Source organism: Rothia sp. HMSC069C04, assembly GCF_001812895.1.
GTDB lineage: Bacteria > Actinomycetota > Actinomycetes > Actinomycetales > Micrococcaceae > Rothia.
The window spans coordinates 440,315-497,202 of the sequence record NZ_KV810736.1 but is presented as its reverse complement, the minus strand read 5'-3'; the positions used below and the strand labels follow the sequence as shown (position 1 = coordinate 497,202).

At 61.7% G+C, this 56,888-nt stretch carries 44 protein-coding genes, 1 tRNA gene and 1 pseudogene (1 of these 46 cut by a window edge); 26 read left to right on the top strand and 20 right to left on the bottom strand.

The features are described from left to right. Positions 1 to 112: 112 nt before the first annotated feature. From HMPREF2879_RS04710 to HMPREF2879_RS04690, 5 genes are all read right to left on the bottom strand, one after another. Positions 113 to 2,089, bottom strand: coding sequence for a S8 family serine peptidase (locus tag HMPREF2879_RS04710; protein ID WP_141753025.1), 1,977 nt, complete (start codon positions 2,087 to 2,089; stop codon positions 113 to 115). A gap of 630 nt (positions 2,090 to 2,719) precedes the next feature. Continuing rightward, positions 2,720 to 3,865: a phosphoribosylformylglycinamidine cyclo-ligase gene (purM, locus tag HMPREF2879_RS04705; RefSeq protein ID WP_070634922.1), complete on the bottom strand. Its 1,146-nt coding sequence runs from the start codon at positions 3,863 to 3,865 to the stop codon at positions 2,720 to 2,722. Beyond that, positions 3,865 to 5,616 carry an amidophosphoribosyltransferase gene (gene purF / locus HMPREF2879_RS04700; RefSeq protein ID WP_070634921.1) on the bottom strand — a complete coding sequence of 584 codons (1,752 nt, stop codon included), beginning with the start codon at positions 5,614 to 5,616 and terminating at the stop codon, positions 3,865 to 3,867. The genes purM and purF overlap by 1 nt, the downstream gene beginning before the upstream one ends. 240 nt (positions 5,617 to 5,856) lie before the next feature. Continuing rightward, complete coding sequence (locus HMPREF2879_RS04695) at positions 5,857 to 6,324, bottom strand: sterol carrier family protein (protein ID WP_141753024.1); 468 nt, start codon at positions 6,322 to 6,324, stop codon at positions 5,857 to 5,859. A 2-nt stretch (positions 6,325 to 6,326) separates the two neighbouring features. Further along, the gene (locus HMPREF2879_RS04690; protein WP_070634920.1) at positions 6,327 to 7,454 is read right to left on the bottom strand and encodes an asparaginase; all 1,128 of its coding nucleotides are present in this window, start codon (positions 7,452 to 7,454) and stop codon (positions 6,327 to 6,329) included. Positions 7,455 to 8,025: 571 nt separating this feature from the next. Here HMPREF2879_RS04690 and HMPREF2879_RS09535 point away from each other — a divergent pair. The 3 genes from HMPREF2879_RS09535 to HMPREF2879_RS04675 all read left to right on the top strand — a co-directional run bounded on the left by HMPREF2879_RS09535 (position 8,026) and on the right by HMPREF2879_RS04675 (position 10,996). Next, positions 8,026 to 8,367 carry a hypothetical protein gene (locus tag HMPREF2879_RS09535; protein WP_171840176.1) on the top strand — a complete coding sequence of 114 codons (342 nt, stop codon included), beginning with the start codon at positions 8,026 to 8,028 and terminating at the stop codon, positions 8,365 to 8,367. A 151-nt stretch (positions 8,368 to 8,518) separates the two neighbouring features. After that, positions 8,519 to 9,802, top strand: a complete 1,284-nt coding sequence (purD, locus tag HMPREF2879_RS04680; protein WP_049340963.1) for a phosphoribosylamine--glycine ligase — start codon at positions 8,519 to 8,521, stop codon at positions 9,800 to 9,802. Between the two features lie 267 nt (positions 9,803 to 10,069). Continuing rightward, entirely contained in the window at positions 10,070 to 10,996 is a 927-nt protein-coding gene (locus HMPREF2879_RS04675; protein ID WP_070593819.1) for a phosphoribosylaminoimidazolesuccinocarboxamide synthase, read from the top strand. A gap of 119 nt (positions 10,997 to 11,115) precedes the next feature. Here the strand turns inward: HMPREF2879_RS04675 and HMPREF2879_RS04670 are convergent, their stop codons facing one another. Both HMPREF2879_RS04670 and HMPREF2879_RS04665 read right to left on the bottom strand, forming a co-directional pair. Beyond that, entirely contained in the window at positions 11,116 to 11,964 is an 849-nt protein-coding gene (locus tag HMPREF2879_RS04670) for a FadR/GntR family transcriptional regulator (RefSeq protein WP_070593818.1), read from the bottom strand. Positions 11,965 to 12,198: 234 nt separating this feature from the next. Continuing rightward, complete coding sequence (locus tag HMPREF2879_RS04665) at positions 12,199 to 13,872, bottom strand: L-lactate permease (RefSeq protein ID WP_070593816.1); 1,674 nt, start codon at positions 13,870 to 13,872, stop codon at positions 12,199 to 12,201. 843 nt (positions 13,873 to 14,715) lie between these two features. Here HMPREF2879_RS04665 and HMPREF2879_RS04660 point away from each other — a divergent pair. The 3 genes from HMPREF2879_RS04660 to HMPREF2879_RS04650 are packed head-to-tail and all read left to right on the top strand — an operon-like array spanning position 14,716 to position 17,799. Further along, positions 14,716 to 15,510 carry a (Fe-S)-binding protein gene (locus tag HMPREF2879_RS04660; RefSeq protein ID WP_005504630.1) on the top strand — a complete coding sequence of 265 codons (795 nt, stop codon included), beginning with the start codon at positions 14,716 to 14,718 and terminating at the stop codon, positions 15,508 to 15,510. A gap of 16 nt (positions 15,511 to 15,526) precedes the next feature. Continuing rightward, positions 15,527 to 17,155 (top strand): lactate utilization protein B, encoded by a 1,629-nt coding sequence (locus tag HMPREF2879_RS04655; protein WP_070593815.1) that lies wholly within the window; start codon positions 15,527 to 15,529, stop codon positions 17,153 to 17,155. Then, positions 17,155 to 17,799: a LutC/YkgG family protein gene (locus tag HMPREF2879_RS04650; RefSeq protein ID WP_049338337.1), complete on the top strand. Its 645-nt coding sequence runs from the start codon at positions 17,155 to 17,157 to the stop codon at positions 17,797 to 17,799. Before HMPREF2879_RS04655 ends, HMPREF2879_RS04650 begins: the two co-directional genes overlap by 1 nt. A 216-nt stretch (positions 17,800 to 18,015) precedes the next feature. Here the strand turns inward: HMPREF2879_RS04650 and HMPREF2879_RS04645 are convergent, their stop codons facing one another. Both HMPREF2879_RS04645 and HMPREF2879_RS04640 read right to left on the bottom strand, forming a co-directional pair. Continuing rightward, a complete protein-coding gene (locus HMPREF2879_RS04645) occupies positions 18,016 to 19,575 on the bottom strand; it encodes a molybdopterin-dependent oxidoreductase (RefSeq protein ID WP_005504634.1) in 1,560 nt (519 codons plus the stop codon). Between the two features lie 609 nt (positions 19,576 to 20,184). Beyond that, a complete protein-coding gene (locus HMPREF2879_RS04640; protein WP_049349832.1) occupies positions 20,185 to 21,768 on the bottom strand; it encodes a cation:proton antiporter in 1,584 nt (527 codons plus the stop codon). A 378-nt stretch (positions 21,769 to 22,146) separates the two neighbouring features. On the opposite strand from HMPREF2879_RS04640, the gene HMPREF2879_RS04635 reads away from it, so the two are divergent. Beyond that, entirely contained in the window at positions 22,147 to 23,280 is a 1,134-nt protein-coding gene (locus HMPREF2879_RS04635; protein WP_070634919.1) for a hypothetical protein, read from the top strand. A 187-nt stretch (positions 23,281 to 23,467) separates the two neighbouring features. Here the strand turns inward: HMPREF2879_RS04635 and HMPREF2879_RS04630 are convergent. The 5 genes from HMPREF2879_RS04630 to HMPREF2879_RS04610 all read right to left on the bottom strand — a co-directional run bounded on the left by HMPREF2879_RS04630 (position 23,468) and on the right by HMPREF2879_RS04610 (position 30,744). Then, positions 23,468 to 23,541 (bottom strand) — tRNA-Pro (locus HMPREF2879_RS04630). A gap of 110 nt (positions 23,542 to 23,651) precedes the next feature. Then, positions 23,652 to 25,520: an ABC transporter ATP-binding protein gene (locus tag HMPREF2879_RS04625; RefSeq protein ID WP_070634918.1), complete on the bottom strand. Its 1,869-nt coding sequence runs from the start codon at positions 25,518 to 25,520 to the stop codon at positions 23,652 to 23,654. Then, positions 25,520 to 27,547 carry an ABC transporter ATP-binding protein gene (locus HMPREF2879_RS04620; protein WP_070634917.1) on the bottom strand — a complete coding sequence of 676 codons (2,028 nt, stop codon included), beginning with the start codon at positions 27,545 to 27,547 and terminating at the stop codon, positions 25,520 to 25,522. The genes HMPREF2879_RS04625 and HMPREF2879_RS04620 overlap by 1 nt, the downstream gene beginning before the upstream one ends. After that, a complete protein-coding gene (locus HMPREF2879_RS04615) occupies positions 27,540 to 28,559 on the bottom strand; it encodes a metallophosphoesterase (RefSeq protein ID WP_070634916.1) in 1,020 nt (339 codons plus the stop codon). Before HMPREF2879_RS04615 ends, HMPREF2879_RS04620 begins: the two co-directional genes overlap by 8 nt. 40 nt (positions 28,560 to 28,599) lie before the next feature. Then, positions 28,600 to 30,744 (bottom strand): transglycosylase domain-containing protein, encoded by a 2,145-nt coding sequence (locus HMPREF2879_RS04610; RefSeq protein WP_070593809.1) that lies wholly within the window; start codon positions 30,742 to 30,744, stop codon positions 28,600 to 28,602. A 166-nt stretch (positions 30,745 to 30,910) separates the two neighbouring features. On the opposite strand from HMPREF2879_RS04610, the gene HMPREF2879_RS04605 reads away from it, so the two are divergent. The 3 genes from HMPREF2879_RS04605 (at position 30,911) to HMPREF2879_RS04595 (ending at position 32,944) form a co-directional block, all read left to right on the top strand. Beyond that, positions 30,911 to 31,114 carry a DUF4177 domain-containing protein gene (locus HMPREF2879_RS04605; protein ID WP_005504647.1) on the top strand — a complete coding sequence of 68 codons (204 nt, stop codon included), beginning with the start codon at positions 30,911 to 30,913 and terminating at the stop codon, positions 31,112 to 31,114. Positions 31,115 to 31,299: 185 nt separating this feature from the next. After that, on the top strand, positions 31,300 to 31,782 hold the full coding sequence (locus HMPREF2879_RS04600; RefSeq protein WP_049349843.1) for a RidA family protein: 483 nt from the start codon (positions 31,300 to 31,302) through the stop codon (positions 31,780 to 31,782). Continuing rightward, complete coding sequence (locus tag HMPREF2879_RS04595; RefSeq protein WP_049349846.1) at positions 31,775 to 32,944, top strand: NUDIX hydrolase; 1,170 nt, start codon at positions 31,775 to 31,777, stop codon at positions 32,942 to 32,944. Before HMPREF2879_RS04600 ends, HMPREF2879_RS04595 begins: the two co-directional genes overlap by 8 nt. 146 nt (positions 32,945 to 33,090) lie before the next feature. On the opposite strand, the gene HMPREF2879_RS04590 is transcribed toward HMPREF2879_RS04595, so the two are convergent. Continuing rightward, positions 33,091 to 33,768, bottom strand: coding sequence for a Crp/Fnr family transcriptional regulator (locus HMPREF2879_RS04590; RefSeq protein ID WP_012902921.1), 678 nt, complete (start codon positions 33,766 to 33,768; stop codon positions 33,091 to 33,093). Positions 33,769 to 34,249: 481 nt separating this feature from the next. On the opposite strand from HMPREF2879_RS04590, the gene HMPREF2879_RS04585 reads away from it, so the two are divergent. After that, positions 34,250 to 35,428 (top strand): MarP family serine protease, encoded by a 1,179-nt coding sequence (locus tag HMPREF2879_RS04585; protein WP_070593807.1) that lies wholly within the window; start codon positions 34,250 to 34,252, stop codon positions 35,426 to 35,428. An 80-nt stretch (positions 35,429 to 35,508) separates the two neighbouring features. Here the strand turns inward: HMPREF2879_RS04585 and aroQ are convergent, their stop codons facing one another. Then, positions 35,509 to 35,949: a type II 3-dehydroquinate dehydratase gene (gene aroQ / locus HMPREF2879_RS04580; protein WP_005504658.1), complete on the bottom strand. Its 441-nt coding sequence runs from the start codon at positions 35,947 to 35,949 to the stop codon at positions 35,509 to 35,511. A gap of 186 nt (positions 35,950 to 36,135) precedes the next feature. On the opposite strand from aroQ, the gene nth reads away from it, so the two are divergent. Both nth and HMPREF2879_RS04570 read left to right on the top strand, forming a co-directional pair. After that, positions 36,136 to 37,047 (top strand): endonuclease III, encoded by a 912-nt coding sequence (nth, locus tag HMPREF2879_RS04575; RefSeq protein ID WP_070593806.1) that lies wholly within the window; start codon positions 36,136 to 36,138, stop codon positions 37,045 to 37,047. A gap of 50 nt (positions 37,048 to 37,097) precedes the next feature. Further along, positions 37,098 to 37,862, top strand: a complete 765-nt coding sequence (locus HMPREF2879_RS04570; RefSeq protein WP_070634915.1) for an NUDIX hydrolase — start codon at positions 37,098 to 37,100, stop codon at positions 37,860 to 37,862. 138 nt (positions 37,863 to 38,000) lie between these two features. Here the strand turns inward: HMPREF2879_RS04570 and HMPREF2879_RS04565 are convergent, their stop codons facing one another. Continuing rightward, a complete protein-coding gene (locus HMPREF2879_RS04565; RefSeq protein WP_070634914.1) occupies positions 38,001 to 40,007 on the bottom strand; it encodes a bifunctional 3'-5' exonuclease/DNA polymerase in 2,007 nt (668 codons plus the stop codon). 238 nt (positions 40,008 to 40,245) lie between these two features. On the opposite strand from HMPREF2879_RS04565, the gene HMPREF2879_RS04560 reads away from it, so the two are divergent. The 5 genes from HMPREF2879_RS04560 to HMPREF2879_RS04540 all read left to right on the top strand — a co-directional run bounded on the left by HMPREF2879_RS04560 (position 40,246) and on the right by HMPREF2879_RS04540 (position 45,036). Next, on the top strand, positions 40,246 to 41,817 hold the full coding sequence (locus HMPREF2879_RS04560) for a TadA family conjugal transfer-associated ATPase (RefSeq protein WP_246822905.1): 1,572 nt from the start codon (positions 40,246 to 40,248) through the stop codon (positions 41,815 to 41,817). A 42-nt stretch (positions 41,818 to 41,859) separates the two neighbouring features. Further along, complete coding sequence (locus HMPREF2879_RS04555) at positions 41,860 to 43,116, top strand: type II secretion system F family protein (RefSeq protein WP_070634912.1); 1,257 nt, start codon at positions 41,860 to 41,862, stop codon at positions 43,114 to 43,116. A gap of 128 nt (positions 43,117 to 43,244) precedes the next feature. Next, a complete protein-coding gene (locus HMPREF2879_RS04550; protein WP_070634911.1) occupies positions 43,245 to 43,874 on the top strand; it encodes a DUF4244 domain-containing protein in 630 nt (209 codons plus the stop codon). 150 nt (positions 43,875 to 44,024) lie between these two features. Then, positions 44,025 to 44,489, top strand: a complete 465-nt coding sequence (locus tag HMPREF2879_RS04545) for a TadE family type IV pilus minor pilin (RefSeq protein WP_246822904.1) — start codon at positions 44,025 to 44,027, stop codon at positions 44,487 to 44,489. Next, on the top strand, positions 44,476 to 45,036 hold the full coding sequence (locus HMPREF2879_RS04540; protein WP_049353873.1) for an Rv3654c family TadE-like protein: 561 nt from the start codon (positions 44,476 to 44,478) through the stop codon (positions 45,034 to 45,036). Before HMPREF2879_RS04545 ends, HMPREF2879_RS04540 begins: the two co-directional genes overlap by 14 nt. A gap of 51 nt (positions 45,037 to 45,087) precedes the next feature. Here HMPREF2879_RS04540 and HMPREF2879_RS04535 read toward each other — a convergent pair whose 3' ends face one another. Further along, entirely contained in the window at positions 45,088 to 47,874 is a 2,787-nt protein-coding gene (locus HMPREF2879_RS04535; RefSeq protein ID WP_070634909.1) for a DEAD/DEAH box helicase, read from the bottom strand. A gap of 246 nt (positions 47,875 to 48,120) precedes the next feature. On the opposite strand from HMPREF2879_RS04535, the gene HMPREF2879_RS04530 reads away from it, so the two are divergent. The 6 genes and pseudogenes from HMPREF2879_RS04530 to HMPREF2879_RS09530 form a co-directional block, all read left to right on the top strand. Continuing rightward, a complete protein-coding gene (locus HMPREF2879_RS04530) occupies positions 48,121 to 49,032 on the top strand; it encodes an oxygen-dependent tRNA uridine(34) hydroxylase TrhO (RefSeq protein WP_049351919.1) in 912 nt (303 codons plus the stop codon). Further along, positions 49,032 to 49,529 (top strand): GyrI-like domain-containing protein, encoded by a 498-nt coding sequence (locus HMPREF2879_RS04525; RefSeq protein ID WP_049351915.1) that lies wholly within the window; start codon positions 49,032 to 49,034, stop codon positions 49,527 to 49,529. Before HMPREF2879_RS04530 ends, HMPREF2879_RS04525 begins: the two co-directional genes overlap by 1 nt. Positions 49,530 to 49,802: 273 nt before the next feature. Further along, positions 49,803 to 50,903 (top strand): LLM class flavin-dependent oxidoreductase, encoded by a 1,101-nt coding sequence (locus HMPREF2879_RS04520; protein WP_070634908.1) that lies wholly within the window; start codon positions 49,803 to 49,805, stop codon positions 50,901 to 50,903. Positions 50,904 to 51,098: 195 nt separating this feature from the next. Next, the gene (locus HMPREF2879_RS04515) at positions 51,099 to 51,458 is read left to right on the top strand and encodes a Cd(II)/Pb(II)-sensing metalloregulatory transcriptional regulator CmtR (protein ID WP_070507093.1); all 360 of its coding nucleotides are present in this window, start codon (positions 51,099 to 51,101) and stop codon (positions 51,456 to 51,458) included. After that, positions 51,455 to 52,099, top strand: coding sequence for a cation diffusion facilitator family transporter (locus HMPREF2879_RS04510; RefSeq protein WP_049331681.1), 645 nt, complete (start codon positions 51,455 to 51,457; stop codon positions 52,097 to 52,099). Before HMPREF2879_RS04515 ends, HMPREF2879_RS04510 begins: the two co-directional genes overlap by 4 nt. 38 nt (positions 52,100 to 52,137) lie before the next feature. Further along, positions 52,138 to 52,224: pseudogene (locus HMPREF2879_RS09530) on the top strand (luciferase); the annotation flags it as partial. Between the two features lie 247 nt (positions 52,225 to 52,471). On the opposite strand, the gene HMPREF2879_RS04500 reads toward HMPREF2879_RS09530, so the two are convergent. Together HMPREF2879_RS04500 and HMPREF2879_RS04495 are read right to left on the bottom strand one after the other, a co-directional pair. Continuing rightward, positions 52,472 to 53,020 (bottom strand): pyrimidine dimer DNA glycosylase/endonuclease V, encoded by a 549-nt coding sequence (locus HMPREF2879_RS04500; RefSeq protein ID WP_049343205.1) that lies wholly within the window; start codon positions 53,018 to 53,020, stop codon positions 52,472 to 52,474. A gap of 2 nt (positions 53,021 to 53,022) precedes the next feature. After that, the gene (locus tag HMPREF2879_RS04495; protein ID WP_246822903.1) at positions 53,023 to 54,789 is read right to left on the bottom strand and encodes a DUF7059 domain-containing protein; all 1,767 of its coding nucleotides are present in this window, start codon (positions 54,787 to 54,789) and stop codon (positions 53,023 to 53,025) included. Between the two features lie 145 nt (positions 54,790 to 54,934). Between HMPREF2879_RS04495 and HMPREF2879_RS04490 the strand changes: the two genes are divergently transcribed. Continuing rightward, a complete protein-coding gene (locus HMPREF2879_RS04490) occupies positions 54,935 to 55,381 on the top strand; it encodes a pyridoxamine 5'-phosphate oxidase family protein (protein ID WP_070634905.1) in 447 nt (148 codons plus the stop codon). A gap of 303 nt (positions 55,382 to 55,684) precedes the next feature. Then, positions 55,685 to 56,888 carry the 5' portion of a type I DNA topoisomerase gene (gene topA, locus HMPREF2879_RS04485; protein ID WP_049346902.1) on the top strand. 1,613 nt of this gene lie beyond the right edge of the window, so only the first 1,204 of its 2,817 coding nucleotides appear in the window; the start codon lies at positions 55,685 to 55,687; its stop codon lies off the right edge, out of view.

Below are 56,888 nucleotides of genomic sequence, written 5' to 3'. Positions count from 1 at the left end.
GGCTCGGTGAAGGATCCTTCACCGAGCCCCGCCTGATGCCCAACCGGGCTTACGGGATTAGGCACTTAAAGTGCTCGTCCAGAAGGTAGAGCCCGCCCGATGTGGGGGGGGCTTAGCTCACCAGGGTGAGCTCGCCGGCCTCACGGGGCTTCTGCACGGGGGAAGTCATCGTGTAGTCCCCATCCTGCTGGGAGTCCCCGTCGTCGCTCAGGTCGTTCGCCTCCTGCGACTGGGTGCCGGATTCCTCGGAGGAATCCGCGTCGGCCGAGACGGCATCGGGGTTGATGGCCTCTGCGTTATCGTTGGTCATCGTAGCCGGCTCTTCGGCGCTATCCGGGGCCTGCCCGCCCTGAACCTCAACGGAGGTATCCTGCGCATCAATATCGGACAGGGCCGTGCGGTGGGCGGAGGTAATTACCCTGGAGGTGTAAATGGTGCGCGGGCGGCTAAAGGACATCTTGCCCTGCGCGTCCAGGTTGCCTACGTACTGAGCGATCTTACGGCTACTGATGATACCGCGTCCGCAGTAGCCCTTGTCGCACTTAATCGGGTTGGCCACGGCGTTGAAAGCGGAGCTGTAGACCTTCTGGCGGCTGACGTTTGCGCCGTTCACAAACTGCTGAGCCAGGATACCGGACACGTGCGGTGCCGCCATGGAGGTGCCGCTCCTGTAGACGTAGTTGTACTTGCCGTTGGGGCGGTTGATGCTGTCAATACCCAGAGAGAGGATATCGGTACCCGGGGCTGAGACGGTAACGGTCTTGCCGTAGTTCGAGTCCGATGCGCGGGTGCCGTTCTTGGTGCTGTTACCCACCGCGATGACGCCCTTGCAATTGGCCGGAGCAAACTGCGAGGCATCAATCCCGGCGTTGCCGGCGGCTGCGACCACGATAGCGCCCTTAGAGAGCGCGAAATTAATGGCCTTCTGGTAGGCGTTGGGGCATGCTCGAACGCCGCCCAGGGACAGGTTGATAATCTGTGCGGGATGCTTATTATCGGGAACGCCGTTGATGTGACCGCCCGCCGCCCACATGATGGCGTCGGCGATGTCCGAGGTCTGACCACCGCATCGACCGAGCACGCGAATCGGCTGGATGGCGGCCAAGTCAGAGACACCCGCAATACCCTGGCGGTTCTGGCCGCGTGCGGCGATGATGCCGGCAACGTGCGTGCCGTGCCAGGTTGAAATCTGCGCGTTCTGCATGTCGCCGCAGAGGTTGAAGGGAGCCTGATCGCCCTCGTCGGTGGGGTCGGCGTCGCGGCCATTGCCGTCGCGGCCGCTCACCGGATTGCTAATGAAGTCGTAACCCGGCACTAGAGAGTGGATGAGCTCGGGGTGGCGGGTGTAACCGGTATCAATCACCGCAACGGTCGTCTTCAGGCCGCGATACAGGCGCGCGTTGCCGGTGTTGCCGATGCCGACGGTGGGGTTGGTGAGGTTCCACTGCTTGGAATACAGGGGGTCGTTGAAGACGAAGGTGCTTTCGACCGCCGGGTAGTTGACGTAGTCGGGCTCCACGGAGGCCACGTTGGGGTTGGAAGCCAAACGGTCCATGAACTCCTGGGCCTGCTGCTTATCCAGCTTCTTGGAGGTCTGGACAATTGCGTCGTTGGAGGTGGTGGTGCGGACAACCCCGCCGCTGGTTTCGAGGGAAGCCGCGGAGGAGTCGATTGTCTGCTGGATGCCGCTGTCCAGGTCACCGGGGGTTACTCCTCCGGCCACCTCGGCATCTCCGCTACGCTCCTCGGCTCGCTGCTTTGCATCGTCGGTGTAGGTGACGATGAACTGGTCAAACTTCTGCTGGGGAAGGGAACCGGGAGCGGCACTTCGCGGAGCACCCTGGGGCGATCCCGCGTTGGTGGGAACGCTAAAGGGGGAAGCGGGAGTGGTAGCTTCGGTCTGGTCGGCCTGAGTGGCATCCTCGTGGGGCGCCTGCGCAAGGGCTGCAGGAAGGTTGCCGCCGAAGATGAGGGAGCCTGTGGCCAGCAGGGCGAGGCCTGCGCGGAAGGGCTTCATGACGGTGGGATGGTTGGCTCTGTGTGACGCTGTGGAGTGGCCAGCTGAGGGCACGGGCCAGTGGAGCTTCATGAGAAATCTCCTGATGAGTTGAGAGTACGCGGATAGTGTGGTGTGTACCGGAGCCGTCCTGCGTTTTTCGTCTACGGTTAGGTATTGCTAAGCGACGTAAACCGAGGAACGCAGGAAAAGATTTTCCGTCGATACGCTAAGAAGCATGGAATCGCGCATATCCTTTGGATGGCGTATAAAGGTACCTCATTAAGCTATCACCTAAAGAAGAGATTGAGGTATATCTCTACTATATTTTTTATATCAAGATGTGAATTTTTCCTTGTGGAATGGAATAGCCTGCCCGCGGCTGAAGGAATTCTGAGCTTAAGGTTGAAAGTTAAGTACTCAATAGGTGGGTGGTGCAGTCCCGATTCGAACCCGGGCGCTTATTAGCACTATAGTGTAAGCACTTTAATGCAGAGAAAATGTTCTTGTCATTAAAATAAAGAGAATTAGAAGAACGTGAAGTAAAACTAAGAGTGCCTCGAAAATAGGGGGGGGATTCCCAGGGGAAGCCAAAATGGTGGAATACCCAAAGTACAGGAGACCCAAAGTACAGGAGGGTCCGGTACGCAGAGGGCCGGGGTGGCTCCACACGAGTGGAGCCACCCCGGCCCTTTGGTACGGTCTCATGACCGCTCAAGTACGTTAGGAGGCGTAGGAGCCCAGCAGGCGAACCGCGCCGCCATCCACGCCCTTAGCGCCCTGAATGTAGTCGGCGCTATTGGGCTCGGGGTCACCAGCAGCCACAACATCGCCCATGATCCAGGCGGGGATACCGCGGTCGTTCAGACGCTTGGTAGCAGCCTCAGCCACGGAGGGGTCAACGATGGCGATCATGCCCACGCCCAGGTTCAGGGTGCGTTCCAGGTCGGCCAGCGGCACGTTACCCAGCGAACCAATCAGGGAGAAGATGGCGGGAATCTGCCAGGTGGAGCGGTCCACGCGACCCTCCATGCCCTGGGGCAGCACGCGTGCCAGGTTAGCAGCCAGGCCGCCACCGGTCACGTGAGAGAAGCCACGCACACCGCTACCGGTGGTGCCGTCCTCGCCGTTGACGGGGAAGGCAGCCGCCAGATCCAGGCAGTCCGCCGCGTACACGCGGGTGGGCTCGAGCAGTTCCTCACCGATGGTGCGGCCCAGCTCGTCCACCTGGCGCTCCAGGCCCCAGCCGGCTACGTTCAGGACCTTGCGGACCAGGGAGTAGCCGTTGGAGTGAATACCGGAGGACGCCATAGCGATCAGCACGTCACCCTCGCGCACGCGGTCCGGGCCGAGCAGCTCGTCCGCCTCAACCAGACCGGTTGCGGCACCGGCGACATCGTACTCGTCCTCGGCCAGCAGGCCGGGGTGTTCGGCGGTCTCGCCGCCAACCAGGGCGGTACCGGCCTGTGCACATGCGCCAGCGATACCGCGCACGATATCGGCGATGCGCTCGGGAACGACCTTGCCGGTGGCAATGTAGTCGGTCATGAACAGGGGCTTGGCGCCACAGACCACGATATCGTCTACAACCATGCCAACCAGGTCGTAACCGATGGTGTCGTGAATATCCAGGGCCTGAGCAATGGCAACCTTGGTGCCCACGCCGTCGGTGGAGGTGGCCAGGTAGGGCTTGCGGTACTTGACGAGCTCGGAGACGTCGTACAGGCCCGCGAAGCCGCCCACGCCGCCAACAACGGAGGAGTTGTGGGTTGCCTTGATGGCGTCCTTCATCAGCTCGACGGCGCGATCGCCGGCCTCAACGTCAACACCTGCGCTCGCGTAGGTTACGGTGGTGGGGTTCTCGCTCATTAGGATTCCTTCGGGGTAGTGGTGGCGGAGGAGTTGGCGGGAGTGCGGTCCGCCTCGGTCAGCAGGCCCTCGAGATCGGCGTCGGGGCCGGGGTTGCACATACCCATGCCGGGGTCGTCTGCGGCAATCTGTACTGCGGAGGGGTCGAACTTCGTCTCGAGGGTTTCGGTGCCTTCGCGGGTGTCAATCGAAACAGCCTCGGCGTGTTCGGGCTTGGCCGGGACTGCGCGCTCGACGGTCACCTCGGCGGCCTTACCGGCCAGCGGGCCACCCTTGCCCTTCTCCTCGGAATCGAAGAGGGACTTGCCTCGGCGCTCTTCGCTGGGCAGCTCGATGGGGTACTTGCCGGTGAAGCAGGCGGTACACATGTTTTCGGCGGGCTGCTCGGTGGCGGCCATCATGCCTTCCTCAGAAATGAAACCGAGCGAGTCGGCGCCGAGGGAGGAGGCAATCTCATCCACCGACAGGCCGTTCGCAATCAGCTCGGCGCGGGAGGCGAAGTCGATGCCGTAGAAGCAGGGCCACTTCACTGGCGGCGAGGAGATGCGCACGTGCACTTCCTTCGCGCCGGCCTCGCGGAGCATACGCACGAGGGCGCGCTGGGTGTTACCGCGAACGATGGAATCGTCGATGACGATAAGGCGCTTGCCCGCCACGACGGACTTGAGCGGGTTGAGCTTCAGACGGATGCCGAGCTGACGGATGGTCTGCGAGGGCTGGATGAAGGTTCGGCCCACGTACGCGTTCTTGACCAGGCCGTTGCCGTAGGGAATGCCGGATTCTTCGGCGTAACCAATTGCGGCGGGAACACCGGATTCGGGGGTGGGCATGACCAGGTCGGCCTCAACCGCGTGCTCGCGGGCCAGCTGACGGCCCATCTCAACGCGGGATTCGTAGACGCTGCGGCCGGCGATGGAGGTGTCCGGGCGAGCCAGGTAGACGTACTCGAAGACGCAGCCGGCGGGCTTGGCCTCCGCGAAGCGCTGGGAGCGCAGGCCGTTTTCGTCAATAGTGATGAACTCGCCGGGCTCAACCTCGCGAACGAAGGAGGCACCAACGATGTCGAGGGCCGCGGTCTCGGAGGCAACAACCCAACCGCGTTCCAGGCGACCGAGCACGAGCGGGCGAACACCCTGGGGGTCGCGTGCGGCGTAGAGGGTGTGCTCATCCATGAAGGTGAGGCAGAAGGCACCGCGCAGGGTCGGCAGCAGGTCGAGGGCCGCCTCTTCGAGGGAACCGAAGCCGTGCTCCGCCAGCAGCGCGGTAATCAGTGCGGTGTCGGTGGTGTTACCCTGCGCCAGCTCGCCGTGCTTGGGCGGCTTGCCGCCGTTCTTTTCGAGCACACGCTCGTAGAGGTCTGCAGAGTTGGTGAGGTTACCGTTGTGGGCCAGGCAGAGCGTGCCGTGCGGGGTGGTGCCGAGGGTCGGCTGCGCGTTGGCCCAGTGGGACGCACCGGTAGTGGAGTATCGGGCGTGGCCGATAGCGTGGTCACCGGGCATAGAGCTGAGCGTTGCTTCGTCAAAGACCTGGGAGACGAGGCCCATGTCCTTGTACACGTGGATGCGCTTGCCGTTACTGGTTGCGATACCTGCGGATTCCTGACCGCGGTGCTGAAGCGCGTACAGGCCGTAGTAGGTTAGCTTTGCCACGTCCTCGCCGGGTGCCCAGACGCCGAAGACGCCGCAGGCGTCCTTGGGGCCGTGGTCAATCGGATCGAGGTCGTGAGTGAGTTTTCCGTCGGGGCGAATCAAGTCACTTCTTTTCGACGTTGGGACTGCGGATGCGTCTGCGCGGGTGCGAGACGGATGTGTGTTTCTGCGCTCGTACCTGCCTGTGTGTGCGGTAGCATACACCAGACCTTTAAAAGTGTACCGGGTTTCAATGTAGACGTGGTGAAGGATACGCTAAATACCTCAGTATGGACCACTAGAACAGGCAACAAACACGCCAAATTACGAAAACTGCGTGGACCTGTGAGCTCGTAGCAAATTCTAGAAGAGCGGAAGAAGCGCCGATAAATCACTACGCTCACCCGACGCATCCAGCGCACCGGCACTCACCGCCTGCGCCCACGAACAGGCACCCAGAACCAGCGCCGCCCACACGAGCGGAGGCGCCTCCACCACGGACGGCGGGGTACCGCGCGTATGGCGAGGACCCGCCACGCACTGGGTCACGCCCAGCGGGGGTACGCGCACCTCCACACTATTGCCGGGGGCGAGGGTTGCCAGCTCTTCAAGGGTGAAGCGAACGAAGGTCGCACGCACCGAACGGGGGAGCGCGGCAAACGCCTGCTCCACCTCCGGGCTATTCAGCAAGTAGCTGTTCAGCAGGTACTCGCCTCGGGCATGCGAATCTGCAAGTTCACCGGCTGCCGCACGCTGCGCCTCAAAGAAGGCACGCACTTCGCGTACCGCCGCCATGCCCGCTTCTTCGCTAGTCTTACGTCGAATCGCCACAACTAGTTCCCTTCCTGGGTACCGAGAGTCAGATTCTCGCGAGTGAAGAGCTCCTCATGTACGCGCAGCTCACCCACCACAACAGGCTTGCCGTCCACGTAACCGCCGGTCACCGGGCGAACCACCAGCGCGAGTAGGCGCTCGCATTCCTCGGCGCTCAGGTAGCCGCCAGCAACAAGAGCACGCAGAGCCACGACGTACATGGCGCGGTGCGAACCGTCGCTCATCTTCACCACCACGGACGCGCCCGAACGCAGACCAATGCAGAGCACACCCTCCGCGCCGCCCTTGACGATTGCGTCCAGTTCTTCGCTGAGCACGGTGTCGGGGGAGCCGGGCGCCTGAATCAGTTCGGGGTAATCCACCATGGCGGTCGCGACCGTGGAGGCGCGCGCATCCGCCCCGAGGTTGCGGATTGCCGAGCCGAGGGTCGAGTAGGCGCGTGCGGCACCGGCCAGGGAGACGGCGTGCACGGGTGCGCCGCAACCGTCAACGCCGATGGCGGCTACCGGCTCGCCGGTGAACGCCTCAATTTCTTCGGTGATGACCTGCTGCAGCGGGTGTGCGGGGTCGAGGTAGTTGTGCAGGGTCCAGTTCTGCGAGCCCTCTTCAAGGTCGCCGCGCTCAAGCTTGGCGGTGCACGCCCACAGGAATGCGGCGTGCTTGCCGGAGCAGGGGTGCGCCAGGGCAGTAGCGGCGAGGTTCGCCTGAGTCATTGCCTGGCGTGCCTGCTTATCGGCAGGGAGCGTGGGCTTGAGCGCCAGGTTTGCCGGGGTGAGCGGGTTGGTTTCGGTGCTGCCCTGGGTGAGTACGTCCTGCACGGCGCGCATCTGCTCGAAGGTGCCTCGATGCGAGCCGCAGGCGATGGCGACCTGGGAGCCGCGCAGGGGTGCGCCCGCCTTCATGGATCCGATGGCCTGCAGCGGCTTGGCGGCGGAGCGCAGGTAGAAGGGCTCGTGAATGTCGCCGAGGGCAAGCTGTACTTCGCCGTCGGGGCCCAGCAGGATGAGGCGGCCGCGGTGGCGTGCCTCAATGAAGTTGTTGCGGGTGAGCTGCGCGAGTTCTACGTCGAAGGTGCTGCTGTGGTCGGTGGTGTGAGTGGTTGCCTGTGGGGTGGTGCTGTTGGTCATTCTTCTAGTTTAAACGGGGCGTGCGGCTTGACCCTATTTGTCTCTGGTGGCGCGGAGCTAGGATGGGCTGGCACCGTCGAGGGAGAGCCCTGTGAAGAGATTCACGTTTACTGCGAGTTGAAGCTATGAGTAATTCATTTTTATAATTGAAGTGTGCTCAAGCGCAACGGGTAAGACTAAGGTAAGTGAGCGAGGCGCAGCCCGCACGAACCGAAAAACCCAGCACCGCATAGGACCGACCACGATTGACGCCCGACGAACCATTCTGGCGCCTCGACGTACCGCCTCATGAACATGGCGATGACCAAGGCAGCGGCAGATGAGCAAAACCCCACCCCGTCAATCGATGAGCTATGAGTGTATCCACGGTTCATCATCTCTGACATGCCCCAATATGCAGTCTGAGAACGGGCGTAATGTATCCAGTACGCAATTGATGCAGTCCCGGGGCCTCTATATCTAGGCGAAACTAGTTAGACGTGACCCGGTACGAGTATGCATCGCTTAATGCCCCTTACCCCTCAACTCACTCTTGATTGGTGAGCGGCAAACCATGTAAAGGAGTACATCCATGGCAGAGCAGAACAACACCTCCGCAAACACCTCCGCACAGAACGTCTCCCCCAAGGGTGGCGTGGGCGTGGATTCTGAATTCCACGCAAAGTTCTTCCCCATCCTGGCTCGCGTTGCTTCTGTGACCGCAGTGCTCATGTATGTCTTCTACTTCCCGCAGATTATCGGTAACCTGAACGGTCACAAGGGTGACTGGATCCAGCCGCTGGTCGCTGCGGTGAACTGCACCCTGTGGGTTCTGTACGGTCTGTGGCGCCCCAAGAAGGATGTTCCGATTATCATCGCGAACCTCCCGGGTATTGTCTTCGGTGGTGTGGCTGCCATTACCGCCCTCATCTAGTGCTTTTAGCTTGATTCGGTAGCTTCGGTTACCGCGCTGTGCGGCTCTTCTCTAGCGTGCATTCTTACGAATGTGCCGCTACATGAGAAGAGCCGCATTTTTAGTGAGCCCAGCTCACGTTTTTAGAGTGATACCGGGTACCCTGAATAGCATGAAGGTTTTGGTACTGGGCCCCGGCGGCCGCGAACACGCAATTATTCGAGCGCTTCTGCGCGACCCTGAGGTAACCGAGGTGCACAGCGCCCCCGGCAACGCCGGCATTGCCCAGGATGTTCCCGTCCATGCAATTGATGCGAATGACCCCGCCCAGGCAACCGCCCTGGCACGCGAACTGAACGCCGACCTGGTCGTTATTGGCCCGGAGGCGCCGCTGGTCGCCGGTGTTTCTGACGCACTGCGTGAGGCGGGTTTTGATGTTTTCGGCCCCTCCGCAGCTGCCGCTCAGCTGGAGGGTTCTAAGGCTTTCGCTAAGCAGGTCATGGAAGAGGCTTCCGTGCCGACTGCCCGCGCTTACGTGGCAACGAATGCTGCTGAGGCGCAGGCTGCCCTGGACGAGTTCGGTGCACCCTATGTGGTGAAGGACGACGGCCTGGCAGCAGGTAAGGGCGTTGTGGTGACCGAGGACCGCACCGCAGCACTGGAGCACGCTCAGGCTTGCTTCAACGCTGGCGGTACCGTGGTCATCGAAGAGTTCCTGGACGGCCCCGAGGTGTCCCTCTTCGTCATTTCTGACGGTAAGAACGTTCTGCCGCTGTCCCCGGCTCAGGACTTCAAGCGCATTTTTGACAACGATGAGGGCCCGAATACCGGCGGTATGGGCGCCTACACCCCGCTTCCCTGGCTGCCCGAGGGCTTCGTGCAGGAGGTCGTGGAGAAGGTTGCCCGCCCGACCGTGGCTCGTATGGCTGAGCGCGGCACCCCGTTCGTGGGTGTGCTCTTCTGCGGCCTGGCTGTGACCAGCCGCGGCGTGCGCGTTATCGAGTTCAACGCCCGCTTTGGCGACCCGGAAACCCAGGCGGTTCTGGCGCGTCTGCGCACCCCGCTGGGTCAGCTGCTGCGTGCGGCTGCTCGCGGTGAAATTTCTGAGGGTACCGAGCTGGATTGGGATCCCCGCACCGCAGTGGACGTGGTTATGGCTGCTGAGAACTACCCTGACACTCCCCGCAAGGGTGATGTTATCTCCGGTCTGGATGAGGCGAATGCTCTGGAGGGCGTGCACGTGATTCACGCGGGCACCGTGGTTTCCGGCGAGGAAATCCACACCGCCGGCGGCCGCGTGCTGGCCGTCGTGGCGCTCGGTGAGAACCTGGGCGCCGCCCGCGACGCCGCCTACGAGGGCGTTCGCGCTATCTCCTGGGCTGGCGCGCAGTACCGCACCGACATCGCGCTGAAGGCTGTGGAGAACCGCATCCACATTCCCGCCCCGCGCGGCTAAAACCTAAGGTGACCGGCTTCCCCGCTTGAGGGTGGGGGAGCCGGTCGCTTCTTTGCCACTCGCTTCTTTATTCCTTGCCGCCTCAGCTTTTCCCGGGTTCATTTCCTCGGCTCGGGGTGCTGTCGGCGGCGACCGGGGTAGGTTGGGCTCTCAAGATTGTGCCGTATTGATGGCTGATGGCACTATCGGTAGCCGCGCCTGTCGCGGTATTGTAATTACACAGACTTTTTGCATCCACATCACACCACCTCATCAGGAGAAATTCTCATGACTTCTCATTCTAACCCCGTGGAAATCCCGGGCTGGACTCACATTTATTCCGGCAAGGTCCGCGACCTGTACGTTCCGAATGAGGAACGTTTTGATGCTACCGGCTTGACCGTCAATGATGACGCTGAGCTGCGTGCCGGTTCGGTTATGGTTGTTGCCTCGGACCGTATTAGCGCGTTTGACCGTATTCTGCCCACCGAGATTCCGGATAAGGGCAAGATTCTGACTCAGATGTCCCTGTGGTGGTTTGAGCAGCTTAAGCAGGTTCCGAACCACGTGCTGTCCACTGACGTTCCGGATGTTGTGGCTGGTCGCGCGATGATTTGCCGCTCCCTGAACATGTTCCCGGTGGAATGCATTGTGCGCGGTTACCTGACCGGTTCGGGTTTGGCTGTGTACAACGAGACTGGTGAGATTGCTGGCGTGAAGTTGCCTGCGGGTCTGGTGGATGGTTCCCGCCTGGAGACCCCGATTTTCACTCCGACCGGTAAGGCTGAGGTGGGTGAGCATGATGAGCTGGTGACCCGTGAGGAGCTGTACGCTGAGGTTGGTCAGCCGGTGGGTGAGCGCCTGGAGGAGCTGAGCCTGAGCCTGTACACCACTGCGGAGAAGATTGCTCGTGAGCAGGGCATTATTCTGGCGGATACCAAAATGGAGTTCGGTACTGATTCGTACCGCGGCGAGATCACTCTGGGTGATGAGGTTCTGACCCCGGATTCTTCGCGTTTCTGGGATGCCCAGCAGTACGAGCCGGGTCACGCTCAGCCGAGCTTCGATAAGCAGTATGTGCGTGACTGGCTGCGTTCCCCGGAGGCGGGTTGGGACGGTTCGGATAACGTGCCGCACCTGCCTGAGGAGGTTGTGGAGAAGACTCGTGCCCGTTACGTTGAGGCGTATGAGCGTCTGACCGGCACGAAGTTCTAAACTCTATATTTCGGGCTGAAGTAAGTCTTTGAGATAGCTAAAGGGCGGTGCCCCGGAAGGTCATTCTTCCGGGGCACCGCCCTTTAGCTATGTGGGGTTATGAGGTTGAGTGGCACATCCTAGCCGGCGTGAATGTTCTCGTGGCACAAATCTTCGTGCAGAATATCCCGCGCCGGATGCTGCCGCGCCCGCTCTTCCGCAGCACGGTCAGACAGCGAATAAAACCACGTAATGTGCTCGCACACCCGCTCATAGGCTGCCTGCTCATCGTGAGAGGCAATCGCCTCAATAATGCCGTAATGCTGCTGCTGCAACGTGCGCTTGACCGCATCCCAATCCTTTAGGAAAGGAACCGCCTCCTGCACATAACTCATCGTCGCCATGTGCAGAGAGTCAATCACCGTATCAAGCACAATATTGCCGCCGAGCTTCGAGAGCTCATAGTGAAAACGCGTATCGCAGAAATGGAAGCGCTCATCGCTGATCTGCTCATCCATCTCCGCCAGATGCACGCGCGCCCGCTCCAGTGCCGCCGTACGCTCCGGGGTGTCCGGTGCCGCGGCTGCCGCACGTGCCGCAGGGCCCTCCAACAGCAGGCGGGTTGAGACAACGTCCTTCACCGGCAGGCTACGGGTCGCAATGTGCATGCGCAGCGCCCAGCTGAGCGCATCCGACGGCTCAGAAATGATAATCGCGCCCGACTTCGGCCCCGAACCGGTACTGGAACGAATCAGACCCAGCGCGTTCAGAACGCGCAGGCCCTCACGCACCGAAGGGCGGGAAATACCGTGCCGCGCCGCCAGCTCACGCTCGGAGGGGAGCTTATCGCCCACACGCAGCTCACCCAGGCGCAGGCGCCGCTCAAAGTTCTCCAGGATGATGCTGTAGCTGCGGTCCGCCAGAATCGGCTGGCGGTCAACCGCAGGGGGCGCCTCAGCAGGCTGGGTATCGTCATAAGAACGAGGCATAATCTCTCCTGATAACGAGGCGGATAACGAAAAGAAATACTCTGCGCCTGAGATATCTCAGAGCTAATTCAGAGATATTTCGGGCTATTCGTTGAGTGGTCAGGACATAAAAAGCGGGGCGGCGGAACCGAGAAGGTTCGCCGCCCCGCCGTGGCCTCCGGAAAATACCGGGGCGAATGTCCTATGGTCCTTGAGGTTTTCACCTCAAGAACTTTCTAAGGGGTGAGCCTCAGATTAGGGAATCATGAAGGACAGCACGTTGGTCTGCAGGAAGACCAGGACGCAGACGAACAGGAGCATAGCGAAGGACCAGGGGAGGACAGCCTTGAGGATGTCGGATTCCTTGCCTTCCATGTCCACGGAGGTAGCAGCAATAGCCAGCGACTGCGGGGAGATCATCTTACCGACCACACCACCGGTGGTGTTAGCAGCCAGCATGAGCTCGGGGGTTGCTCCGTGGATACCTGCGTGCTGCAGGTTCTCAGCGGCAGACACCTGCAGCTTGGAGAACAGTGCGTTGGCGCTGGTGTCCGAACCGGTCACAGCGGTACCGATCCAGCCCAGAGCCGGTGCGAGGAACGCGTAGACGGTGCCCAGGCCTGCCAGGAAGGTACCCATGGCAATGGTCTGACCGGAGAAGTTCATGACGTATGCCAGTGCCAGAACCGAAGCAATGGTCAGGATGGACCAACGCATGCGGTAGACAACGGAACCGAACTCGGTGAAGATTGCCGGGAACTTGAAGGCGTAGCGGCCCTTCTCGTTGAAGAAGAAGTAGACGACAGCAACAACCAGACCGGAGATGATCAGCAGGGTGCCGGGGTTGGACATCCACGCGAAGTTGTAGACAGCGTCCTTGACGGGCTTGCCGTCAGCGGTGACGAGGCGGGAGCTCAGAGCCTGGATATCAATCTTGATGACGAAGCTCTTCAGCCATGCCTTCAGGCCAGCGTGCAGGTTAGCAACACCGAAGATTGCAACGACGATGACGTAGGGCAGCAGTGCCATCCAGACGCGAACGGCGGGCAGAGCTTCCTTCTCTTCAGCCTGTGCGGGCAGACCGTAGCGTTCACGAACGCCTGCGACGCCGCGCGGCTTCCAGAACTGCAGGAAGACAACAGCAACACCCATGGAGACGATGCAAGCAACAACGTCGGTCAGGTTGTATGCGGGGGTAGCAGCGGTGACCCACTGTGCAATTGCGAAGGAGACACCGATGACCAGTGCGGGCAGCCATGCGTCCTTCAGACCCTTCATACCGTCAAGGATGACGAGCAGGATGAGCGGAACGAGCATTGCCAGGAACGGAGCCTGGTGACCAACGATGGTTGCGATAACGTGTGCGTCCTTGCCGCCAACGTCAGCTGCGGTGGTAATCGGGACAGCAACTGCGCCGAATGCCACGGGTGCGGTGTTAGCGATCAGAACGGTGACAGCAGCCTTAAGGGGCTTAACGCCCAGGGAGAGAATCATGGTTGCGGTAATTGCAACGGGAGCGCCGAAGCCAGCCAGTGCCTCGAGCAGACCGCCGAAGCAGAATGCGATGAGGATAGCCTGGATGCGCAGGTCGCCGCCGCCGAGGCGGTCGAAGACGCGGCGCAGGTCTTCAAAGCGGCCGGAGAGAACGGTGAGCTGGTAGAACCAGATTGCACCGAGGATAACCCAGCAGATGACCAGGCCGTAGATGCCACCGCGGACGGCGCTCAGACCGGCGAGGTCAGCGGGCATGTGGAAGCCCAGCGCTGCTACGAGGATAGATGCTGCCAGTGCCACGAGTGCGGACCAGTGGGCGCGTGCCTTAACGCCCAGTAGCATCACAAAGAAGGTGAGGAGGGGAATGGTTGCCACGAGCGCGCTGAGGCCGAGGCTACCTCCCACTGCATTGGTTACAGCGGTATAAGTTTCCACTGGAACTCCTTTGGTTCAGGGTGTGTTTTGTGTGTGGTCAGACCATAGATAATTCTGTGGGGAACGAGTCATTGTTCCCTGCATGGGGATGTGGTCAGACCATTGATCGCATGTTTAGAAGAGTACCGGATAATGTGGTGTTTCACCAAAAGTGACCTGACTCATTTTTGTGGAAGGCGACCGGAACCTGGGCTCGCTTCCAGTGAAACTGCCGAAATATTGCGGTTCTGATAGTTAATTCCAGGTTCTGAAACTCGAATATTTTCAGATACATCACGAGTTGGGTGTATGGGTCATTGGTTTACCCAGGGGAGAGTCTTCATTTGGACGCATATACCCGAAAAGAATGTTGTTTTAAAAAGGAAAAGCCCCATAAAACAACCATAAAATCTTCAGAACGGCGGATTTCTAGGGGGTTTATGGTCCACTTCTGTGTGTTTGATAAATGTTCAATCTGCGAAAAGAATATAGGGGTCTTACGGGGGGTGCATGGGAGATGAGGTCACATGTACCGGAAGGTAGGGAAATATACCTTAAGGTCAGGTCGACCTAACCGGTTATTTAACAAGGAAAGTATGTGCTATTCCAACTAGAGAAAAGCCGTCCAACGGTGTTAAATGGCTAGAAAGATAAAAGACATCACCACGGTTTCTGATCCCACCGCATCCCACCTCCACTTGGGGCGCGCACATTAGCCGGAACCATCCGGCCCAGCTTCCCCGACTCAATACATCTGAGTCGCTTCTTTGGAAGACCGAACTTGTTCGGACTGTGCCCCGCCTGCCCCAGACGCAGGCGGTGAGACCGAGAAACTCTGAACACAGAGGAAAGGACGGACAAGTCATGCGCATTGCACTCTTCTCCACGTGCATCGTTGACGGCATGTACCCCCGCGTAGCACGCGCCACCGTCGAAATTCTTGAGCGCCTGGGCCACGAGGTTGTCTTCCCCCCGAACCAGACCTGCTGCTCTCAGATGCACGTCAACTCGGGCTACTTCGATGACGGTTACGAAGTCATCAAGAACCACGTTGAAGCTTTCGACTCCTGGGACTGGGACGTAGCTGTTGCACCCTCCGGCTCCTGCGTTGCTTCCCTGCGTCACCAGCAGGCAATGGTCGCACGTAGCCGCGGCGACGAAGCGCTGGCTCTGAAGGCAGAGCAGATTGCTTCCCGCACCTTCGAGCTTTCCCAGCTGCTAATCGACATCCTGGGCATCACCAACGCTGCCGAGCAGCTCGGCTCCTACTTCCCCGAGCACGTCACCTACCACAGCTCCTGCCACGGTATGCGTATGCTCGGCCTGGGCACCCGCCAGCAGGACCTGGTCCGCACCGTCGAAGGCATCAAGTACACCCAGCTCGAGGGCATGGACCAGTGCTGCGGCTTCGGTGGTACCTTCTCCTTCAAGAACGCTGACGTCTCCGGCGCAATGGTCAACGACAAGGCAGACAACGTTGAAGCAACCGGTGCTTCCGTCTGCACCGGCGGCGACTGCTCCTGCCTGATGAACATCGGCGGTGCGCTGATGCGTCGCGGCTCGGACGTTCAGACCATCCACTTCGCTGAGATCCTCGCATCCACCAAGGAAAACCCGCTCAAGATTAACTCCGAGCGCGTCGAGCTCTCGATCGGCTAAGGAAAGATAAGACCTCATGACCGCTATTCAGCTTGGTATGCCCAAGGTCGTTCACTACGGCGAGGGCAACATTTTCGAAGAAACCCCCTTCCCCAAGTACGCGAAGGAAGAGCTCAAGAACGAGCAGCTACGCGCCAACCTGCGCTTCGTGACCCACGCGATCCGTAACAAGCGCGCACGCGTCACCGCAGAGGTGCCCGACTGGCAGGACCTGCGTAACACCGGTGAGTCCGTCAAGAACTACGTTCTGGCGAACCTGCCCGAGCTGCTCGAACAGTTCGAGCGTAACTTCACTGCCGCAGGCGGCCACGTGCACTGGGCACGCAACGCCACCGAGGCGAACCAGATTGCTCTGGACCTGATTCGCGAGCAGGGCGTGGACGAAATCATCAAGATTAAGTCCATGGCAACCGCAGAGACCGGCCTGAACGAATTCCTCGAGGAAAATGGCATCAACGCTATTGAGACCGACCTCGCGGAAGAAATCGTCCAGCTCGGCCACGACCGCCCCTCCCACATTCTGGTGCCCGCAATTCACCGCAACCGCCGCGAAATCCGCGACATCTTCCTGCGCGAAATTGAGGGTATTAACCCGGACATCACCGATGAGCCGGCAGAACTGGCAGAGGCATCGCGTAACCGTCTGCGTAACAAGTTCCTGAACACCACCGTGGCAGTCTCCGGCACCAACTTCGGTATTGCCGAGACCGGTACCCTGACCATCGTGGAGTCCGAGGGTAACGGCCGTATGTGCCTGACCCTGCCCGACACCCTCATTACCTTCATGGGTATTGAGAAGATTCTGCCCACCTTCCAGGACTACGAGGCATTCCTGCAGCTGCTGCCCCGCTCCTCCACCGGTGAGCGCATGAACCCCTACACCTCCATGTGGACCGGTGTGACCCCCGGTGACGGCCCGCAGAACATGCACGTCATCCTCATCGACAACGGCCGTACCGCCGTTCTGTCCGACGAGCTGGGCCGCCAGGCACTGCGTTGCATCCGCTGCTCCGCTTGCATGAACGTGTGCCCCGTATACGAGCGCGCAGGCGGTCACGCCTACGGCTCCACCTACCCGGGCCCCATCGGCGCGATTCTGTCCCCGCAGCTCTCCGGTATCGAGGCAGCAGAGAACAACTCCCTGCCGTACGCATCCTCCCTCTGTGGCGCATGCTACGAGGTCTGCCCCGTGAAGATTAACTTCCCCGAGGTCCTCGTGCACCTGCGCGCTAAGGACGTCGAGTCCAAGCACGCTATCCGCGAGTTCGAGGGCAACAAGAAGGCTCCCTTCTCGCAGATGGACGGCATGATGCTCGGTGCGAAGAAGCTCTTCACCTCCGGCAAGATGATGTCGATTGCAGAACGTGGTCTGCCCATGTCCCGCCTCATTAGCGGCCGCAAGCACAAGATCACCGCTGTTCCCGGTATCGTCGGCGGCTGGACCGCATACCGCGACATCCCCGAGCCCCCCAAGGAATCCTTCCGCAACTGGTGGAAGAAGGAGAAGGGTCAGGCTCCGGCACGCGATAACGCACAGCGCGTTGACATTCAGGCCCTCATCGAGGCTAACAAGGGTAAGGCAGCTGAAGCGGCTGCAAACGCTAAGGCTGCTCAGGAAGCCCGTGAAGCTAAGGAGAACAACTAATGTCCTCTGCTAAGGAAGATATCCTCGCACGTATCCGCTCGTCCCTGGCTGACGCACCCGTCGCCCCCGAGCCCGTACGTAACTACCGCCGCGTCAGCGAGCTGACCGAAGAGCAGACCATTGAGATGCTCGTCGACCGCCTCATTGACTACAAGGCAAACGTGTTCCACGCGAACAAGGAGAACATCTCCGAGGTCATCGCAGAGCGCCTGGGTGAAAAGTCCACCTACGTGGTTCCCGAGGGCCTGAACATGGAGTGGCTGCCGGCTGACACCGCTGACCGCAAGCGCGTTACCGACTCCGGTAGCACCCTCAAGCCCGGCTGCCTGTCCTTGAAGGAACTGGACGCAGTTGACGCTGTGGTGACCGGTTCGACCGTCTCCTGTGCAGAGACCGGCACGATCTTCTTGAACACCAACCCCGATGAGGGTCGCCGCGCCATCACCCTGGTGCCCGACCACCACATCTGCGTGGTGCCCCGTTCCACCGTGGTGGAGCTGGTTCCCGAGTCGATCGAGCGTATCACCTACACCCGCCCCGTGACTATGATTTCCGGTCCGTCTGCAACCAGTGATATCGAGCTGATCCGCGTGGAGGGCGTGCACGGCCCCCGTACCCTGGACGTCATCATCTACGATGCCTAAGGTAAAGCGCCAGAAGGCAAACCTCTAAAGAAACCGCCCGAGAGCTAAGGCTCCCGGGCGGTTTCTTTATGCCCTCTCGGCTTCTGCATCTTTCAGAGCAGTAGAGAGCGGCGGAGAAGATAAGCGAACGGTGGCGGGCCCATGTTTCCCGCCACCGTTCTGTGCTTTATAGGGTGGTGTATCGACGGTTAGCGTTGTAGCGCCCTGTGAGGGTGCTTAGGCGCGTGCGTCGAAGTGCTGCAGACCGGAGTCCTCACGGCTACCGCCTTGGCCATCGCCAACATCGTGGTAGTCCTTGATCCACTCGATCTTCTGAACCCACTTGACCATCTTGTAGCCGTGCATGGAGTCCGCACGCAGACGGAGCGGGCCGCCGTACACATCGGGCAGGGGCTTGTCGTTCATGCCCCACGCCAGGATGGTCTCATCTTCCATCGCCATGGAGATGTCCAGGCACTCGTAGTAAGGTTCGGTCGGGCGGCCGTCGTAGGTGTGGCCCACGTGGCCGAAGGAGGTCACCATAACGTAGCGAGCCTCGTCGGTCTTCTCGACCAGTGCGAGAACGTCGCGCAGGCGCACGCCCTCCCACTTGGCGATGCCGGTCCAACCCTGCATGCAGGTGTGCATGGTGATGTTGACTTCCTTGCCCAGCTGCTTGAGCTCGTCAATGCTCAGGGACTTGGATTCCTTCACCAGGCCGCCCAGCTCGAGGCGGTAGTCAACGAACTCGTGCTCCTTCAGACGGTTCCACTCGGTGCTCTCACGCTCGGTCGGCGGGCGAGTGTTGACCCAGTGGAAGGGCGAAATATCGGCATCGGTGAAGGTCTTCTTCTGCACCTGACGGGAGGTGATACGGTCCAGCAGGACGTTACGAATCGGCTGGGTCAGACCCCAAATGAAGGTCTGGGTGAATCGCAGGTCGCGCAGGGACCAGTACGAAGCAAAGATCCACAGAGCGACGGCAAAGACAATACCGCCAATGAGCATGGTGACTGCCTGAGCGAACTGTGCTGCGTCCACCTCGTTATAGGGCTTGTTCAGCATCATGTGGGCGATGTTGTACTGGGGGTGAACCACGAACACCAGAGCCACGTGAATGACGGTGAATACGCAGTAGAAGGCCATACCCAGGAAGTGGATGGAACGTGCGGTCTGGCGGTTACGGAAGAGGCGCACGTAGCCGGGGAAGCGGCCGCAGAATGCCGGGCTCATAATCGGGCCGGTTGCAATCATCAGCGGTGCCACGATAAACACCACAGTGAAGTACATGATTTGCTGCAGAGCGTCGTACGGCTGGAAGTGCTCAATCGAGGGAATCTGGAAGCCAGCGTAAATCTGGATGGATTCCCACGCCTGCGGGATGATGTCCCAGCTGGTCGGGACGATGCGGCGCCACTGACCGGTCAGGAACAGCAGGGAGACATATACCAGACCGTTAACGATCCAGATGACGGTGACCAGTGCGTGCCATGCGCGGCCCAGACCAATCTGAGCCTTACCGGGCAGAGAAATCAGGGGAGACAGGGTGCGCTGGTCATCGCGCGCAGTAAATGCGCCGGGGGTGGTAGGGACCTTGTCCTTGGTGAACTTAATCCACTCAGAACCCGGGGTGCAGTGGTTGTTCCAGTACAGGCGGGGGTGAGAGGCGAGAACTTCCCAACCTGAACGAATCAGGAAGCCCATCATAATGAAATTGATGAAGTGCGTAATTCGGAGCCAGGCCGGGAAGTCCAGCTCTACGCCACCAGTGCTCGCGGTGAGGAGTAGTTGGTGCATGATATTTCCTTCGGAAATGACTGTGTGTGCAGACAATCTTTAGGATTCAGTGCGAGGCCTTGAGATAAGAGGTTAGAAATAATTACCTTTCTGACCCATATGATCCTCCTCCGTGGTTGGGAGCCGCCGGGGGTATCGTCACGGATACTCCCGAAAGGGGCGCCTCCCGTGTGTGAGAGGGGAGGTGCTCCAGCTCCCGCTGGGGCGGAAGCGACTCTGTGTATGTATGTTGGTTTATGTGTGTTTTAGGGAAATTCCCTGTCCGCTTTCAATTTTATAGGACAAAGTGTCAGTCGTGAAAGCTAAGACACGTCATGTTCTGTAATATTTGCATAAAAAATCCGAATTTAAGGAAGATTCTCATCTTTCCGCGGTTTATAGGGTCTTTCGGGTGCAAAAAACCCACCGCAGCCTCAAGAGGGGATGCGGTGGGTTTTGATCCTATATGTGGGATGCATGTTGGTTTGCAGGGCTTTAACTGCCTGGTATTGTGTGGTTTTATAAATTCAATCCCACATAAGGTTGCGGTGACTGTAAGCGAGATACCCGCTCAAACCGGTTTGTAACCCGACCTTGAAAACGCCGAAGGCAACCGTACCGTAGCCGCTACTAGATCTCTGCAGAACCCGTATTTTCCGCAGAACCCTTACGCTTCTTTGCCTCAGCCCGAGAGGCTGCTCGGGACGCAACACTAGAACCAGCGGAAGTGTCCGTAGCCTCGGCAGAGCCGGGCTGAGCATCGGCCGGGGATTCAGAATCGGGCTGGGACTCAGAATCGGGCTGGGTCTCGGAATCAGCCTGCGACTTCAGCTGAACCACCGGAATCATGCCCGTGGCAAGCTTCGCCTGCGCATTACGCTGAGCCTTCAACGCATTCATCTGCTCCTTACGGCTCGGCTCCTGCTGAGCCGGCTGACCAGAACCAAACGCCTGACGAATACCCAACGCCCACAGCGGGAACAGTAGAACCGTCAGCGCGCCACCGGCAACCAGCAACGATGCCGTGGACTCCTCCAGAAGACCCGAACTGGTCGCAACCTCCGTCACCGCCACAATAATCGGCAGACCCGCAGCTGAATACAACGCCAACTGCGCCTTCTGTGCGCGAGTAGTCAACCCCGAACGGGTATCGAAGAAATGCTCCGCCAAAAGCACCGGAACACCACGGCACAGCAGAATACCCACCACCACGGCAAGCAGACCCAAAGGCTTAGCCACCACGGCAGAGACATCAATACCCATACCGCTGACCACAAAGAACAACGGAATCATGAACGTAAAACCAACCACCTCAAGGCGGCGAGTCATCATATGCAAAGCCGCCGGAGGGGTCAGAGTACGCAGAATCAGGCCCGCCGCGAACGCGCCCAGCACCGCATCCAAATCGAAGAGTGCGGTGCACATGATCAGGGTCGCCAGCAGGAACATCGCAAGACGCAGAACCGTCTGACCGGTAGTGTTCGCCTCCGCAGCCATAATCTGACGCAGACCCGGCACATGCGCAAACAGACGGTGAGGAATCAGCGCCACAATCACCGCAACCACCATAAACGCCAGCAGCACCACAAACGCCATACCCGGCGAACGCGAAGACAGCAGCAACGAAATAGCGAAAATCGGCAGAAGCTCACCCACAGCGCCGTGCACCAGCACCGCATTACCCACCGGCGTGCCAGCGGCACCGTGAGACTTCAACATCGGCAGCAGCGTACCCAACGCCGTGGAACTCAGCGCCACACCCACCGCAACATACGTATTCAGCTCACGCGAGAACGACGTAATCACCGCCGCACCCGCCATACCCAAGGCAAAACACACAAACCACGTGGCAATAGCGCTATAACCCTGGCGGCTACGCAGCGAGGACACGTTAATCTCAAAGCCCGCAATCAAAAAGAGCATGCCCAGACCAAGCTCCTTCAGCAGCGGGATGCCGCCCTCACTGCTGGCAAGATTGAACATATTCGGGCCAATGAGCAGACCAAAAATGAGCAGGAAGACCACATCCGGAATCTTCTTACCCGTCACGCGGGAAAGAATCGGGGAAAGCAACGCAACCAACGTAATCCAGAAAATGGACACAAACTGGCCGCTATCGTGGCTCGACCCTTCCGAGAGGGTCGTACCCGAGGCAAGAAGAGCACCAGACGCCCCCAAATCCGTCAAGAAAAGCGGGGAAAAAGTCGAAAACATAAAACCTCAACGTGGTGTGTGCAGGTGGGGCGCGTTTGGGACAGTAAAAGGAGCGAAATCATGCTCCCGCGGGATTGCCCCACCTTTAAGAACGTACCAATGGTACACACCTAACCTCGTGAACAACACTTGAACAGCACGTATCGAGCGCCTGAACACCGAAAATAACCGCACGAGGAAACCACATGAGAGCAAAACCTCCGCGCCACCACCGGACCAGACACAGCTTCCACCGTTACACTTAACACCTATGCCAGAGCATCCGACACACACCACCGGATGCGGCAGATACCCTGGCAGCGCACATCCCCTGGCACGGGCACACACCCCTGGTAGGGCGCGCAGACTCTCAAACACGGCACTACAAGGAGCGAGGACATGGCAGCAGGGCGCACTCAACCCATCCCCACCGTCAGCAGCGGGGCACGCGCCGCCTCCCTCGGAGGCACCCGACGCGACCTCGGGCTCGACCTTGCCCGCGCCTTCGCCGTGCTCAGCCTGCTCATCCCCTTCGGATACTGGCTGCAACTGATCCCGGTGTCCTGGAAGTTCTGGATCCCTCAGACCCTCGTACCTGCAGAACCGCTCTTCGCCGCAATCCTGGGTGCCGCCGCCTGGCGCTACGCCCGCACCGCAAACTTTCCGCAGCTCTTCGCCGGAACCATCGTGCGATTCCTCGCGCTACTCCTGCTGGGCGTGGCACTCATGCAGGGCATCACCTACCTGCCGCAAGCTGACGTGACCGTACCCGCGCAGGGCTTCTCCTACTCCCTGCCCTTCGACATGCTCGTGCACCTGGCGCTACTCACCCTGCTAACCCTATTCGTCGTGCACCTGCCCCTGTGGGCAATCGCAGTGCTAGCGGTAGTCACCAGCCCCTTCATTACCTGGACCTACACCCTCCTCATGGACGTAGCCGCTCGGGCCGACCAGTGGACCGCTACCCAGCTGCCGTTCCTGGCAAACCACGGCGTCAACCACGCGCAGAGCGCCCAGCTCATCTGGGTCATGTGCCTGGGCATCGTGCTCGTGCGCCTCTACGACAACCTGCAGGCAAAGCTCGCAATCCCCGTAGTACTCGCCGTGCTGGCGCTCGCCGTCTACCGCACCTTCAACCCCTACACCGAGCTGGGCTTCCTCAACAGCCCGCAGGTGCTGCTCACCCTGAACCTGGCGGCAACCCTGTACTTCTGGGCAGAATGCGCGCGCCTGCTCTCCGCACAGGCCGGAATGCTCACCCCCATCGCCCGCCTGGGCCAGATGTCGCTGAGCGCCTCCATTGTGCTGAGCGGAATCATTATTTACGCCGGTCCCACCGTCAAGGCTCTCACCGTGGGGGAGCACTACATCGCCACCGGAGGCTGGGGCACCGCCGTGTACTGGAGCGCCTTCCTACTGCTCGGCGCTGTTATCGCCCTGGGCTTCTGCACCCTCTGGTCACGCATGGCACGCTCCATTGCCGGTCGCGGCCCCCTGGAGGCGATTCTCGCCCTCATCTCCGGGCGCGGCTAGCCGAATCTGAACTCAACACAAAAGCGACCCCCTCCCCACGTTCCTGCGCGGGTAGAGGGTCGCCTCTATATACTCAACATCTGCAACAGAATCTGCGCCAGAGTCTGACTAGGAATCTGACTAGGAGCCTGCAACAGAAATACTGCGGGTACGACAAAGCCCCGGTCCAGTGGACCGGGGCTAACTGTCGGGATGACAGGATTTGAACCTGCGACCTCGTCGTCCCGAACGACGCGCGCTACCAAGCTGCGCCACATCCCGATGTTGACCTATCAGCAAATACCGTAGGCAACTCACCTAGGATAACCCAAAAAAAATCAGAACGCAACACAGCGGCACACCACCGCTCGGAGGAGGGGCAGATAAAGCTTCTAGGCTTCAGTCTCCTGAACCTGATTCAGCTCATCCCAGGAGGCGTACATCGCCGCAAAACGACCGCCGGAGGCAATCAGTTGCTGCGGGGAGCCATCCTCCATTACGGAGCCCTCATGAATCACCAGCACACGATCAGCACCCAGAACCGTCGAGAGGCGATGCGCAATCACCAGCGCCGTACGCCCCGCCAACACGGTTCGTAGCGCCGCCTGCACCGCACGCTCACTCGGGATGTCCAGCGAAGCCGTCGCCTCATCCAGAATCAGCACCCGCGGATTCGCCAAGAACACGCGAGCAAAGGACACCAGCTGACGCTGACCCGCCGACAGGGTAATACCGCCGCGGCCCAGCTGCGACTCGTAGCCCTCACGCAGACGCTCAATGAACGCGTCAGCACCCACCGCCTTTGCGGCAACCTTCACCTGCTCATCGGACGCCTGCGGGTTACCCATGCGGATATTCTCCAGAATCGACGCGGAGAACAGGAACACCTCCTGGGTGAGCATGAGCACCTCACGGCGTAGCTGCACATCCGCCAGTTGGCGAACGTCCACGCCGTCAATACGCACCTGACCGGCTGAAACATCGTAGAAACGAGCTACCAGCTTAGCGATAGTCGACTTGCCAGCACCCGTAGCACCCACCAGCGCCACGGTCGTACCCGGCTCAATGCGCAGGGTCGTCTCCTTCAACGCGTGACGATCCGACGTGTACCCAAAGACCGCCGAATCCAGCTCCACCAAAGCGCCCTGAACCGAGCCGGACGCGCCCTCAGCAGCACTAGACTCAGCAGCAGACTCTACAGCGCGCTCATGCGGATGATCCGGCTCAGCAACCTCCGGCTCCTCAGCCAAGAACGACGACAGCTTCTCCAGCGCGGACATCGCCGACTGGAACATGTTGTAGAACTCGGACAGCTGCATGACCGGCTCAAACACGCGGTTCGCGTAAATCACCAGCGCCAGCAGGGTACCGATCTGCATGGTGCCGCCCAGCACCGCATAACCACCCAGCACTAGCGCACCGGCAATAAACACATTGCCCAAAAGCATCAGCACGGGTGAGTAGACGCCGAAAATCTTAATGGAATCCATCACCGCAAGGCGGTAACGCTCCGACGCCTGAGCGTACTCATAACGCATCTGCGCCTCCGCACCAAACGCCTTCACCGCACGGATACCCGTAAAAGTCTCCACAAAACGGCTCGTCAAATGCGCAGACTCGGTACGCATCGTACGGAAAACCGGCACCGCGGTCTTCTGGAACCAGCGCGTCAAGAAGTAAATCGGTACGCCCATGACCAGCATGAACAGACCAATACGCCAATCCAGAAGGAAAATAGCGACCGCAGAAATCACCATGGACAGCAAGGTAATCGCCAACTGGCTGATGCCGCTGTCCAAGAAGCTGCGGACCGTATCAATATCGCTGGTCAAACGCGAAATGACCTTGCCCGAGGTGTACCGCTCATGGAACGACACGCTCAGCGACTGCGCGTGGCGGAACACCCGCTTACGCAGGTACACCACCACGCCCAGCGACACACGCACCGTGTACGCCACGTTGACCCACGAAAAAATCGCGGTCACCGCGGTAGCCGCCACAAAAAATACCAGCAGGGTCAGCAGGGGAGAAACGTCACCCTGCTTGAGCGGTTCAATGGAACTATCCAAAACGCGGGCAATCAGAATCGGCGCAACCGCCGAGGAACCCGAGACCAAAAGCACCGAAATAATCGACAGAGCCAATGCCCCACGATGCGGGCGCAACATCTGGCGCAGCAGAGCCATCGAGCGTTCACGGGTCTCCGCGCGCTCCTGCGGGCTCATCTGTTCCCGCGGCTCCGCCGGACGATGATGGGCCATTAGCCCTCCTCCATCGTCATCAGCTGGCGGTACTGCTCCGACGACTCCATCAGCTCAGCGTGAGTACCCTCAGCGACCACGGCACCATCAACCATCAGCAGCACACGGTCCGCCAGAGCCACCGTGGAGGGGCGGTGCGCCGTCAACAGGGTAGTAGCGCCGCCCAGTCCCTCCAGACCCTCACGCAGACCGGTAATAATACGCTCCTCGGTGTTCACATCCAACGCCGAGAACGGGTCATCCAGCAGCAGCACGGAGGGGCGCTTTGCTAGGGCGCGCGCCAAGGACAGGCGCTGACGCTGACCGCCCGAAAGGCTCAGACCCTCTTCACCAATGACGGTATCCAGACCCTGTGGAAGCTCCGCCACGAAATCGCAGGCAGCCAGCTGTAGCGCAGTCTGGAGGGTCGCCTCCAGCTCTTCTGCGGCGGGGTAGTCCTCATCCTCGGTGCCGCGCTCGTACTGCTCGGCAACGCCCATCAGTACGTTCTCGCGGACCGTGCCGGAGAAGAGCACCGCCTCCTCAAAGACGAACGCGGTCTGGGCGCGCACCTCCTCAATAGACATGTCAGCGGTGTCTCGGGTGCCAAAACGCAGGGAACCGGAGGTCGGCTCGTAGAAACGCGGAACCAGCGACAGCACGGTCGACTTGCCGCTACCGGTTGCACCCACCAGCGCCAGAATCTCGCCCGGGAAAACCTTGAAGTTTACGTCCTTCAGCACGGAAACCTCGGGAGCCTTAACCGCAGAGTTTGCCTCAACAGCAAGCTCGGCAGGTGCTTCGGCTGCGTCGTAGCTGAACTGAACGTGATCGAAAATGACAGACACTGCGCCACCGCTGGGGTACTGCATAGTTTCCTTCCCGGAGTCGCCCTCGGCAGACACTCCAGCTAGTGTTGACGAATCAGAAGCACCCTGCGGATGCTCGGGCCCAGACACAGCCGCGGAGCCACGAACCAGCGGCACCGCCTCAAAGCCGGGCTCGTCCATGACCTCGTTGTGGCGTTCCAACGCCACCTTATAGCTCAAATAGGCAGACATCAGCGCGGTCGAGCGCGTCACGTGGCTGAGCACGGTCGTCTGCACCGCAAAGTAGGCGGTCATCGCACCCAGGCTCAAGGTGCCCACCGCAACCTGCGAAGCGCCCACAGCCAGCGCCACCGCCGTAGAGACACCCACAATCAGGCCCTGGTACAGGGCAACACGAGCCACCAGCATCGACCTGCCGTACTCGCGCACCTGCAGGGAGTCCACCGACTCGGAATATTCCTGAATCTGCTCGGGGGAGCGGCCCAGCGCCTTAATCACGCGGATGCCGCGCACCGACTCCTCAATGCGGGTGGAGAGGTCGCCCGTCATCTGCTGAATCTCATGTGAAGCACGGTAGTACTTGCGGGTGAAGTTCACCAGCGACAGCACCAGAATCGGCACGGTCACCACGAACACTAGCGCCAGCGACGGCGAAGAACGTAGCATGAAGAAGCCACCAACCAGGAACATCACCACAACAGTCAGCATCTGAACAATACCGAAAGACAACCAGCGGCGAATCGTCCCCAAATCGCTCATGGAGCGGGTCAGCAACTGACCGGAGGGCCAACGATCCAGCAGAGAAAGCGGGGCGCTGAGCAGGCGATCAAAGAAGTTCATGCGCATGGACAGCTCAATCGTGGAGGTCGGGTCCACAATCAGCCAGCGCCTCCAATACATGAAGGAGGCGTGCGCAATACCCAGCAGAAGCACCAGGCCTCCGGCAATCCAGATGGCGCTCTCGGTGGTGCTCTGCGAGAGATGATCCACAATAATCTGCAACATCTGCGGGATGGAAATCTCAAGGGCACCGGCACCGAACGCCACGAGCAGGCCCACGCCCCAGCGCACACGAATCGGACGCGCATACGCGGCGAGGGTGCGTGGGGCACGCTGACCGTGCGCGTAGTCGATCGGGTCGGGGGTCGGTTCGCTCGCCGTCTCCAAGAAGGGGTTGCGGCGGCGCTTAGTCGTGCGTGCTGTAGAAGCCTCAGACATTAGCGGCGGCACCTTTCGAAGCGTCGGCTTCACCCTTATCGCGAGCCGTGAGGGTCACCAGGATTGCCTCCGGCGGGCAGAACAGACGCACCGGCGCAAAACGAGAGGTGCCCAAGCCGGCAGAAACCTGAACCGGAATACCGGACTGCTCACTGACACCCTTCGCACGCGAAGGCGGCAAATCGCAATTGCTGACCAGAGCATGACCGCCGGGCAGGCAGACCTGACCGCCGTGCGTATGACCGGCAAAAATAGCCTGCGCACCGTCCTGCACGAAGCGGTGCAGGGTACGCATATAGGGGGCGTGCGCCACGCCGATACGGACGCTCGGCTCCTGCCCTTCGTCGAAGGCGCCGGGGGCGAATCCGGGGTGCTCATCGTAACGCAGGTGCGGGTCATCTACACCGGAGAACTCCAGGCGCAGACCCTTGAGATTCAGCGTATCGTAGCGGTTGACCAGGCCCGTCCAGCCGCGCGACTCGAAGGCGTCGTGCATCCGCTCAATGGGCAGTGCTACACGCGAGCCCTCCTCAATCATCTGCGGGGTGCGCGGCTGCCACAGGTAGCGTGCCGGGTTCTTGAAAACCGGCGCGAAATAGCAATTCGAGCCGGGCACAAATACGCCGGGGAAGTCCATGAGCGGGTCGAGTGCCTCCAGTAGCGGGCCCATACCGTCCACGTGGGAGAGGTTATCGCCCGTGTTCATCACCAAATCCGGCTCCAGGGTAGCCAGCGAGTGCATGAAGTCAATCTTCTTCTGCTGGCCCGGAATCATGTGCATATCCGAAATATGCAGAATCCTGAAGTCGGGGCTCCCGGCGGGCAGCACCGGCAGGGACTCGGTGCGGAGCTGAAAATTGTTCAGCTCAATAAAGTGCCCATACGCCGCCGTGGCGGCCCCCAAGGCTGCAGTGGCGGCTACCGCCCCCGCTACCTTCTTCAGGAGCGGGGAGGAGCCGCGTGCGCCGGGGACCGCCACGGGGACGCGGGCGTTGACTGCGTTTTCACACATTATCAATCGCCTTTCAGGCTTCAGCTGGTGAGCTGTGATTCTAGCTGTACGACAGAATCTTATCGCTGGGGGCGGTGAAGTCCTTCGTGTTGTACTTCGGTGCCATCGTCTTCATGAACGACTGCCACTGTGCACCCGCGTAGGTTGCACCATCGACGTACTCGAGGACTCGACCGTTAATGCCCACACCGTTCAGGGAGCGGAAGCCGAGGTTGTTAGAACCAACCCAAGACGCGGTGGACAGGCCACGAGTGTAGCCAACCTGCCAGGTCTGGGAGGAGTTATCGTTCGTACCGGTCTTCGCAGCCGAACCGTTCGGCAGACCAATACCGCGCTGAGAAGCGGAACCGCCAGGCTGGATAACACCCTTCAGAACCCAGCTGACACCGTTCGCGATGTCCGGATCCAGGACCTGCTCACACTGGTTCTGGTATTCCTTCATGGTTTCACCGTTGGTCTTGGTAATCTTCTCAATCGGGCGCGGGGTGCAGTACTTACCCTCGGAAGCGAAGATAGCGTACATGGATGCGCTGGTCAGCGGGGAGATACCGTACTTGGTACCACCAATGTTGGTACCCAGGTCGGGGATGCTGTGCAGCGGTTCGCCGGTACCGTCCAGGGCGTGCATCTTGATTGACAGGTCGTGCACATCGCACAGGTCAATCTGGGAGAGCATGCCGTACAGGTACGAGTTCAACGACTGGCGAATACCGTACGCAGCGGTACCGTAGGTCAGACCGCCGTTGACTGCGTTCTTATAGGACCAGCCGTTCGGCTGACCGGTGTAGTAGTACTTACCGCCGTCGTAGCACTTGGCGTTCCAGCCGAAGCTGGTGGGCCAGAACAGCTGGGTACCGTTCACGGTAGCGTTAGCGCCGCGGCCGCTGATGAGCCACTGAGCCAGAATAATCGGTTTGAACGTCGAACCGGGCTGGAAGCCGCGGGTACCACCGTAGGCGCTATCAACGTTGTAGTTGTACTCGGTCTTGGAGTGGTCGTTTGCGTCTGCGGGGCTACCGAGCTCGGTGTTCTGTGCCATCGCGATGACGCGGCCGGTGCCGGGCTCAACACTGGTCAGCGCGGAGTTCACGTCGTTCCAGTTGGTTGCTGCCGGCTGGGTGGAGTCCACAGCCTGCTTTGCCGCGGTCTGAGCCTCGGGGTTCAGGGTGGTGATCACCTTCAGGCCGCCACGCTTGATGGCGGTGTTACGCAGCTCAGCGGTTGCGCCGAGGGACTCATCCTGCAGCAGGTAGTTGACCACATAACGGCAGAAGAACGCCTTATCACCTGCCAGGGAGCAACCCTGGGACTTGGTGTGGACGTTGAGCTTAATGTCGCTGGCGATGGCGTCGCTGTATTCCTTGTCGGAAATCTTGCCGTCGCGGAGCATGGTGCCCAGAACGATGTCGCGGCGTTCACGGGCGAGTTCGGGGTTCACGGTCGGGTCGTACACGTTCGGTGCCTGCACCAGACCGGCAAGAAGGGCGGACTGTGCCACGTTCAGGTCCTTAGCGGAAATACCCCAGTAGTACTGTGCAGCAGCCTCAACACCGTAGTTCGAACCACCAAGGTTCACGATGTTCAGGTAGCCTTCAAGGATTTCGTCCTTGGACTTGTTCTGCTCCATAGAAATCGCAAGCTTCATCTCGCGAATCTTTGCGGCGTAGGTCTTGTTACCGTTCAGGGTTGCGGTAGCGTCCTCACCACGAGCCACAGCGGAGTCAACAATGAGGTTGTTAACGTACTGCTGGGTCAGGGTGGATGCACCCTGACGGCGGCCGCTGTTGGAGTTAATGATGTTGTTCAGGAACGCACGACCGATACCGATAGCGGAGACAGCACCGTGATTGTAGAAGTCACGGTCCTCCACCGAGACGATAGCGTTCTTCATGTGCTGAGAAATCTGATCCAGCTTGACCGGTTCACGGTTCTCTTCGAAGAAAGTCGCGATTTCGGTCTTGCCGTCAGCAGCGTAAATAGTAGAAGGACGGGAGGAAATGCCATCGGCAATGTCGTCAGGAAGGTCCTGGAACCATGACATCGACGCGTTCGTGACCATACCCAAGCTCACGGCAGGGGGTACGACAATAATTGCCGCAAGGAAACCGGCAATCACGCTGAACGCGAGGAACTGCAAAAAATCTCCCGGGCGGCGACGCGCACGGGTTTTCTTAGATGAAGCCATTCATTCAGTTTATCCCATGAAGCTGTGAGAGGAAGTCCGGTTCGGCACCCCACAGGGAGGTGGGCGCCTCAGCGCTGAGAATAAAGCCCCCAAAAGCGCCGGACATTGACCGAAACCATAGTGAATCCCTTTTACTTATTCGACCCTGAAAGCTAGTCTAGAGGGTATGAAGAAATGGGAATACGCAACTGTACCGCTGATGATCCACACGACCAAGGCAATCCTCGACAACTGGGGTGAAGACGGCTGGGAGCTCGTAACTGTTCTCCCCGGCGCATCCGCACCTGCTGGCGCAACCCCCGCGTCGAACATGGTCGCTCCGACTCAGGGCAACCCCATCGCCTACTTTAAGCGCGAGAAGGCTGACTAAGAGCAACGTACCCGGCGGTCACCTCGCTATCCCGGCCCTCCTATAACTAGGGGAGCGCGGGAATAGATGAGGAAGACCGCCGGTTAGCCATTTAACAGCTGCCTGAATATCAGTAGCGTTTAGATTTACAGCATTTCCCCTATCACCGTTTGGGTGCCAGCACCCGCCATCCTTCTGGAGTAATCATGACTGAATCCCGTATTGAAGCACGTATCCGCGAACTCGGTTACGAACTGCCCGTAGCACCCGCCCCCGTTGCAGCCTACGTTCCGGCTGTTACGTCCGGCTCCTACGTGTACACCTCCGGTCAGCTGCCCTTCGTTGAGGGTGCTCTGCCCGAAACCGGTAAGGTTTCCGACTCCGGCGCTGAAGGCTCCGTGACCCCCGAGAATGCGAAGAAGTACGCGGGTATCAGCCTGCTCAACGCCCTGGCAGCGGTCAAGTCCGTCATTGGCGACCTGGACCGCGTGCAGCGCGTCGTGAAGGTTGTCGGCTTCGTGGCATCCGAGGTGAACTTCACCGCTCAGCCCGCCGTCATTAACGGTGCCTCCGAACTGCTCGGCGAAATCTTCGGCGAGGCAGGCCAGCACGCCCGCTCCGCCGTCGGCGTTCCCGTTCTTCCCCTGGACTCGCCCGTAGAGGTCGAGATCATTGTTGAATATGTCTAATCTGTACACCGGCGCGCTGCCGCTGTCTGCTATTCGTGCTGCCCAGGCTCAGCGGGCGGCGCAGGACGCTCCCGATAAGACTGCATACACCGCATCCGCACAGGACAACGGCACCGCCCAAAACATCAAGACTCTACCCCAGCCGGTGCAGGAACGCCGCTTCGGCACTCCCACCCCGGCTGAGGGCGTGGAACGCCCCCGCGTGTTCACCGGCCGCCAGTCAGGCCCGCGCACCGCATCCATCCAGCGTCTCTACACGATTCCCGAGTTCATGCGCACCGCCGCCGAAAGCTGGCGCGAATGCGGCAACGAAGGCACGACCGGCTGCACGATGCGCCAGGCGGCATCCGTCATTTTTGTGCGCGACGGCGACAACGGCCTCGAAACGATTCTGACCTACCGTCCCGGCACCTCCCCGCTGGGCGTGGTGGCTTTCCCCGGCGGTACGGCTCTTCCCGGTGATGATGAGTCCGCCTCCTGGGTGGGTCCCGGCGCCGACTACTGGCAGGAACAATTCCACTTCTCCGATATTGCGCAGGCACGCCGCAGCGTCATGGCAGCCGTGCGTGAATCCTTTGAAGAGACCGGCATTCTGCTTGCAGGCGAGGACGAACAGGACGTCGTGGAACGCTCCAGCACCCCTGAGCTCATGGCGTGGCGTGAAGCGGTTGCCGAGCAGGACAAGAGCTTCTCGGACTTCTTGACCTCCAGCGGCTTGAGCGTGCGCGCCGACCTGCTGCGCCCGGTCGCGCGCTGGCAGTCCCCGGACTTCTTCCTCAAACGCTACGATATCGCCTACTTCACCACGGCGTTGCCCGTCGGTCAGGACCCGAAGCTACTGCTCGGTAAGGGCGTGTGGGGTGACTGGCTGAACGTGCGTGAACTGCTCGAAGCCAAGGACACCAGCGAACTGGGTGACCGCATCGGCCAGCCCAACACGGTGGGCCGTACCCTCGACCAGCTCATTACCCCCGGCGTGATGTGCATGCTCGAATCGCTGGCGAAGGCTCAGACCTCCGTCGCGTGGCTGTCGAAGCGCCGCAAGATTGAGGTGAAGAAGCCCGTGCTCGTCACCCACAACGGTGCGTGCATGCTCTCCTTCACCGAGGTGGTTCCGGCTACCACCGGTTCCATATACACCGGCGCGATGGGTGCGCTCTAAGAGGGTATTGCAGCCGTTCGCTCGTACGATGAAGCGTTAAAGAAATCAGGAGCCGTTTCCCCATGCAGAGGGAAACGGCTCCTGATCTATTTAAGCTGTGCGTCTTTCAGCGAGGGCGTCCTAGAATGCCCTAACTCAAAGAGACCTTAGCGGGAACGCTGGCGCAGGCGGGGCAGGTCCAGAATGACAACTGCGCGTGCCTCCAGACGGATCCAGCCGCGAGAAACGAACTCGGCAAGAGCCTTGTTCACGGTCTCGCGGGATGCGCCAACCAGCTGTGCCAGCTCTTCCTGAGTCAGCTCGTGAGCAACGAGCACGCCGTCGGTTGCGGGGCGGCCGAAGCGGTCAGCCAGGTCCAGCAGCGCCTTAGCGAGGCGGCCGGGAACGTCGGAGAAGACCAGGTCAGCCAGTGCCTCGTTAGCGTGGCGCAGGCGGCGAGCCAGAGTCTTAATAACCTGATCGGAGATAGTGGGATCGAGCTGCTGTGCACGCTTGAAGGACTCGTGCTTGATGGCAGCCAGGCGAGTCTCAGAGACAGCCACAGCGTTGGTCGAACGGGGCGAAGGATCGAAGAGAGCCATCTCGCCGAAGACGTCACCGGGACCCATGATTGCAACCATATTCTCGCGGCCGTCAGCGGCGGTGCGACCCAGCTTGACCTTACCGGAGAGTACAGCGAAGAGCTGGTCGTCCTGGTCACCCTCGTAGAAGAGGACGGCGTTGCGGGAGAGGTCAATCTCCTGAATGTCATCGGTCAGCAGAGCGAAAGCTGCGTCGTCGAGGTTAGCAAAGAGAGGGGTACGACGGAGGATCTCGAGATCCATAAAGTTCTCCTAGATATGAGGTGATGAGCCGAAACTCGTAAATGTTCAGTGAGTGAGCCCGAACCGGTGTCATGCGTCTCAACATCTGAAATGTGAGAAGGCTCAAGCTAGTGTGACATATTCAACTGATACGAGCGTACCCTAAAAAAGCGCTTTATGCATTCCGATACAGCGAGCTTTACACCAAAAGTTATTTCTTCCGAGAAAATTCAAAGCTTCCCCACAGGTTTACCACCTAATATCAGGCATTCAGGTGTGTACTTTTATCGGTACCAAGCACGCTGACACCCTCATGACAAACAGGCCCCCGCCTCCACACGCGGTACGATGCGACGAGGCAGAAACCCGGTCTCAACAACCCCGGAACCGCCCGTCACGCCCGCCGCAGGGTACAGCGTGCCACCACACTCATCGGGCACAGCCCGCACCAATCACATGGGCACACCGTGACCACTTCTACCCACCAAGGAGGCAATTAGTCGTGACGACCGGCATCAACCTGCTTGATATTGCTATCCCCATCATCCTGCTGCTCTACTTCCTCGCCGGAGTCCGCAGCGGATTCTTCACCACCCTCGGAACCTTCCTCGGTCTGGGCCTGGGCGTCTGCGCCGCAGCCTGGCTCGTGCCCCTCGCCGTCGCCTCCGTGGGGTCGCAGTGGAGCCTCATTACCGCCGTCGGTGTGCTCATCATCTGCCTGACCATCGGACAGTGGCTCGGCCTCATTGCCGGACGCACCATTCGCCGCGTCACCGACATCACCCCGCTCAAGGGCATTGAGCGCTTCTTCGGCGGTGTGCTGAACCTTGCCGCCTGCGCCCTGGTCATGGTCGTGCTGACCATCTCCATGCGCACCGTACCCATCCCGCAGCTCAACACCGCGCTCAGCGAATCCAAGACTCTCTCCTGGATGGTCGCCTCCACCCCCGAGGTCGTCAAGGACCGCATCAACACGGTACGCAATGACGTGCTCGCCTTCGGAACCATTCCGGAAGTCAGCCAGCTCATCGCCCCCGAAACCAGCGCCCCCACCCAGACCGTAGAATCCGCGGCACTGGACCGGGCGGCTGCCTCCGTCGTTGAGATTCTGGGTGCCGCAGAGCAGTGCGGCTACACCTCCACCGGCTCCGGCTTCGTGGCGGACAACGGCCTGGTCGTCACCAACGCCCACGTGGTCGCCGGCGTGACCTCCCCGGTCGTGCAGGACTCCCGCGGCCGCACCTGGCCCGGCACCGTCGTCTACATGGATACCGAACAGGACCTCGCCTTCATCAGCGTGCCCAAGCTGCCGCTCGAACCGCTGACCATCGGCACCAACGCCACCGCAGGTAGCCTTGTAACCTTCATGGGCTACCCCAAGGGCGGCCCGTTCAAGGCACTGCCCGCCACCGTGCAGGGCATCGGCAACACCCAAACCATCGATGCCGACACCGGCCGCGCCAACGCCATGCGCCAGGTCTACCAACTGGCAGCCGACGTGCAGCACGGCAACTCCGGCGGCCCCGTCCTCGACGAAAACGGCAACGTGGTCGGCGTGATCTTCGGTAAGGCAACCACCGGCCAGACCGGCTACGCCATCACCGCAAGCACCCTCAAGCAGGCACTGGCTGAAGGTGGCGACAACACCGCCGCAGTCTCCACCGGCACCTGCCGCAAGTAGCTAACAAAAACATTCAGGCTCCCGAACCTCTAGCGAGGAACGGGAGCCTGAACTATTTAACGAAAGGAGGCGGCGCGCTGTTATTCCGCCAGATGCTGCGCCAGGAAATCAACCGCCATGACATAGCCGTACGCACCCGCACCGGCAATCACCGCGGTAGCCTGCGGCGACACAAACGAATGATGACGGAACTGCTCACGACGATGCACATTCGACAGATGCACCTCAACCACCGGAAGCTCAGCCGCCTCCAGTGCATCATGCAGCGCCACCGACGTGTGGGTGTACGCCGCCGGGTTGATAATAATCGCCGCGCCACGAGTACGAGCACGCTGAATCTCATCCACCAGCGCGCCCTCATGATTCGACTGCATAAACTCAACATCAAAACCATGATCCGCCGCGCGCTCACGCACCATACGCTCAATATCGTGCAGAGTGGTGTAGCCGTACACCTCGGGGCGGCGCTGCCCAAGCAGGTTCAAATTCGGTCCATTAAGCACAAAAATCGTATCTGACATAAAACCAGTGTGGCACAGCGAGCGCCCGCTGAGCGCTAGCCGACGCGAACTGCCCAGAAAATGATGCGGAGGAGGGGAGAGCGCAGGCGCGTGGCGGATGCGCATCCCCGCATACGGGGGGCGACGCGCGCCAAGTACGGTGAACCTCGCTACCGCCCACACACCTAAGCCCGGTACCCTCGCGCTATGACCGAGAACGCCACCCAGCCCGCAGCGGGCGCACAGAACACCGCGGCAGAGAACGCCGAATCGCTCCTACAGATCCGATTCGTTCCCGAATTCAAAGCCGCAGCCGCCGCACGCCGCCTCAACGCCCGCGCACCCGAAAGCCACCTCGCCACTGTGCGCCGCGCCCGAAAGATTAACCGCATCCTCGGCGAAACCTACCCCTACGCCGTCGCAGAACTCGACTTCGACAACCCCTTCGAGCTACTCATCGCCACCGTGCTCTCGGCACAAACCACCGACGTGCGCGTCAACTCCGTCACCGGTGCACTCTTCGCACGCTACCCGGACGCCGCCGCGCTCGCCTCCGCACGTACCGAAGAGGTCGAACCCTACATTCAGTCCCTCGGCTTCTACCGCGCCAAGGCACGCTCCATCGTCACCCTCTCCCAGCAGCTCGTCGAACGCCACAACGGGCAGGTCCCCTCAACCCTCGAAGAGCTCGTAGAACTCGCCGGAGTCGGCCGCAAAACCGCGAACGTGGTCCTCGGAAACGCCTTCGACGTGCCCGGACTGACCGTAGACACCCACTTCGGACGCCTCGCCCGCCGCATGGGATTCACCACTGCAGACGCCCCCGAGACGGTCGAAAAAGACGTTGCCGAACTCATCGAACGCAAAGACTGGACGCTCTTCTCACACCGCATGGTCTACCACGGCCGCCGCATCTGCCACGCCAAAAAGCCCGCCTGCGGCGTATGCCCCGTCGCCGACCTCTGCCCGTCCTACGGCGCCGGGGAGACGAACGAACAAGCAGCACGTAAACTCATGAAATACGAAATGGCACCCGGCCGAGAAGACCTGCACCTGCGATTCCTGCAGGGCGCAACCCGCCGCGAACTCATGGCAGAAGGCTACCCGCTCAGCGCCTAACGGCGACTGAGCCGAACCGGAATGTAGCCGCGCAGAAGAGAGGTACACAGATGAGCGAAAACACGTCCCAGCAGGAGGCGCAGCACCCCGCCCAGCAGGCACTGGCGGCTCTCGCAGAGGGCGGCGTGGCATTCGACGTCCAAGCCCTGCTGCGCAGCGCACCCGCCAGCCCCCTGAACAAAGAAGCCGCCGTGCTGATTCTCTTCGGCGTGCTCGATAACTCGCCCTCCACCGGCAAATTTGACGGCTGCCCCGAAAACGTCAGCGCCGACCTGGATGTACTGCTCCTCGTACGTGCCGCAACCCTGCGCTCACACGCCGGTCAGCCCGCCTTCCCCGGCGGCAAAATCGACCCCGAAGACTATGCACTCGCCGAAACCACCGGCGAACCCGTCGCCCACATCGCCGCCCTGCGTGAGGCGGTCGAAGAAACCGGGCTCGACCCCGCCGGCGTGCAGATCCTCGGCCAGCTGCACACCCTGCCGCTACCCATCAGCAACTTCATGGTCACCCCCGTCATCGGCTGGTGGAACAGCCCCGTGCCTGTCGAAGTCGTTGACCACAACGAGTCCGCGCTCATCGCCCGCGTGCCCGTGCGTGACCTGCTCAACCCCGCCAACCGGCACACCGCCTACGTCAAACGCGGCCGCACCTCACACCGCACTCCCGCCTTCGAGGTGCGCATGCCCGGCGGTGAAGAGTTCACCGTCTGGGGATTCACCGCGATTCTGCTGGACCGGATCTTCGACTCGCTCGGCTGGACCGTGCCCTGGGATACAAAAAAGATGCGCACGGCACCCGGCTACGAGGAGTAAAGCTCTTCGCAGAATAAACGCCTGACCAGCGGATATAGGGTGCAGATAGGGGCGGCAGGTAGCTTGAACGAAGCTACCCGCCGCCCCTATTTTTTGTTGCACGGTGCCGCCTATATGCCGCTGATTATTTACCGCTGGTTACTTACCGTCTGCGTAGTTGCGCACCCGCGCCACCGACACTGGAAAATCAACCGGCACCCGACCGAACAGCAGACGCGCCGCCTCCGCAGCGCCCTCACGCACAATACGCTCCACGCGATCCGCCTCCAGCTCGGGGCCGCACAGCAGAAGCTCATCGTGCAAAAAATACACAATGCGGGTGCGCATCGGCATACCAAAAATCCGCTCCGACAACAGACGAGAACGCACCGCGCCCATCCAACACAGAGCCCACTCAGCCGCCGTACCCTGCACAATAAAATTGCGGGTCATACGCCCGTGCGCACGCGCAGTCGACACCGCACGCGACTCAGCCGCCGGCGAAGACCGATCAGCCACAATCTCACGGAAACGCTCATCCACCGGCGGGGACGTACGACCCAAAAAAGTCGTCACCTGACCGCCCGCCTCACCAATACGAGCCGCACGCTCCGTAAAGTCCATCGCCTGCGGAAAAAGCGCCGCCACATGCGGCAACAGGGCGCCAATCTCACCGCTGCGGCCGCCATACATAATCGCCAGCATGCCCACCTTCGCGTGGGAACGCCCCGTCAAACCCACACCCTTCAGGCGCGCCAGCTCGGCAATACCCGCATACAGGTCAGCGCCACGACCCGCCGAAGCGAGCGCCTCATCACGGCTCAACGCCGCCAAAATACGTGGCTCAATCTGCGAGCCATCCGTCACCGTCAGCACCTGACCCTCCGGCGCCTGCACCGCCTGACGAATCTCCGCCGGAAGCTGCAACGCACCACCGCCGGAAGCGCCCCAGCGCCCGGTCGCGGCTCCACCCACCTCAAGATGCGGGCGGAACGCACCCTCAGAAACCCAAGTATCAGCCCACGTCCAGCCGTTAGCAGTCCAAATACGGTACAGCTTCTTATAACGCAGAATCGGGTCAATCAGCGCCCAACGCTTCTCCCTTTGAGCCGGAATCGCATCCGCCCAACTCTTCAACTCCCACGAACGCGTAGACTTCACCGAAACCCCCGCAGACTGCAAAGCACGCAAAAGATCCTGCGGCGAATCCGGGTTCAACGACGGCATAAACAGCATGCGCTGAATCTGCTCCGCCAACTCCTGCATCTTCTGCGGACGCTCACCAGGCGCCGGACGCGGACCCAACAACTCGCACAGATGCTCATGATGCGCCTGCACATTAAACGGGATGCCGTAATAACCAATCTCAGCCGCCACCAACGCACCGGCAGATTCAGCCGCCGCCAAAAGACGCAACCGCTCCGGGTGCCTTGACTCGCTAATAGCGCGCGCCTGTGCCAGCCATTCACGCATCAGCACACGCACCACCGGATGCTCCGGCAGCAGAGTCACCGGGCCCGCCGCCAACTGCGGGGCAAAAGGCTCATGAGGCGCCGCCTCAAGGAAATCCGGGGAGGAATCAGCAGGAGAACCGGCGAATGCGGCGGAAGAGGTAGCGGGCGCACTCAAAAAATCAGCGCCGAATAGCTCCTCCTGACCCTGAATCTGCCGCGCCACCGGCAGATACCCCTGAGGCTCCACAGCCTCACGCACATCAGAAAGATTCAGCACCGGGCTGTACTCCACAAAACCGCTCGGATGCGTGGCAGCAGTAGCCAAAATTCGCTGCACCAGACGCAAATCATGGCACAGATGTACCCGCACCCCGCGGCGCAGAAGCAGCGGGTCAAAGTGGCGGGTATCAGCCCAAATCCAGCGCGGAAAACGCCCCTGTGCCGAATCAGCCGCCTGCCGCTCCACCTCTCGCACATACGCCGGAAGATTCGCCGCACTCACCCGATCCGCCCGCGTAATCCGCGGAATAAAGGTCGGGTCCTGCAATTGCTCAGCGGTCGGCGCCGAAAAATGAAAAGCACCCCACGAGGTCACCGGCTGAGCACCGCGCGGGGACGCACCTGCGGCAATAGCCGACGTGACCGGGTGCGCGGGGGTGCCGGTCTGGGCGGTAATACCCGCGCCAGTGGCAGGACTGAGCAGAACGTACATTCTTCCATTATCGGTGACCGGGTGCGAAGGCGCGCGGTTTGTGGTCGCGGGTGGGGCGGTTTGCGGAAGGGACAGGGGAGGGCTGAACGCGCCGTGGTTTGTCATAAAAGCGCCGGATGCGTGCGTTTTGTTCGTTTGAGGTGCGTGCATCGTGGATATTTCGGGGTGCGCGAGGAGTTATCCACAGAACGCTCATTCTCTTAAAAATTTAGGATGGGCGCAATGCTCTCCTAGAGCCATGAACCCCACCAGAAATCCCGCCAGCAACACCGGTAGTCCCAATGGCTACCCGACCAGCGCCGTGCAGAATCTAAGCACACAGAGTCCAAGCACGCAGGTGCAGGGAACGAATCGACTGGGTGCGCAGAATGCAGGTGCGCGCTCACTGCCCGCCCTGCTCATCCCCGAAGACTACCGCGCCCGCGCCGTCGCCCTGCACGCCCGCGAACTGATTCTGCGCTCGCCGCAGATGAGCGCTATCGCCCTGGGCGGTTTTAGCGGCGGGTTCAGTGGCGGGGCCGAGCGAGCAGGGGAGCGGCCGCCCGCAGGTGGCGCAACCGTCGCGGGCAGTGCAAACGCTGCGAGTGCCGCGGGCGGTGGGTTACTCCAAGAATCCCAACCCCTCCGCGAGATCCTCGAAAACGCCGTGGATGAGGCAATCTGCACCATCGACGGTGGACACCTGGGGAACACGAACGCAGAAGGAACGGGCGCAGGCGGAACTAATGTGACGAAGCCCCGAAAATTCCGCACCAAAAAGGTGCAACCCGCGCCCGCCTCCTGGAGCTACCCCAGCGTGGAATACGTGCCCATCAACCGGCAGACCGCACTGAGCTACCTCGCCGCGGAACTCTACGGCCTCGGCGCCCTCGACCTGCTCCTTGACGAGGGGCAACGCGCCGGAACCATCACCGATATCTACGTGAACTCGCCCTGCGATATCTGGGTGGGCATCAACGGAACCACCCGCCCCGTGGCGCTGAGCCTCGGCAATGAGCGGCGCGTGCGTGACCTCGCCGAACGGCTCATCCGCAGGCACGGCGGGCAGCTGGATGCCGCACATCCGGCGGCTGACATCAGCGACGAGCACGGCAGGCGCATCCACGCGATTATCCCGCCGCTGAGCGAACGTACCCGGCTCTCCGTGCGCCTACCCGCCCGCGAGCGCCCCACCCTGGCACAGCTGCAGGCCGCCGGGCTGTGTGATGAGGCGACCGCCGCCTACCTGTGCCGCATGATTGCCGAACGCCGCGGATTCCTCATTAGTGGTGGTACCGGCACCGGCAAAACCACCCTGCTCAACGCCCTGCTGGGGCTGTGCACGCCGCAGGAGCGCCTCATTCTGCTCGAAGACACCCCGGAGTTGGCGCCGCAGCATGAGCAGGTTATTGCCCTCAAAACCCGCGCCGCCAACTCCGAGGGTGCCGGCGAAATCGGGCTGGGTGAGCTGATTGTGCAGGCGCTGCGTATGGGCCCGGATCGGCTCGTGGTCGGTGAGTGCCGCGGCGCGGAGGTGGTGCACCTGCTGACCGCCATGAACACCGGTCATCGCGGCGCCGGAACGACCCTGCACGCCAATAGTGCGCAGGCGGTGCCCCTGCGTTTGTGCGCCCTGGGTGCGCTCGCCGGACTGGATAGTAGAACGGTCGCTCTACATACGGCGACGGCTTTTGAACGCATTATCCACCTGGAACACCGGGACGGTCGCCGCCGCATCGAGGGTATTTACAGCCTGCACCCCGCCACACAGGGGAGCGAAGAGTATCTGCAGGTCAGGCGTATTTCTACCGGGTCCGAAGTTGGGTACTAGCCCCCGAAATGGGGGAAGCAGAAAACGTGAAAGGAGGAAGCAATGAAGCAGAACGAGAAGAGCAACGGAAGCCTTCGCGAACGCTGGACTGAGTGCTGGACTGAGCGCCTAGCTGGGCGTATCGCCGGAGCAGCCAGTGCCGAGGAAATGCGCATGTGGCCGCTCATGCTACGCACCCTCGCCCTGAACCTACGCGCCGGCATTCCCCTGCAGGAAGCGGTGCGCACCGACCCGGGCTCTAGGCAGTTCGGGCAACTCGGACAGTGCGAGCTGGTGCCGGGTACGGGGAAAACGTGCACGAAGAATAGCTCTCGGAAAAGCGCCCGCCCCCGACGGGCACGAGGCCTCTCGCCTCTTTCCGAAGACTACGGGCACAAGCGGTGCGCCGAAGATATCCGCCGCTTCACGCAGGCTCTCGCCACGCTTACCTCTTGGGGTGCACCCGCGCACCTCGCCTGCGCCCAACTGCTCGAAAACAGTGCCCGGATGCGCCCGCACAGCCGCGAGCGCCTGCACGACCTGCAGCTGAGCCTGCGCATGAGCGAGAGTGCCGGTGCGCCGCTCGCCACGAGCCTGGAACGCGCCGCCGAACACGCCGAAGAACGCATCGACGCGCTCCTGGGTAGGCAGAGCGCCCTCGCCGCACCGCGCGCCACCGGCAGAATCCTCTCCTGGCTGCCGTTGCTCGGCCTGGGTCTGGGTGTGCTCATGGGAAGCGACCCCGTGGGCGTGTTGACCGGCTCCATTCTCGGGGCGCTTACCGGCTTGCTCGGGTTGGGGCTCGCCTTTGCCGGGCGACGCTGGACCGCCGTGCTCGTGCATCGGGCTGAGGTGGAGAGCGCGGCAAGTAGTGGAGCCGAACAAACCTCGAACGTGCCGCCCGTCGATACCGCCCTCGTGCTGGAACTACTCGCCGCACAACTACGCGCCGGGCTCGCACCGCTCGCCGCCCTGGGCACCCTCGCCGAGGCGCTCAACAGCCGACCGCTACACACGGTCTGCCAGCGCCTACAGATGGGCAGCGGTTGGGGGAGCGCCTGGTCGGGCTCCGCGGCGGGAACCTTCGGTGAGCTGCGGGATGCGCTCGCCCCCGCCTACACGGGCGGCGCACCCAGCACTGCGCTACTGCTCTCCCTCGCCGATGCGCACCGCCTCAGCGAGCGCCGCGCGGCAGAACGTGCCGCAGGAAGGCTCTCCGTGGCGCTCGTGGTGCCCCTCGGGCTGTGTTCGCTACCCGCCTTTATCTGCCTGGGTATTGTGCCCATCCTCATTTCGCTGCTACCCACGCTGACTGGCTAAAGAACCAAGCCCATAAGCGCTGTTGACTAGCTGAAATGCCGAAAAGTTTAGACCCTCGCTCTGCGCCTCGAAGGCAGAAGAGCACCCACCCCGCCCCGAATGACCGGGGCGCAACGAAAGGAAAACCAATGACGAACACCCTCTGCGAAGCAATCCGCCACGACCTGCACCCGGGCGATGCCCCGATTACTGCCCCGGTCGGCGCACCGCGTGAAATTCAGGCTCACGCACCCGGTGCAGAAGCGCAGACCATTCTGGGTCCCGTACCGCTGTCCGTTGCCATTGCAACCACCATGAAGCAGCTGCGCGAAGAATGCCCCGAGCTTTTTACCGATGTTGAACTTTCCGCCGGCGCTGAGCAGAACCACGCCGGCCCCAGGATTGACCCTCACGAAATGGAGATTGATATGAACACTGACCGCCTGAGCCCCGAGCAGGCGCTGACCATTGCCCGAGCGCTCGCCGAGGGCTGCACCCTGGACGAATGCGGCGCCACCTGCCGCAGCCTGGGTGAGCACGCGCCCGGCTGTGCCGAATACGTGCCTGCTGAAGGCGATGAAAAGACGCCCGCTGAGTATGCCCCGGCGGGTGATCCGGAGGAGGGCGCCTCCACCGCGGAGTACGGCATTGTGATGCTTGCGGCGGTCGGCTTTGCTGGTCTGCTGGTGCTGATTCTCAAGTCCGATGAGGTGCGTTCCATGCTCCTGGATATTGTGCGTAATGCGCTGTCTATTGCGGGCAATACGGGACTGCTCTAGCGCTTTTGAAAATTCCATCGTGGAGTTTTGCTCTAGGTGCTATGCACCCCGAAAAATGAGGCAAGAAAGGAGGAATAAAGAATGAATGCTCATGTGAATTTGGGTGCTTGGTGGCATGCTCAATCCGCAGGTAAAACCGGGGCGGAATCGGTGCCCGATACCCCGCACGAGGACGCCGCAGAAGAGGGTGTCATCACCGCCGAATTTGCGGTCGCCCTACCCGCCGTGACGGTGGTGCTCGCCCTCTGCCTGGGCGCCGCCTCCACGGGGGTTGCGCAGCTCAAGGTGGAGGAATCCGCGCGAACGGCTGCCCGCGCCGCCGCCCGCGGAGACTCCGAGGCGCAGATTCGCTCCGCCGTCAGTCGCATCGACCCGGCGCAGAGTGTGCAGATTTCCGTTTCTCCTGATAGCGCAGTTGATGCAGGGGAGGGGCGCGCCCGGCAGGTGCACGTGCGGGTGAGCCGCCCCGCCCCCGGCGTGATTGGCTCGACGACCGGCTGGGTACTGCGAGCGGACGCCCATGCCCGCGTTGAAGGTGGTGCTGGCAGTCAAGAAGGCACTGGCGCTCAGGAAAGCGCTGACAGTGAAGAAAGCATCGGCAATGATGGTGAATAAAAGCTCGGTTCTCGCCTGCTCCGCGGAAGAGCAACCCGAAGAGGGTAGCGGCACCGTCCTCGCCCTCGCCATTATTGCCGCGCTGCTGGTGCTGACCGTGGTAATTGCCGGGCTCATCGGGGTGGTTTCTGCGAATCGCAGGGCGTCCGCCGCCGCCGATTTGAGTGCGCTCGCGGCGGCGGATGCCTACCGCGGGCTCACAGAGGGCGACCCGTGCGCGGTCGCAGCGGACCTTGCCGAACGCCACGGCGCGCACCTGGAATCCTGCACGTTTCCGGATCGCCCCGAAACGGTGGAGGTGACGGTCGCCGTCCCCGTCGCAGGACCCATGGGCATGCTGGGCCCGGCGAGGGTGCGTGCCCGCGCCGGGGCTGAGTCCCCCGAGGAAGAGCTTCCCGAAGAAGAGCGCGCGGCGGCGGGGGACGCGGAGGAGCTGAGCCCCGATGAGGTTGCCGAGCTGGAGGAAGAGCTGGGAGCCGAGCGGGACTCGGTGCCCGAATCTCCCGATCCGGAAGGCCCAGTCGACCCAGAAAACCCCACCGACTAGGCTTTTTGCGCTCACCGGGAGTTGTCATCCCAGCTTGCGTGACCTGTGTTCCTACACCTCCGCCATACTCCGCAACATTGCCGTCAGCAGCGCCCGCGCGCCGTGTTTGCTGAGCGGCTCGTTGCGGTTGCCGCATTTGGGCGAGTGCACGCAGGAGGGGCAACCGTTTTCGCATCCGCAGCTTTCGATTGCTTCAAGGGTGGCGCTCAGCCACTGCGCAACCGCGTTGAAGCCGCGCTCGCTAATGCCCGCGCCGCCGGGTGCGGCGTCGTAGACGAAAATGGTGGGCCTGCCGGTGTCCACGTGAAGTAGCGTGGAGAGTCCGCCCAAGTCCCAGCGGTCGCTGGTGGCGATGAGCGGCAGCAGCCCGATGGCGGCGTGCTCGGCGGCATGCAAGGTGCCGGGGCCGTCCTCTTCGGTCACGCCCGCGCCGAACAGGTAGCTGGGCTCGAAGGTGAACCAGACCGCCTCGGTCATGAGCACTTCGGGCGGCATGGGTTGCGCCTCTTCGCCCAGGTATTCGCCGCCGTAGACGGAGAATCGCCGGTAGCCGGTGACCTGGTCGGTGACCTGAACTTGCCCGCGGTGCATGGTGAGCGGGGCGAGCTGCTGCGCGTCGGTTTCGGGTGCAGGCTCGCCGGGAACCGCTTCTCCAACAGCGTTTTGCGCACCGTAACTGACCCGCGCATGCTCCGCCAGAATACGCACCTCCGTGTTCTCAACGGCGCGCGTGTAGTAGTCCGGGTAGACGCGGCTGAGCAGAATCACGCGCTCGCCCTCGCTGAGGGATTCGACCACGTACTGCGCGCTCTGGTGAATGTAGATTGCGCCCGGGTGCCCCTGGCTCATGGCGTGCGCGGCGTCCATGGTGCCAACCAGGGTGCCGTCTTCGGCATCGATGAGCTGGTAGGGGCCGCCGCCGGTGCCGCGGATATCGACCAGGTCGGCGGCTGATTCGGCGTGCGTCCAGTACCAGCCGTCCGGGCGGCGACGCAGGTACCCCTGCTGCACCAGCCGATCCAGCAGAGCCGCGGTATGCGGACCGAAGAGACTCAGTTCTTCAGCGCGGATGGGTGCCTCCTGCGCTGCGGCGCACAGCTGCGGTGAGAGCACATACGGGTTCGTCGGGTCGAATACGGTTGCCTCAACCTCCTGCCCGAAAATCGCCTCCGGGTGGTGCACCAGGTAGGTGTCGAGTGGGTTGTCGTCGGCAATGAGCACTGCGAGCGCGTCCTGACCGCTTCGACCCGCCCGGCCCACGCGCTGCATGAAGGAGGCGCGGGTACCCGGCCAGCCCGCCACGAGTACGGCGTCCAGTCCGGAGATGTCAATGCCCAGCTCCAGTGCGGAGGTGCTCGCCAGGCCGAGCAGTTCGCCGTTGCGGAGTTTGCGTTCGAGTTCGCGGCGCTCTTCGGGGGTGTACCCGGCGCGGTATGCGGCGACGCGGTGGGCGAGGCCCGCCTCCACCTCGTCGAGGTAGCGTTGGGTCTTCTGCGAGAGGATTTCTACGCTGCGGCGCGAACCGGCGAAAACCAGGGAGCGGGTGCGGGAAAGCACCAGGTCGGTGAGCATTTGCGCGCCCTGCTCCACGGGGGAGACGCGGCGCGGCGCCTCCTGCTCAGCCTTCGACTGGACCGCCTGCTGCTGGGTGCTGCGGGTGCCCTTGGCGAGCTGATCGTGCGCCTTGGGCGGCATGAATTCGGGCTCCCAGAGTGCGACGGTGGTTTCACCGCGTGCGGAGGTGGACTCGGTAATGGCGGTGACCGCCTGCTGCGGCACGCCGATGAGCTTGGAGAAAGACTCGACCGGGTTGGAGCTGGTCGCGGAGGCGCCGTAGAACACGGGCACGGTGCGGTAGAGCGCGCAGACGCGGCGCAGGCGGCGCAGCAGGTTGGCGATGTGCGCGCCGAAAACGCCGCGGTAGCTGTGTGCCTCGTCGAGCACCACGTAGCGCAGCCCGCGCAGGAAGGATGACCACTGCCGGTGGTTGCTCAGGATTGAGTAGTTGAGCATGTCCGGGGTGGTGAGGATGAAGTTGGCGTGTTCGCGGATCCAGCGGCGTTCGCCGGTGGGGGTGTCGCCGTCGTAGCTTGCCGCGTGGAGTCCTGGCAGGTTGTAGGAGGTGAGGGCGGTGAGCTGGTCGGCGGAGAGTGCCTTCGCCGGTGAAATGTAGAGAACGTTCGCTCTATTATTGAGGTTTTCTGCTCCCGAATACGCGGAAGTTGAGCTCACTGGCTCGCCACACGATGCACGGTAGATTGCGTCCAGGGTGGGCATCAGGTAGCTCAGGGTCTTGCCTGAGGCGGTACCAGTCGCCACAATCACGTGCCCGCCGTTGCCGGTGCTCTTCGCGTCTTCGGCGTGTGCGGGAGTCGGCGCTTCAACGCGCCCAGGCTCAAGACGCTCAGCCTCAATCCGCCCCGCCTGCCAGCCGTAGCGCGCCGCACTCGCCGCCAGCGCCGCATCAAGACCCGCGTGGGCGGCGTCTGCCGCCTGCACCTGGTGGGCGTAGGGCTCGGCAATGCCGAGCGATTCGAAGGCCTCCACCACGCGCGGATGCAGCCATTGCGGCCAGGGCGCGTAGCTCGCCGCCCTAGCGGCAATGGTGTGAATATGGGTCACCTGCTCGGGCAGGGTTCCGGTGCGTTCTGCCTCCGGAAGCAGGGATGCCAGCACCTGCTGTGCGCTCGCGGGAAGCTCGCGGTAGCGCAGCGTTTTTGGGCGCGCCGCAGACTGCCCCTGCGGCTGTTCGGGCTGGTGTACAGACTGATGCGTGGGCTGCTGTTCAGGGTGCTGGTTGGCGTTCTGCGAGGAGATGCTGTGCGGCATGGGTTCCATTGTAGAGCGGCGGGCTAAAACCCGACCTGCCACCGGTCACGCGCTACCCTGAACGCTGGCTCCGAGCCCGGCTCCGAACCCGCTCGGATCCTGCCCCGACCCAGAGCCTAGCCCCTAACCTAACCCCGCCCTAATCCTGTCCCAGAACCGCCCCCAGCACCGCTTCTGTGCCGCCGACCCCGTAGTCAGTGCACACATATCAAAAAATCTGCATGCGTTAGGCGCATATGACGATAAAATAGTTTCGTGGCTCAAAATAAGATTATTCTGTATTACCAGTTCGCCCCCATCGCCGACCCGCAGGCGGTCATGCTCTGGCAGCGTGCCCTCTGCGAGAAGCTCGGCCTGCGCGGGCGCATCCTCATTTCCAAGCACGGCATTAACGGCACCCTCGGCGGCGAAATCAACGCGGTCAAGGCGTACACCAAGGAAACCCGCAAGTACCCCGGCTTCAAGAACATGGAGTTCAAGTGGTCCGAGGGCGGCGCGGAGGACTTCCCCCGTCTGTCCGTGAAGGCACGCGACGAGATTGTGGCTTTCGGTGCTCCCGACGAGCTGCAGGTGGACGAGAACGGCGTCGTTGGCGGCGGCGTGCACCTGAAGCCTGAAGAGGTTAACAAGCTTGTTGAAGAACGCGGCGACGAAGTGGTCTTCTTCGACGGCCGTAACGCGTTCGAGGCGAAGATTGGCAAGTTCAAGAACGCTATCGTTCCTGACGTGCGCACCACCCACGACTTCATTCGCGAGATTGAGTCCGGCAAGTACGATCACATTAAGGACAAGCCGGTCGTCACCTACTGCACCGGTGGTATTCGCTGCGAGATTCTCTCCGCGCTCATGAAGAACCGCGGCTTCAAGGAGATTTACCAGATTGACGGCGGCATCGTCCGTTACGGTGAGAAGTACGGCGATAAGGAACTCTGGGAAGGCTCGCTCTACGTCTTCGACAAGCGCATGCACATGGAGTTCACCCCGGACACCGTCACCATCGGCAAGTGCGAACAGTGCGGTGCCCCCTCGAACAAGTTCGAGAACTGCTCCAACGAGAACTGCCGCGAGCTGGTTCTGCTCTGCCCCGAGTGCGCAGCTGATGACGCAAAGCGCCGCTGTGTGCCCGAGTGCTCGGTGGACCGCGAAGCAGCTGAGGTGAACGCCTAATGGCAGCCGCTAAGGGCGGCGCGGTTCAGATTTCTAAACCTCGCATTGAGGAGCACCCGGCGCTGGTTGTTGCTGGCGTCTCGCAGGTGTTCCCCCTGGATGGCGACTTCTCCTCGCTGTGGGATGAGCTGAATCAGAAGGCGTCCCCGGCGATGCTGGATGTTCTGAACGTGACCCAGTATCTGGGTGTGTGCACTCAGCCGAATCCGAAGAGGCAGGTCCGCTACACGGCGGGCTTCTTGGTGTCGGAGCCGGCGAGCGCGGCGAAGCTTGGTCTGGGCGTGCTGGAGTTGCCAGCGAGCACCTACGCGGTGGTTGAGGTGACCGGCCCGATTTCGGAGTCCATTCCGGCTGGCTTTGCGAGCTTTGAGGAGGCGTTCTTCGCGAAGAATCCGCAGTACCGCCCGGTTGGTGGTCTTGAGGTGTACGGTCGCGGCGATATGCAGGCGGCTGATTACCGTATGGAGCTGTGGGTTCCGCTGGTGAAGCGTTCCTAGGGCAGTTTGTTTCTGTCGTTTTAGTTGCAGTTTTAGCTGTTGAATAGAAGGGCCCGGTGGTGCGATGCGTTCGTGCCGCCGGGCTTTTTTGTACCCTTTTTCGGTTATATTTTTGGACCCCTGGAGCGGGTGAGTGTGCTGTGAAGTCGGGGGAGCGGTGCTCCTTTGCTGCATGCCCCAAAACAAATACTTGACATGTAAAATATTGGGTTTAGATTTAAACCACCAGCCCGGCACTACACGAACCCGAGCGCAACTCGCAAAGGAAAAACCATGAGCACCCCCACCGCCTCCAACAGCCAGAGCACCCCGCAGCTCGACGAATCCATCCGCATTAGCCACCTCGAACCCATGCGCGGCGACGAGAAGAAGCTCGGCTTCCTCTCCTTCGGCCACTGGGCTGAGGTTCCCGGATCCCGCGTACCGAACGCTGCAGAATCTCTGCACCAGGCAATCGACCTTGCCGTAGGTGCCGAAGACATTGGACTGGACGGCGCGTTCTTCCGCGTGCACCACTTCGACCAGCAGCAGGCGACCCCCTACCCGCTACTCTCCGCGATCGCGGCGAAGACCGAACGCATCGAGCTCGGCACCGGTGTGATTGACATGCGCTACGAAAACCCGCTCTACATGGCTGAACTTGCCGCCATGGCAGACCTCATTGCGGCGGGCCGACTGCAGCTGGGTGTCTCCCGTGGCTCGCCCGAATCCGTTATCCGCGGCTTTGAGAGCTTCGGCTACTACCCGGCAGAAGGCGAAAATGAGGGCGACATGGCGCGCCGCCACCTCGACATTTTCCTCAAGGCAATTGAGGGTGAGGGTATGGCGCCCAGCGCTCGCGTGGCGGGCAAGTACGCCCCCGTCCAGCCGCAGTCGCCGGGTCTGCGTGAGCGCATCTGGTGGGGTGCAGGTACCGATAGCACCGCCGTGTGGACCGCGCATAAGGGCCTGAACCTCATGTCTTCAACCCTGATGCTGGAAGATAAGGGTATTCCGTTCGATCAGCAGCAGGCGCAGCAGATTCGCCTCTTCCGCTCCGAGTGGGTGAAGGCGGGTAACTCGGGTGTTCCGCGTGTTTCGGTCTCCCGCTCGGTGCTGCCCGTGATTGATGAGACCTCGGCACGCTACTTCGGTCGCCGCGCGGCGGAGGATTCACAGGATTACACCGGCATTATCGACAACAGCTTCTCGCGTTTCGGCCGTAGCTACATTGGTGACCCGGCGGAGATTGCCGAGGATCTCGCTCGTGACGAGGCAGTTCAGGCAGCGGACACCGTGCTGCTGACCGTACCAAACCAGCTGGGCGTGGACTTCAATCTGAAGATGCTGGATGCCATCGTCAAGGAAATCAAGCCCGCGCTGACCACCAAGTAAAGCCCCTGAGGTGAAGACTCCGCAGAACCTTCTGCGCTAGCAGGGTTTCGCGCCAGCGTGCCGCCGTCGCTTCCGTGATGGGCGGTGGTCGCTGATGAGTGCGAACTCTGCCGCCTCCCGAGGGCAAGGGCGCGGAGCACGTGCGGCAGCCCGCACAAGTGGACAATTAGTCAGTTATCACTGTATAGTCATCGTATGCTGACTATTGCTTCACGCCTCGACGTCATGAACCGGCTCGGCCGCGCCATGGCCGACCCGACACGTTCCCGGATTCTGATGACCCTCCTCGGCGGCCCGAGCTATCCAGCCGTGCTCTCGCGCGAGCTGGAGCTGACCCGCTCGAACGTGTCCAACCACCTGACCTGCCTGCGCGATTGCGGAATCGTCGTCGCCGAGCCCGAGGGCCGCCAGACGCGCTACGAGATCGCCGACCCGCACCTCGCCGCGGCACTGACGTCCCTGATCGACGTCACGCTCGCGGTGGACGAGACCGCGCCGTGCATCGACCCGGCATGCTCGGTGTCGGGCTGCTGTGGAATGGCGGCGGGAGCATGAGCGAGACCCTGACCACCGCACGCCGCGCGATGCTGCACCGGCGCGTCCGCTTCATCGTCGGCTTCACGATCACGTACAACGTAATCGAGGCAATCGTCGCAGTCTGGGCAGGCGTCCTCGCCTCGTCCGCGGCGCTCATTGGCTTCGGGCTCGACTCGGTTGTCGAGGTACTCTCGGCCGCGGCCGTCACCTGGCAGTTCACCCGCAAGGACCCTGAGCGGTGGGAAACGGTCACCGTCAAGGCCATCGGCATCGCGTTCTTCGCGCTGGCGGCCTACGTCTCGATCGACGCGGTGCTGGCCCTGGTCGGCCAGGAGGGCCCCGACCGCAGCCCGCTGGGTCTCGGTATCACCGCGCTGAGCCTGGTCGTCATGCCTCTGCTGGCGTGGATTGAGGTCCGCACCGGGCGGGAGCTGGGCTCCAAGAGCGTGATGGCCGACGCCAAGCAGCTCATCCTGTGCATCTACCTCTCCGGTGCAGTGTTCATCGGCCTCGTCCTCGACAGCCTGTTCGGTTGGTGGTGGGCTGACTCGGTCGCGGCGCTGGTCGTGGCGGTGCTCGCGGTGCGCGAAGGCCTGGAGGCCTGGCGCGGTGACGTCGAGTCGCCGTTCGAAGTGCTAGAGGACCTCGAAGACGACTGACCCGTCACCCGACGATGAAGAGCCAGTGCTGCAACCCAGACATGCGCTACGAAAACCCGCTCTACATGGCTGAACTTGCCGCCATGGCCGATCTCATTGCGGCGGGTCGACTGCAGCTGGGTGTGGACTTCAACCTGAAGATGCTTGAGGCAATCGTGAAGGAGATTAAGCCCGCGCTGACCACCAAGTAAAGACCATGAGGTGAAGGTCCTGGGGTAAAGACCCCGTGCCAAGCTGTTTCCAGCGCTCTGTAACGCGCTGAGATGTTTGTTCCCATACAGCTTGAGCCACACATACAGCGATGCCCCGGCAGGCACCCGCAAGGGTTCTGCCGGGGCATTACTATGCTCACGTTCTTAGAAATCCTTCTGTCTAAAAGTCCTTCGTCTTTTCCCAAGGCTCAATAGCGCCCGGAACCACCTCAAAGAGCGGATGCGCACACGCCGCCAGCTCGCCGCGTGCCGCCAGGCGCTCGCTCAACCGATGCTCCCACTCGGGGTCGCGCCCAGCCACCTTGTGCTGCAGAAAGGCGAGCTCGTACTCCAGCTGACCCAAAGGAACGGGAATATGCGCGACCGAAGTGTACGGGTTTCCTGCCTTGTCGGCGCAGTTTTTACCTGTGCCGTTTTTAACTGCGCTATTTTTGTTTGTGCTATCTTTGCCCGCCTCATCTTCGCCCGCACCAATCAGTGCACGGTTGAACGAGTAGCCGCGGGCATCCGCCTCATCCGCCAACCCGCACAGGTAGGTGGCAACCGCCCCCAGCGGCTGCGGATGCGCGCGAAAACGAATCAGCTGCGGATGGTTCGTGTACCCGCGAGTCAGACCCCGCAGAACCTTCTGCGCCAGCAGAGTTTCACGCCAGCAGGCGACCAAGGCGCGCCGATCGAGCAGACTGGGGTGAAGGGACCAAATGCGCACGCCTAGCCCTGCGCTTCTGCCGCATGGACCTCAGCGGCATTTTTATCAGCTGATTCTGCGCCCGCGTGCTCGTCGCTAAAGTGCAGGAAGCTCTTGAGCACCAGCTCGCGCACCGCGTGCAGCAGGGTGTCGCGCGGATGCTGCTCCTGCGTACCGCGTGCGGCGGCGGCAGCCTCGTCGTATTCGGGCCAGGACAGTAGCATGGCAAGAGCCGCCACAATCTGACCCACGGCAAGCTCACCATCGCTCGCCGACGCAAAACCAGCGGTCTCGGTGGAGAGCAGCTGGGTGCGGCACAGACCCGAACCGGCACGCAGCAAAATGACGCTGGGATGCTCGGCGCCGGGGCGGCCGTGGCGTTCCTCGGTGACGTCCTCGGCGACCTCCAGGTGTGCGGTAAGGAGCGCCTCATCGTCCATGGCGGCGAGGCGGTCGTAGCGGCGCACGGACTCGGTGAGGGCGCGGGCAATGGGCTGCTGAATCGGGTAGGTAATCTCCTCGAAACGCTGTAGGGGCTCGGTCACCCCTGCCGCGGTTGCCTCGGTCGGGCGGCGCAGCCAAATCATGCCGAAACCAATAGAATGAACGTTCCGGGAAGCGAAGTCGTTCAGGTACGCCACGTAGGTCTGCTCGTAGTGGCTGCGGTCGCGGTTCTCGCTCGCATCCTTCAACCAGGTCTCCGCGTAGGAGGCGGGGGTCAGCGCCTCACGCTGAATAAACCACGCCTCCGCGCCGCCGTCGGCAACCCAGGCGCGCGGACGCTCATCCCACGGGCGCGGTGCGTCCGGGTCCGCCGAATCGCGAATAATTTCCCAGTTGCCCAGCATCTGCGCGCGGCCACCGGGCACCAGCACCGACGGCAGCTGACGCACCATCGTGCTCACAATTTCGTCACCGGGCAGGCCGCCGTCGCGGTAGGTGAACTGCTCCTCGGCGCTCTCACCGGCAACGCGCGGGGTAATCACGAACGGCGGGTTCGACACCACCAGGTCGAAAAGCTCACCAGCGACCGGCTCCAGCAGGGAACCCATGCGCAGGCTCACGCGCGCCTGCGGGTTCTGCGGGTCAATGTTGAGAGTCTGCGCGTTCAGCAGCAGGTTAAAACGGGTGAACGCCAGGGCACGCTCCGAAATATCGGTGGCGGTCACGTGCTCGGCGTGGGCGAGCAGGTGGAAGGTCTGAATACCGCAGCCGGTGCCCACATCCAGGGCACGCTTGACGGGGGTGCGCTCGGTAATCTGCGCCAGAGTCAGGGATGCGTGACCGATACCGAGCACGTGATCCTTGCGGAGCACGCCGGGGCGCTGATGCGCACCCAGGTCAGCGGCAACAAAGATTTCGGTGCCGTCATCGGCGGCGTGCGGGCGCAAATCAACACTTGCGGACCAGCGGGTAGAATCCGCGGCGTCGCGCTCAATCAGCGCGGCATCTTCGAAATCAACCAGGGTATCTGCGAAAACCTCGGCTGCCTCAGCCTCAGTGAGCGGGCGGGCCAGCAGGAAAAACGCCAGCAGACGCGCCAGGTTCTTCTCACCCGCGCTGTAATCGCCGCGCAGAACGTGCTCCACACGCCACAGGCCCGGAACCACCTGGTCACGAGCCATCGCCTCAGCCGCCTCAACACCCAGCAGCTCCTGCACAGCGTCATAGCTGTAGTTCAACGCCAGCAGGCGTTCACGGATGCGGGTCAGGCGGGCGTAATCATCGCTACGGGGAGCATCCGCAACGGCGGCGTACTCGGGAGCAAAAGAGGCGGCAGAAATAGTCATGCACACCATTCTACGCACCCGCCGCATCTGCCTGGGCGCGCCCACCGCGTATAGGCGGCAACGCAATGACACGGCCCCGACCCACCCACTGACCAAAACCGTCATCTGCGCAAGAGCGCCCACCCCATCGCATACACTGTAGAGCATGAGCAATCTCTACCCCGATGAAAGCATCAGCGCCGAGAAATGCTGGGAGCGCCTGCACGCGAACACCCTCGGCCGACTCGTCATGACCGACGGGCAGCACGTCGACGTGCTCCCCGTGCTCTACGCCGTGGCCAACCAGGAAATTTACATCCGCACCACCCGCGGCAATAAGTTCTCCTCCGTGGTGGTCAGCCGCCGCGTCGCCTTCGAAATCGACGAAACCCTCGAGGACGGCATCCGCTCGGTCATCGTGGTCGGCGTCGCCCACTGGCTCCCGCCCGAGATGACCCCGCAGATCGTGCGCACCTTCGACCTGCCGGACTCCGACACGCACGAAATGCAGTGGGTGCGCATCGCGCCGCAGACCGTGTACGGCCGCGAATACCCGCTACTGCCCGCATACCTGGACGGCACCCACCCCGACTCTGATACCCTCACCAGCTAGCGGTTAGCGTCCACACCCCGGAAAACGCGGCCCCGCAGGATCCCCGGTGAGCACGTCAACGGGTGCCCCGTGCACCAATCAGTCCACCGGTACCGTATGATGGAGCGAGTACCCTGCGACCACCGCGTCTCAGCGCACACACGGTGCGGGGCGCAACCTCGACCCCCGCTCCGGGAGTCCAACACACTAATCGCTCAACGAAACACCTCACCCATCGTATTGAACCGCCCCGACCGCCCGGACCGGGCGTTCGTGTGGGTTATGGTTGAATACGTAGCGACAACACATAGATAGAGGAGTGCCGTGCCCGCTCAGGCCAAGAATGGAAAAGCCCTGCTAATCGTGGAGTCCCCCTCCAAGGTCAAGACCATTAGCGGCTACCTCGGCGAGGACTACCTGGTCGACTCGTCCATGGGTCATATCCGTGACCTTCCGCAGCCCTCCGAGCTGCCCGAAAACCTCAAGAAGGGGCCCTACGGCAAGTTCGCGGTCGACGTTGAAGACGGCTTCGAACCCTACTATGTGGTCAACCCCGACAAAAAGAAGAAGGTTACCGAGCTCAAGCGCAAGCTCAAAGAGGTCGACGCGCTCTACCTGGCAACCGATGGTGACCGCGAGGGTGAGGCCATCGCGTGGCACCTGAAGGAAGTCCTCAAGCCCAAGGTGCCCGTCTACCGCATGACCTTCCCCGAAATCACCCGGGAAGCCATCCAGCGTGCCTTCGGCGAACTGCGCGACATCGACCTGCACCTGGTCGATGCGCAGGAGACCCGCCGCATCCTCGACCGTATCTACGGTTACGAAATTTCCCCCGTGCTCTGGCGCAAGGTCGGTCGCGGCCTCTCTGCAGGCCGCGTGCAGTCCGTCGCGACCCGCCTCGTGGTTGAGCGCGAACGCGAACGCATGGCCTTCGTCGCCGCCAACTACTGGGACCTGTCCGGCCGCTTCCTGAACGCGACCTCCGAGGGCTTCGACGCCAAGCTCGTCGCCGTGGACGGCAACCGCATCGCCACCGGCAAGGACTTCGCTGACGACGGCACCCTCAGCTCCTCCAAGGTCACCCACCTGAACGAGGAAGCCGCCCGCGCGCTCGCCGCCGCCCTGCAGTCAGCGGCGTTCTCGGTGCGTTCGGTCGAGACCAAGCCGTACAAGCGCCGCCCGGCAGCGCCGTTCACGACCTCCACCCTGCAGCAGGAAGCCGCACGTAAGCTGCGCTTCTCCTCTCGCGTGACCATGCAGGTTGCGCAGCGCCTGTACGAGAACGGTTACATCACCTACATGCGCACCGACTCGGTTGCGCTGAGCGATCAGGCCGTCAAGGCCGCACGCCGCCAGGCCTCCGAGCTGTACGGCGCCGAGTTCGTGCCCTCCGCACCGCGCGTGTACACCTCCAAGAGCAAGAACGCACAGGAAGCCCACGAGGCAATCCGCCCCGCGGGTGACACCTTCCGCACCCCGGACGCTGTGCGCGGCTCCCTGTCCAACGACGAGTTCCGCCTCTACGAGC

Excerpts from the sequence above, each read along its gene's own strand:
- HMPREF2879_RS04710 (WP_141753025.1), bottom strand. The coding sequence starts at position 2,089 with ATGAAGCTCCACTGGCCCGTGCCCTCAGCTGGCCACTCCACAGCGTCA.
- purM (WP_070634922.1), bottom strand. The coding sequence starts at position 3,865 with ATGAGCGAGAACCCCACCACCGTAACCTACGCGAGCGCAGGTGTTGAC.
- HMPREF2879_RS04690 (WP_070634920.1), bottom strand. The coding sequence starts at position 7,454 with ATGACCAACAGCACCACCCCACAGGCAACCACTCACACCACCGACCAC.
- HMPREF2879_RS09535 (WP_171840176.1), top strand. The coding sequence starts at position 8,026 with ATGGCAGAGCAGAACAACACCTCCGCAAACACCTCCGCACAGAACGTC.
- purD (WP_049340963.1), top strand. The coding sequence starts at position 8,519 with ATGAAGGTTTTGGTACTGGGCCCCGGCGGCCGCGAACACGCAATTATT.
- HMPREF2879_RS04675 (WP_070593819.1), top strand. The coding sequence starts at position 10,070 with ATGACTTCTCATTCTAACCCCGTGGAAATCCCGGGCTGGACTCACATT.
- HMPREF2879_RS04670 (WP_070593818.1), bottom strand. The coding sequence starts at position 11,964 with ATGCCTCGTTCTTATGACGATACCCAGCCTGCTGAGGCGCCCCCTGCG.
- HMPREF2879_RS04660 (WP_005504630.1), top strand. The coding sequence starts at position 14,716 with ATGCGCATTGCACTCTTCTCCACGTGCATCGTTGACGGCATGTACCCC.
- HMPREF2879_RS04655 (WP_070593815.1), top strand. The coding sequence starts at position 15,527 with ATGACCGCTATTCAGCTTGGTATGCCCAAGGTCGTTCACTACGGCGAG.
- HMPREF2879_RS04650 (WP_049338337.1), top strand. The coding sequence starts at position 17,155 with ATGTCCTCTGCTAAGGAAGATATCCTCGCACGTATCCGCTCGTCCCTG.
- HMPREF2879_RS04645 (WP_005504634.1), bottom strand. The coding sequence starts at position 19,575 with ATGCACCAACTACTCCTCACCGCGAGCACTGGTGGCGTAGAGCTGGAC.
- HMPREF2879_RS04640 (WP_049349832.1), bottom strand. The coding sequence starts at position 21,768 with ATGTTTTCGACTTTTTCCCCGCTTTTCTTGACGGATTTGGGGGCGTCT.
- HMPREF2879_RS04635 (WP_070634919.1), top strand. The coding sequence starts at position 22,147 with ATGGCAGCAGGGCGCACTCAACCCATCCCCACCGTCAGCAGCGGGGCA.
- HMPREF2879_RS04625 (WP_070634918.1), bottom strand. The coding sequence starts at position 25,520 with ATGGCCCATCATCGTCCGGCGGAGCCGCGGGAACAGATGAGCCCGCAG.
- HMPREF2879_RS04620 (WP_070634917.1), bottom strand. The coding sequence starts at position 27,547 with ATGTCTGAGGCTTCTACAGCACGCACGACTAAGCGCCGCCGCAACCCC.
- HMPREF2879_RS04615 (WP_070634916.1), bottom strand. The coding sequence starts at position 28,559 with ATGTGTGAAAACGCAGTCAACGCCCGCGTCCCCGTGGCGGTCCCCGGC.
- HMPREF2879_RS04610 (WP_070593809.1), bottom strand. The coding sequence starts at position 30,744 with ATGGCTTCATCTAAGAAAACCCGTGCGCGTCGCCGCCCGGGAGATTTT.
- HMPREF2879_RS04605 (WP_005504647.1), top strand. The coding sequence starts at position 30,911 with ATGAAGAAATGGGAATACGCAACTGTACCGCTGATGATCCACACGACC.
- HMPREF2879_RS04600 (WP_049349843.1), top strand. The coding sequence starts at position 31,300 with ATGACTGAATCCCGTATTGAAGCACGTATCCGCGAACTCGGTTACGAA.
- HMPREF2879_RS04595 (WP_049349846.1), top strand. The coding sequence starts at position 31,775 with ATGTCTAATCTGTACACCGGCGCGCTGCCGCTGTCTGCTATTCGTGCT.
- HMPREF2879_RS04590 (WP_012902921.1), bottom strand. The coding sequence starts at position 33,768 with ATGGATCTCGAGATCCTCCGTCGTACCCCTCTCTTTGCTAACCTCGAC.
- aroQ (WP_005504658.1), bottom strand. The coding sequence starts at position 35,949 with ATGTCAGATACGATTTTTGTGCTTAATGGACCGAATTTGAACCTGCTT.
- nth (WP_070593806.1), top strand. The coding sequence starts at position 36,136 with ATGACCGAGAACGCCACCCAGCCCGCAGCGGGCGCACAGAACACCGCG.
- HMPREF2879_RS04570 (WP_070634915.1), top strand. The coding sequence starts at position 37,098 with ATGAGCGAAAACACGTCCCAGCAGGAGGCGCAGCACCCCGCCCAGCAG.
- HMPREF2879_RS04565 (WP_070634914.1), bottom strand. The coding sequence starts at position 40,007 with ATGTACGTTCTGCTCAGTCCTGCCACTGGCGCGGGTATTACCGCCCAG.
- HMPREF2879_RS04560 (WP_246822905.1), top strand. The coding sequence starts at position 40,246 with ATGAACCCCACCAGAAATCCCGCCAGCAACACCGGTAGTCCCAATGGC.
- HMPREF2879_RS04555 (WP_070634912.1), top strand. The coding sequence starts at position 41,860 with ATGAAGCAGAACGAGAAGAGCAACGGAAGCCTTCGCGAACGCTGGACT.
- HMPREF2879_RS04550 (WP_070634911.1), top strand. The coding sequence starts at position 43,245 with ATGACGAACACCCTCTGCGAAGCAATCCGCCACGACCTGCACCCGGGC.
- HMPREF2879_RS04540 (WP_049353873.1), top strand. The coding sequence starts at position 44,476 with ATGATGGTGAATAAAAGCTCGGTTCTCGCCTGCTCCGCGGAAGAGCAA.
- HMPREF2879_RS04535 (WP_070634909.1), bottom strand. The coding sequence starts at position 47,874 with ATGGAACCCATGCCGCACAGCATCTCCTCGCAGAACGCCAACCAGCAC.
- HMPREF2879_RS04525 (WP_049351915.1), top strand. The coding sequence starts at position 49,032 with ATGGCAGCCGCTAAGGGCGGCGCGGTTCAGATTTCTAAACCTCGCATT.
- HMPREF2879_RS04520 (WP_070634908.1), top strand. The coding sequence starts at position 49,803 with ATGAGCACCCCCACCGCCTCCAACAGCCAGAGCACCCCGCAGCTCGAC.
- HMPREF2879_RS04515 (WP_070507093.1), top strand. The coding sequence starts at position 51,099 with ATGCTGACTATTGCTTCACGCCTCGACGTCATGAACCGGCTCGGCCGC.
- HMPREF2879_RS04510 (WP_049331681.1), top strand. The coding sequence starts at position 51,455 with ATGAGCGAGACCCTGACCACCGCACGCCGCGCGATGCTGCACCGGCGC.
- HMPREF2879_RS04495 (WP_246822903.1), bottom strand. The coding sequence starts at position 54,789 with ATGACTATTTCTGCCGCCTCTTTTGCTCCCGAGTACGCCGCCGTTGCG.
- HMPREF2879_RS04490 (WP_070634905.1), top strand. The coding sequence starts at position 54,935 with ATGAGCAATCTCTACCCCGATGAAAGCATCAGCGCCGAGAAATGCTGG.